Annotated in this window: 51 protein-coding genes and 1 riboswitch (2 of these 52 cut by a window edge); of the genes, 38 read left to right on the forward strand and 13 right to left on the reverse strand. The window is 34.4% G+C overall.

The features are described from left to right. The 9 genes from spoT to uvrD all read left to right on the forward strand — a co-directional run. A protein-coding gene (gene spoT / locus A9G03_RS05270) for a bifunctional GTP diphosphokinase/guanosine-3',5'-bis pyrophosphate 3'-pyrophosphohydrolase (protein ID WP_065633530.1) crosses the window boundary here: on the forward strand, positions 1-1105 show its 3' portion. It extends 1004 nt beyond the left edge of the window; the window shows 1105 of its 2109 coding nt (coding positions 1005-2109); its start codon lies off the left edge, out of view; the stop codon is at positions 1103-1105. A gap of 5 nt (positions 1106-1110) precedes the next feature. Beyond that, positions 1111-3204 carry an ATP-dependent DNA helicase RecG gene (gene recG / locus A9G03_RS05275; protein ID WP_065633531.1) on the forward strand — a complete coding sequence of 698 codons (2094 nt, stop codon included), beginning with the start codon at positions 1111-1113 and terminating at the stop codon, positions 3202-3204. A gap of 328 nt (positions 3205-3532) precedes the next feature. Continuing rightward, on the forward strand, positions 3533-3673 hold the full coding sequence (gene lptM, locus A9G03_RS12335) for an LPS translocon maturation chaperone LptM (RefSeq protein WP_081297464.1): 141 nt from the start codon (positions 3533-3535) through the stop codon (positions 3671-3673). A gap of 11 nt (positions 3674-3684) precedes the next feature. After that, positions 3685-4935, forward strand: coding sequence for a diaminopimelate decarboxylase (lysA, locus tag A9G03_RS05280; protein WP_065633532.1), 1251 nt, complete (start codon positions 3685-3687; stop codon positions 4933-4935). Positions 4936-5056: 121 nt separating this feature from the next. Beyond that, the gene (dapF, locus tag A9G03_RS05285) at positions 5057-5881 is read left to right on the forward strand and encodes a diaminopimelate epimerase (protein ID WP_065798610.1); all 825 of its coding nucleotides are present in this window, start codon (positions 5057-5059) and stop codon (positions 5879-5881) included. 128 nt (positions 5882-6009) lie between these two features. Beyond that, positions 6010-6744 carry a DUF484 family protein gene (locus A9G03_RS05290; RefSeq protein ID WP_081297465.1) on the forward strand — a complete coding sequence of 245 codons (735 nt, stop codon included), beginning with the start codon at positions 6010-6012 and terminating at the stop codon, positions 6742-6744. An 8-nt stretch (positions 6745-6752) separates the two neighbouring features. Continuing rightward, on the forward strand, positions 6753-7676 hold the full coding sequence (gene xerC / locus A9G03_RS05295; RefSeq protein WP_065798611.1) for a tyrosine recombinase XerC: 924 nt from the start codon (positions 6753-6755) through the stop codon (positions 7674-7676). Further along, positions 7676-8389, forward strand: a complete 714-nt coding sequence (gene yigB, locus A9G03_RS05300) for a 5-amino-6-(5-phospho-D-ribitylamino)uracil phosphatase YigB (RefSeq protein ID WP_065798612.1) — start codon at positions 7676-7678, stop codon at positions 8387-8389. The genes xerC and yigB overlap by 1 nt, the downstream gene beginning before the upstream one ends. A 190-nt stretch (positions 8390-8579) precedes the next feature. After that, positions 8580-10808, forward strand: a complete 2229-nt coding sequence (uvrD, locus tag A9G03_RS05305; RefSeq protein WP_065798613.1) for a DNA helicase II — start codon at positions 8580-8582, stop codon at positions 10806-10808. 63 nt (positions 10809-10871) lie between these two features. Here the strand turns inward: uvrD and cyaY are convergent, their stop codons facing one another. From cyaY to A9G03_RS05335, 6 genes are all read right to left on the reverse strand, one after another. After that, positions 10872-11183 carry an iron donor protein CyaY gene (cyaY, locus tag A9G03_RS05310; protein WP_065798614.1) on the reverse strand — a complete coding sequence of 104 codons (312 nt, stop codon included), beginning with the start codon at positions 11181-11183 and terminating at the stop codon, positions 10872-10874. A 91-nt stretch (positions 11184-11274) separates the two neighbouring features. Continuing rightward, the gene (locus A9G03_RS05315) at positions 11275-11802 is read right to left on the reverse strand and encodes a surface-adhesin E family protein (RefSeq protein ID WP_065633538.1); all 528 of its coding nucleotides are present in this window, start codon (positions 11800-11802) and stop codon (positions 11275-11277) included. Next, positions 11803-12600 (reverse strand): hypothetical protein, encoded by a 798-nt coding sequence (locus A9G03_RS05320; RefSeq protein WP_065633539.1) that lies wholly within the window; start codon positions 12598-12600, stop codon positions 11803-11805. Between the two features lie 72 nt (positions 12601-12672). After that, positions 12673-13308 carry a thiamine diphosphokinase gene (locus A9G03_RS05325; RefSeq protein ID WP_065798615.1) on the reverse strand — a complete coding sequence of 212 codons (636 nt, stop codon included), beginning with the start codon at positions 13306-13308 and terminating at the stop codon, positions 12673-12675. 17 nt (positions 13309-13325) lie between these two features. After that, the gene (rimI, locus tag A9G03_RS05330) at positions 13326-13787 is read right to left on the reverse strand and encodes a ribosomal protein S18-alanine N-acetyltransferase (RefSeq protein WP_065633541.1); all 462 of its coding nucleotides are present in this window, start codon (positions 13785-13787) and stop codon (positions 13326-13328) included. After that, on the reverse strand, positions 13756-14163 hold the full coding sequence (locus tag A9G03_RS05335) for a DNA polymerase III subunit psi (protein ID WP_065798616.1): 408 nt from the start codon (positions 14161-14163) through the stop codon (positions 13756-13758). The genes rimI and A9G03_RS05335 overlap by 32 nt, the downstream gene beginning before the upstream one ends. Before the next feature lie 90 nt (positions 14164-14253). On the opposite strand from A9G03_RS05335, the gene rsmC reads away from it, so the two are divergent. From rsmC to A9G03_RS05350, 3 genes are all read left to right on the forward strand, one after another. Then, complete coding sequence (gene rsmC / locus A9G03_RS05340) at positions 14254-15294, forward strand: 16S rRNA (guanine(1207)-N(2))-methyltransferase RsmC (RefSeq protein WP_065798617.1); 1041 nt, start codon at positions 14254-14256, stop codon at positions 15292-15294. A 634-nt stretch (positions 15295-15928) separates the two neighbouring features. Beyond that, entirely contained in the window at positions 15929-17221 is a 1293-nt protein-coding gene (locus A9G03_RS05345) for a hypothetical protein (protein WP_065798618.1), read from the forward strand. A 111-nt stretch (positions 17222-17332) separates the two neighbouring features. Then, positions 17333-17737 carry a hypothetical protein gene (locus A9G03_RS05350; protein WP_065633545.1) on the forward strand — a complete coding sequence of 135 codons (405 nt, stop codon included), beginning with the start codon at positions 17333-17335 and terminating at the stop codon, positions 17735-17737. Here the strand turns inward: A9G03_RS05350 and hemN are convergent. Together hemN and yihI are read right to left on the reverse strand one after the other, a co-directional pair. Beyond that, positions 17730-19133 carry an oxygen-independent coproporphyrinogen III oxidase gene (gene hemN / locus A9G03_RS05355; RefSeq protein WP_065798619.1) on the reverse strand — a complete coding sequence of 468 codons (1404 nt, stop codon included), beginning with the start codon at positions 19131-19133 and terminating at the stop codon, positions 17730-17732. The genes A9G03_RS05350 and hemN overlap by 8 nt on opposite strands. 288 nt (positions 19134-19421) lie before the next feature. After that, entirely contained in the window at positions 19422-19916 is a 495-nt protein-coding gene (yihI, locus tag A9G03_RS05360; protein ID WP_065798620.1) for a Der GTPase-activating protein YihI, read from the reverse strand. Positions 19917-20084: 168 nt separating this feature from the next. Between yihI and coaA the strand changes: the two genes are divergently transcribed. The 15 genes from coaA to pmrB all read left to right on the forward strand — a co-directional run bounded on the left by coaA (position 20085) and on the right by pmrB (position 38583). Then, complete coding sequence (gene coaA, locus A9G03_RS05365) at positions 20085-21020, forward strand: type I pantothenate kinase (protein ID WP_065633548.1); 936 nt, start codon at positions 20085-20087, stop codon at positions 21018-21020. Positions 21021-21038: 18 nt separating this feature from the next. Then, entirely contained in the window at positions 21039-21491 is a 453-nt protein-coding gene (locus A9G03_RS05370; protein WP_176700943.1) for a DUF1090 domain-containing protein, read from the forward strand. 123 nt (positions 21492-21614) lie between these two features. Beyond that, positions 21615-21659: riboswitch (PreQ1 riboswitch) on the forward strand. 4 nt (positions 21660-21663) lie between these two features. Next, the gene (gene queF / locus A9G03_RS05375; protein WP_065633549.1) at positions 21664-22137 is read left to right on the forward strand and encodes a preQ(1) synthase; all 474 of its coding nucleotides are present in this window, start codon (positions 21664-21666) and stop codon (positions 22135-22137) included. A gap of 15 nt (positions 22138-22152) precedes the next feature. Further along, positions 22153-22830 (forward strand): 7-cyano-7-deazaguanine synthase QueC, encoded by a 678-nt coding sequence (gene queC, locus A9G03_RS05380; RefSeq protein WP_255307649.1) that lies wholly within the window; start codon positions 22153-22155, stop codon positions 22828-22830. A gap of 45 nt (positions 22831-22875) precedes the next feature. Beyond that, complete coding sequence (locus tag A9G03_RS05385; RefSeq protein WP_065633551.1) at positions 22876-23547, forward strand: 7-cyano-7-deazaguanine/7-aminomethyl-7-deazaguanine transporter; 672 nt, start codon at positions 22876-22878, stop codon at positions 23545-23547. 260 nt (positions 23548-23807) lie between these two features. Then, complete coding sequence (locus A9G03_RS05390) at positions 23808-28886, forward strand: alpha-2-macroglobulin family protein (RefSeq protein WP_065798621.1); 5079 nt, start codon at positions 23808-23810, stop codon at positions 28884-28886. A 94-nt stretch (positions 28887-28980) separates the two neighbouring features. Then, on the forward strand, positions 28981-31278 hold the full coding sequence (gene pbpC / locus A9G03_RS05395) for a penicillin-binding protein 1C (RefSeq protein WP_065798622.1): 2298 nt from the start codon (positions 28981-28983) through the stop codon (positions 31276-31278). Between the two features lie 13 nt (positions 31279-31291). Next, entirely contained in the window at positions 31292-31717 is a 426-nt protein-coding gene (gene ndk / locus A9G03_RS05400; protein ID WP_065633554.1) for a nucleoside-diphosphate kinase, read from the forward strand. 282 nt (positions 31718-31999) lie between these two features. After that, complete coding sequence (locus A9G03_RS05405) at positions 32000-32833, forward strand: ABC transporter substrate-binding protein (protein WP_442903107.1); 834 nt, start codon at positions 32000-32002, stop codon at positions 32831-32833. A gap of 3 nt (positions 32834-32836) precedes the next feature. Then, a complete protein-coding gene (locus tag A9G03_RS05410; protein WP_065798623.1) occupies positions 32837-33565 on the forward strand; it encodes an amino acid ABC transporter permease in 729 nt (242 codons plus the stop codon). A gap of 2 nt (positions 33566-33567) precedes the next feature. After that, positions 33568-34251, forward strand: coding sequence for an amino acid ABC transporter permease (locus A9G03_RS05415; RefSeq protein WP_065798624.1), 684 nt, complete (start codon positions 33568-33570; stop codon positions 34249-34251). A 220-nt stretch (positions 34252-34471) separates the two neighbouring features. Further along, the gene (locus A9G03_RS05420; RefSeq protein ID WP_179854741.1) at positions 34472-35011 is read left to right on the forward strand and encodes a phosphatase PAP2 family protein; all 540 of its coding nucleotides are present in this window, start codon (positions 34472-34474) and stop codon (positions 35009-35011) included. A gap of 109 nt (positions 35012-35120) precedes the next feature. Further along, positions 35121-36785, forward strand: a complete 1665-nt coding sequence (eptA, locus tag A9G03_RS05425; RefSeq protein WP_082209406.1) for a phosphoethanolamine transferase EptA — start codon at positions 35121-35123, stop codon at positions 36783-36785. Between the two features lie 11 nt (positions 36786-36796). Then, positions 36797-37462 carry a two-component system response regulator PmrA gene (pmrA, locus tag A9G03_RS05430; RefSeq protein ID WP_065634576.1) on the forward strand — a complete coding sequence of 222 codons (666 nt, stop codon included), beginning with the start codon at positions 36797-36799 and terminating at the stop codon, positions 37460-37462. 29 nt (positions 37463-37491) lie between these two features. Next, positions 37492-38583, forward strand: a complete 1092-nt coding sequence (gene pmrB, locus A9G03_RS05435; protein ID WP_065798691.1) for a two-component system sensor histidine kinase PmrB — start codon at positions 37492-37494, stop codon at positions 38581-38583. Here the strand turns inward: pmrB and A9G03_RS05440 are convergent. Further along, positions 38564-39184, reverse strand: coding sequence for a YrbL family protein (locus A9G03_RS05440; protein WP_065634575.1), 621 nt, complete (start codon positions 39182-39184; stop codon positions 38564-38566). The genes pmrB and A9G03_RS05440 overlap by 20 nt on opposite strands. 274 nt (positions 39185-39458) lie before the next feature. Here A9G03_RS05440 and rplM point away from each other — a divergent pair, with 274 nt between their 5' ends. From rplM to A9G03_RS05490, 9 genes are all read left to right on the forward strand, one after another. Then, positions 39459-39887: a 50S ribosomal protein L13 gene (gene rplM, locus A9G03_RS05445; protein ID WP_065566227.1), complete on the forward strand. Its 429-nt coding sequence runs from the start codon at positions 39459-39461 to the stop codon at positions 39885-39887. 11 nt (positions 39888-39898) lie between these two features. After that, positions 39899-40291: a 30S ribosomal protein S9 gene (gene rpsI, locus A9G03_RS05450; RefSeq protein ID WP_034901366.1), complete on the forward strand. Its 393-nt coding sequence runs from the start codon at positions 39899-39901 to the stop codon at positions 40289-40291. A 349-nt stretch (positions 40292-40640) separates the two neighbouring features. Continuing rightward, positions 40641-41273: a stringent starvation protein SspA gene (gene sspA / locus A9G03_RS05455; protein WP_065634574.1), complete on the forward strand. Its 633-nt coding sequence runs from the start codon at positions 40641-40643 to the stop codon at positions 41271-41273. Positions 41274-41319: 46 nt separating this feature from the next. Then, positions 41320-41730: a ClpXP protease specificity-enhancing factor gene (locus A9G03_RS05460; RefSeq protein ID WP_065798626.1), complete on the forward strand. Its 411-nt coding sequence runs from the start codon at positions 41320-41322 to the stop codon at positions 41728-41730. Between the two features lie 222 nt (positions 41731-41952). Beyond that, positions 41953-43821, forward strand: a complete 1869-nt coding sequence (locus A9G03_RS05465; RefSeq protein WP_065798627.1) for an ABC transporter ATP-binding protein — start codon at positions 41953-41955, stop codon at positions 43819-43821. Next, positions 43814-45547, forward strand: coding sequence for an ABC transporter ATP-binding protein (locus A9G03_RS05470; RefSeq protein ID WP_065798628.1), 1734 nt, complete (start codon positions 43814-43816; stop codon positions 45545-45547). The genes A9G03_RS05465 and A9G03_RS05470 overlap by 8 nt, the downstream gene beginning before the upstream one ends. A gap of 66 nt (positions 45548-45613) precedes the next feature. After that, positions 45614-46552, forward strand: coding sequence for a CYTH domain-containing protein (locus A9G03_RS05475; RefSeq protein ID WP_065798629.1), 939 nt, complete (start codon positions 45614-45616; stop codon positions 46550-46552). A gap of 1029 nt (positions 46553-47581) precedes the next feature. Continuing rightward, positions 47582-50419 carry a bifunctional [glutamate--ammonia ligase]-adenylyl-L-tyrosine phosphorylase/[glutamate--ammonia-ligase] adenylyltransferase gene (gene glnE, locus A9G03_RS05485; RefSeq protein WP_065798631.1) on the forward strand — a complete coding sequence of 946 codons (2838 nt, stop codon included), beginning with the start codon at positions 47582-47584 and terminating at the stop codon, positions 50417-50419. Between the two features lie 234 nt (positions 50420-50653). Continuing rightward, positions 50654-52816, forward strand: a complete 2163-nt coding sequence (locus tag A9G03_RS05490; protein WP_065798632.1) for an extracellular solute-binding protein — start codon at positions 50654-50656, stop codon at positions 52814-52816. A 47-nt stretch (positions 52817-52863) separates the two neighbouring features. On the opposite strand, the gene A9G03_RS05495 is transcribed toward A9G03_RS05490, so the two are convergent. The 4 genes from A9G03_RS05495 to yeiP all read right to left on the reverse strand — a co-directional run bounded on the left by A9G03_RS05495 (position 52864) and on the right by yeiP (position 56678). Continuing rightward, on the reverse strand, positions 52864-54090 hold the full coding sequence (locus A9G03_RS05495; protein ID WP_065798633.1) for an MFS transporter: 1227 nt from the start codon (positions 54088-54090) through the stop codon (positions 52864-52866). A 13-nt stretch (positions 54091-54103) separates the two neighbouring features. Further along, complete coding sequence (locus A9G03_RS05500; RefSeq protein WP_065634565.1) at positions 54104-54931, reverse strand: MBL fold metallo-hydrolase; 828 nt, start codon at positions 54929-54931, stop codon at positions 54104-54106. Between the two features lie 264 nt (positions 54932-55195). Next, positions 55196-56092, reverse strand: a complete 897-nt coding sequence (ttcA, locus tag A9G03_RS05505; RefSeq protein WP_065798634.1) for a tRNA 2-thiocytidine(32) synthetase TtcA — start codon at positions 56090-56092, stop codon at positions 55196-55198. A 13-nt stretch (positions 56093-56105) separates the two neighbouring features. Continuing rightward, the gene (gene yeiP / locus A9G03_RS05510) at positions 56106-56678 is read right to left on the reverse strand and encodes an elongation factor P-like protein YeiP (RefSeq protein ID WP_065634563.1); all 573 of its coding nucleotides are present in this window, start codon (positions 56676-56678) and stop codon (positions 56106-56108) included. Positions 56679-56782: 104 nt separating this feature from the next. Here yeiP and A9G03_RS12425 point away from each other — a divergent pair, with 104 nt between their 5' ends. After that, positions 56783-57061: a YkgJ family cysteine cluster protein gene (locus A9G03_RS12425; protein WP_065798635.1), complete on the forward strand. Its 279-nt coding sequence runs from the start codon at positions 56783-56785 to the stop codon at positions 57059-57061. Between the two features lie 212 nt (positions 57062-57273). After that, on the forward strand, positions 57274-57671 hold the start of the coding sequence (locus tag A9G03_RS05520) for an amino acid permease (RefSeq protein ID WP_255307721.1). Its footprint extends 1051 nt past the window's final position; the window shows 398 of its 1449 coding nt (coding positions 1-398); its start codon is at positions 57274-57276; its stop codon lies beyond the right edge, outside the window.

Consider the following 57671-nt stretch of genomic DNA (forward strand, 5'->3'; position numbering starts at 1 on the left):
CGCTGCCCATTGGGTGTATAACGAAAATGATGAGCTCAACCACACTACTACTCAAATTAAAGCTCAACGCTGGATGCAAAGTTTATTAGAATTACAACAAAGTGTGGGCAATTCTTTTGAATTTATAGAAAATGTTAAATCCGATCTTTTTCCTAAAGAAATCTATGTCTTTACCCCTAAAGGTCGTATTGTCCAATTACCCGAAGGTTCAACAGCAGTTGATTTAGCCTATGCTGTTCATTCCGATATTGGTTATCAATGCATTGGTGCGATTGTAGATCGTAAACCATTCCCGCTTTCTCAGCCATTAAGTAATGGACAAACGGTTGAAATTATTACTTCTCCTGAAGGTCGTCCTAATGCGAATTGGTTAAATTTTGTTGTTAGTGCGAAAGCACGATCTCGTATCCGCCAAGCTTTAAAAACGTTAAAGCGTGAAGATGCTATCGAATTAGGTCGACGTTTGCTTAATCTCTCTTTAATTAAAACCGGCGGCATTGATGAGCTTTCGCAAAAACAGATTGCCAGAATTGTTGAATTAACAAAATTACCGACTTTTGATGATGTACTGGCTGAAATTGGTTTAGGTAATGTGATGAGTCACTTTATTGTTAAAGGCTTGGAACATAAAGCATTACTAAATAATCACTCAGAGGCGAATAAGACATTAGTCATCACAGGTAGTGAAGGTGTACTAGTAACATTTTCAAAATGTTGCCATCCTATTCCAAATGATCCAATTATTGGGCATGTTAGTCCAGAAAAAGGATTAACTGTACACCACGAATCTTGTCGTAATATTACCGGATATCAAAATAATCCTGAAAAATATATTCCATTAAAGTGGGCACCGAATATTGAACAGCTCTTTGTTGCTGAAATTTGGGTTGATATTCTCAATAATCAAGGCTCGTTAGGTCATGTCTTGTCTATCATTAATGATGAACAAGCTCATCTTCAATGGTTGAATACTGAAGAAAAAGATCGACAAATTTATACGATTATTCTACAAATTGAAGTAAAAAATGTTCAACAACTTAATGAACTGATGCGTAAATTATCGCTACAGCAAGATGTGGTGAGTGTGACTCGCAATGTCAATTAGTTATTATGGCTAACCGTTTTTTAAACCATATTCCGTTAATTAAATTAGCCGGTATTGGTGAAAGTTTAGAAAAAAAATTTCACACACTCGGCATTCAAACCATTCAGGATTTATTATTACACTTTCCTTTGCGATACGAAGATCGCACCTCTTGTTGTGCAATTGGTAGCAGTAGCATTGGTGAATATACCACTATCGAAGGTTGTATCATTAAAACGGAAGTGATTTTTCGGCGTAAACAAATGCTAGTTTGTCATATTCAAGATGATTCTGGAATCGCTATATTGCGATTTATGCATTTTAATGCAGGTATGAAAGCCAGTTTAGCTATCGGCAAATGGGTGAGTGCTTATGGCGAAATAAAAAATGGAAAAAGTTATCGTGAAATTATCCATCCACAATATAAAGTCAGAGCGAATCGAGAAGATAATGCATTAATTGCCGATCCAACCCAAGAAAGATATACGCCGATTTATCCCACGACTTATGGCTTAACGCAAAATGTGATTCGTAAATTGATTCAAGCAGCATTGTTATTACTAAAGCGCAATCCACCTGAAGAAATTTTACCTGAACCACTAGCGAATCAATTTTTGTCAGCTTTTGATTCATTGAATATTATTCATAATCCACCTATTGATACTGATATTGCTCAATTATCTAATGGTGATCACCCAGCTATTAAGCGATTTATTTTTGAAGAGTTACTTGCTTATCATTTAAGTATGCTCACCTTAAAAACGGATAATCAAAAGCAACAAGCTTATGCTATGCAGGTAAATCAACACTATATTGAGCCGTTTTTGGCCTCATTACCCTTTAAACCGACAAATGCCCAGCAACGTGTTGTAAAAGATATTTATCAAGACATGGCAAAATCTATTCCAATGATGCGTTTAATTCAAGGTGATGTCGGTTCGGGAAAGACTTTAGTTGCTGCTTTAGCGGCATTAAATGCGATAGAAAATAATCAACAAGTCGTTTTAATGGCGCCAACTGAAATATTAGCTGAACAACATTATAACAATTTTAAGCAATGGTTCGAGCCGCTGGGTATTAGCGTTGATTGGTTGTCAGGTCGTTTAACGGCAAAAAATAAAAAAGATCGATATGAACGTATCAAAGACGGCGATATCACCATGTTAATTGGTACGCATGCCGTATTTGTGGATAAAGTGGAGTTTGCCAAGTTGGGCCTAGTGATTATTGATGAACAACATCGCTTTGGCGTAAATCAACGCCTTACGCTTTGGCAAAAAGGTATTAAAGAGCAAATTTATCCTCATCAACTGATCATGACTGCTACGCCAATTCCAAGAACGTTAGCCATGACTGTTTATGCCGACTTGGATGTATCAGTGATTGATGAATTACCCCCTGGGCGTACGCCGATTACAACCGTTGTTATCCCTAATTCTCGACGTGAAGAAATAATTGAAAAGGTGAATCAAGCCTGTTTGGATAATCGTCAAGTTTATTGGGTGTGTACATTAGTGGAAGAATCTGAAACGCTTGATGCACAAGCTGCCGAAATGTTAGTTGAAGAATTACGTGAAAAACTACCACATTTATCAATAGCACTGGTTCATGGCAAAATGAAATCCGATGAAAAGCAATCGGTTATGCAAAACTTTAAAGCCGGTAAAACTCAGCTTTTAGTTGCGACAACCGTTATTGAAGTTGGTGTAGATGTACCCAATGCCAGTTTAATGATTATTGAAAATGCTGAACGGCTAGGGCTTGCCCAATTGCATCAATTACGTGGTCGAGTTGGGCGTGGAAGTGCCGTATCTCATTGCGTATTGATGTACCAAGCGCCGTTAAGCAAGGTTGCACAAGCTCGTATGAAGGTGATGCGTGAAAGTAATGATGGTTTTGTGATTGCGCAAAAAGATCTAGAAATTCGTGGTAGTGGCGAGATTTTAGGAACTCGGCAAATGGGTATGGCAAATTTTAAAGTGGTAGATTTAATTCGTGATCAACATTTAATTAGTGAAATACAGAAAGCTTCTTTGCCTTTACTACAAAACTCTCCACAGATGGCTGAGCAGCTTATAGCGTGCTGGCTACCTGATCGTCAAAAATATATCAATGCTTGATATTATTACCCTTGTAACTTGAGAACTCAACTGGTTAAAAGAATTAATCTTGTCATATTTTTAATTAACTTAATAAATTAAAATAAAACTTTATCAACAAAATCAAGTTGCGCACTTTTATTTCAAAAAAGTCATTGATTAAATCGCTTGGTTATATTGATTTATTCCTTTCCCCTTAATGATAATTTTTGGCTACACTTTGTAGTTTGTTTTTTGTTAAGTAAAGATTAATACCTTAAATAAGGTTATGTTTATTTATGCTTTGCACGAATAGGGCTATCGTGTAATATAGTATCTATTACAAAAATGAAAAAATTGTGAACTTGGTATGAAATCATCTATAAAATTACTCTCCTTAGTGCTCGTCATATTAACGTTATTGGGCTGTGGGTTAAAAGGGCCACTTTATATGCCAGCAGAAAAATCAAATGCTTCAATTAACACTCATCCGCTTAATCAAACAGTTTAAGGGAATTAATAATGGATTTTTTACATTACGAAAAAGGTCAGTTACTAGCCGGTAAGGTCGCAATTTCAGAACTCGCAAAGCAATACGGTACGCCACTTTATGTCTATTCTGCTGAATATATCACTCAGCAGTTTTTGGATTACCAAAAGGAGTTGACAGATAGGAAACATTTAGTCTGTTATGCGGTAAAAGCCAATAGTTCACTTGCTGTTTTGAACTTGCTAGTTAAATTAGGCGCAGGGTTTGATATTGTGTCGCAAGGCGAGTTAGAACGCACACTGATAGCGGGAGCTGATCCTAAAAAAATTGTTTTTTCAGGGGTAGCAAAATCCATTAGTGAAATCGAACGTGCGCTTGAAGTTGGCATCAAATGTTTTAATGTTGAATCCGAAGCCGAGCTTTATCGCATTAATGATGTGGCCAAAAAATTAAATAAAATTGCAAACATCTCTTTTAGAATTAATCCCGATGTTGATGCTAAAACTCACCCTTATATCTCAACAGGTTTGCGTGAAAATAAATTTGGTATTAGCTATCAATTTGCATTAGATATTTATCGTAAAGCAACATCGTTAGATCATATTCATATTGTTGGCATTGATTGTCACATTGGTTCACAATTGACTGAGATCTCGCCATTTCTTGATGCTGCTGATCGCATATTAGCAATAGTAGATAAACTTAAATCTGAAAATATTCATATTAAACATATTGATTTAGGTGGTGGATTAGGCGTGCGTTATGATCAAGAGCAACCGCCTTCAGCATCGTTGATTGTTAACGAATTAAAGAAAAAATTAGCTAATTACAGTGATCTTGAGCTTTTATTAGAGCCTGGGCGTTCAATTGTTGCTAATAGTGGGTTATTGATTACAAAAGTTGAATATACCAAACACCAAGATGAAAATCATTTTGCTATTGTTGATGCTGGGATGAATGATTTGATTCGCCCCGCACTTTATAAAGCTTGGATGCAAGTTTTACCAGAAAAAGAACCGAAACCATCCGATCAACGTTTTATCTATAATGTTGTTGGACCGATTTGCGAATCGAGTGATGTACTGGCATATAAGCGAGAACTTTCAGTGCAGCAAGACGATCTGTTAATTATTTGTAGTGCTGGTGCTTATGGATTTAGCATGGCTTCAAATTATAATAGCCATCCAAGGCCAGCTGAAGTTATGCTGACCGATGAACAACATCACAAACTTATTCGTCAACGTGAATCGTTTGATGATTTATGGCGAGGAGAGACCCTATAATCTTATTTATGGTTAATCAACATGTTAACCAGCGCTTTGTTAATTATCCTAGACTACTTTTTTAATGGATAGTGAAAATAAGTAAATAGATAACAATGTTTTTAATAGAAGGTAAGTGACGATGAACTTTTCAAAAATGCATGGACTTGGAAATGATTTTATGGTCATTGATGCGGTAACGCAAAATGTTCATCTTTCAACAGAAATGATAAAACGCCTTGCTGATAGATACACTGGTGTTGGTTTCGATCAGCTTTTGCTTGTAGAGCCTCCTTACGCTCCAGATACTGATTTTCATTACCGAATTTTTAATGCTGATGGAAGTGAAGTCCAGCAGTGTGGGAATGGCGCTCGCTGTTTTGCTAGGTTTGTTCGTTTAAAAGGTTTAACTAAAAAACGTGTTTTAAAAGTGAGTACGGTAAAAGGGAATATTGTACTGACAGTTAATGATGATGAAACCGTTAGAGTTAATATGGGGCAACCTATTTTTGAACCAAGTAAAGTACCGTTTAAAGCAATAAAAGAAGAAAAAACTTATATTATTCGAGCACAAGAGAACACCGTATTATGTGGCGTGGCTTCAATGGGAAATCCCCATTGTGTACTGCAAGTCGATAATATTGTCACAGCTGAAGTGGCAACACTTGGACCGCTATTAGAACAACATGAACGTTTTCCTGAACGGACAAATGTTGGATTTATGCATATCATTAATCGCAACAATATTGATTTACGTGTATTTGAGCGTGGCGTTGGCGAAACACAAGCTTGTGGAACTGGTGCTTGCGCAGCTGTTGCGGTTGGCATTAATCAGGGATTATTAAATAATAAAGTCAATGTAAACTTACCTGGTGGTAAGCTTTTAATTGAATGGCAGGGAATGAATCAACCACTTTATATGACAGGGCCAGCAACCCATGTCTATGATGGATTTATTGCGATATAACTATAAGATTAGTCGTTTTGTAGTCATAAATTCGTCATTAAATAACTTGATAGTTTAAATGGATGCAGTGATTCTCTTTGAGTTTTATTTACACAAATATCATAAATAAGTGATAACAGAGATTAAGCATGGTTGCTAAAATAACACGCGCTCATAAAGCAAAATATACAAGGCGAGTTGCCGACAAGCCTAATTTGAATGATGAAATAGTCAGTCAATATTTGATGGATAACCCCGATTTTTTTATTCGTAATGCTAATCATCTCCAAAGCATGCAGATCCCTCATCCTATACGAGGTGGGGTTTCATTACCTGAATGGCAAATGGCAAGGCAACGTAACAAAATTGGTCAGCTAGAGTCCGAAATTACTTTATTAATGGAATATGCCAGTAATAATGAATTGCTTTTTAATCAATTTATGGATTTGCAAGGACAATTAATTAAAGCAAACGATCTAAATGATTTAGATAATATATTAAAAAGTTGGGCAAAATCTTTAGGTCTTAGCGGTGCTTATTTATATCTTTTTGATGATAAATGGTTACTTAATGCACCTTCTATTCATCATCACTATGCATTAAATTGCCTACGTTTTGATTTTATAAGAGTTAGGCATTTGCAATATAGTCATCAGTATTTGGGCACTTTAAATACTACTGAGCTAGATTTTCTTTTGCCAGAACATGGTTATGTCGGTTCAGTTGCTTTATCGTTATTAGGTCAATTTGGCGATTTAGGATTGCTCATGTTTACTAGTGCCGATCCTCATCATTATCAAGCTGAGCAAGGAACATTGTTGTTAGAAAGAATTAGTCTAATATTACCAATACTAATTGAAAAATGGGTCATGCGAAAAAAATAAGGCAGATTATGAATCTTTCATCTCAAAAAAATGTCGATTTATTAACTCAGCCAGTCGAACAGTTTTTAAATTATATCAAATCAGAAAAGCAACTTAGTTTAAATACTCAAATTAATTATAAACGTCAACTTTATGCACTTATTTCATTAGCGCAAGAAATCGAACTGATTAAGTGGCAAGATTTAGATTCATCAGCAGTAAGATTATTAATTAGCCGGAGTAAACGCACAGGTTTACAGGCTAGAAGCTTATCTTTAAGATTATCTGCCTTACGAAGTTTTTGTGATTGGATGGTAAAAAATGAACTTATTGTCGCCAATCCTGCACGTGGTGTTTTAAATCCTAAAGTAGGGCAACATTTGCCTAAAAATATTGATATTGATGAGATTAATCAACTATTGGATATAGAATACAACGATCCGTTGTCGGTACGAGATCGAGCCATGCTTGAGCTTATGTATGGTTCTGGTTTACGGCTGTCTGAACTGGTTAATCTTAATTGCCGGCAGTTAAATTTAAATGATGGTGAAATAAAAGTGATGGGAAAGGGCAGCAAAGAGCGTAAATTGCCATTAGGTCGAGAGTCGATAAAATGGATCAAGCATTGGCTATCTATGCGTGATTTTTTAGAACCGCAAGATGATGCCCTGTTCATTTCTAAACTGGGTAAACGCATATCCCCACGGAACGTAGAAAAACGATTTGCACAATGGGGGGTTAAGCAAGGTTTAAGCGTGCATGTGCACCCTCATAAATTACGTCACTCATTTGCCACTCATATGTTAGAATCAAGTGGTGATTTAAGGGCTGTACAAGAATTGCTCGGTCACGCTGATTTGTCAACAACACAAGTTTATACGCATTTGGATTTTTCACATTTGGCAGAAGTTTATGATTCTGCCCACCCCAGAGCGAAAAGAGGAAGTAAATAATGCATTTTTACCGTTCAATTAATTCTATTAAAGCCATTACTTTCGATCTTGACGATACACTGTATGACAATAGTACAATTGTTGAAAAATCTGAACAAGAAATGATAAAAACTCTGCATATTTGTCCTCAATTACAGGATGTGACTTTAGCTGATTTTCATTTTGAAAAAAATGCTGTTCTATTGGCCAACCCTAAAATCTATCACGATGTGATTATTTGGCGTATTGAGACGATTAAATCACTTTGTATCAAAGCTAAAATTGCAACCGATAAGATTGCACAGATAGTTGATGATGCAATGACAACGTTCAATTTTTGGCGCCATACAATGCACGTTCCTCAATCTACGCATACTTTGTTAGCTTTGTTAGCAACGAAATTTCCTTTAGCTGTGATCACTAATGGAAACGTTGACATTAACAAAATCGGTTTAGGTAACTATTTTCAATTTTCCCTTCGTGGTGGTGCAAATGGTCGTTCTAAGCCTTTTCCTGAAATTTTCAATTTAGCGGCTGATAAGCTAGCGCTACCTGTAGGTAATATCTTACATGTTGGTGATAATTTAATGACTGATGTTAATGGTGCGATTAATAATGGTTTTTTAGGCTGTTGGCTAAATATTTTTGATCAAGATATTTTGCAGCTTCCAGATGCAAGATGTTTACCTCATATTGAGATAACACAATTGCCTGAATTAGAGAATCTGATATAATTCTCGCAAAGTCTGTATAAATAGACAGTAAAGCTAACAGTAATTATAAGTTATTGTGATTTAAAACCTATCTTTTATCCTATTTGCTTATCGTCTACATACGACATCTAAAAAATAATGAAAGAATGAATAATGTATATAAAATTGATGCCGGTTACCGGTTTGTATTATCAAAATGGGTTAATTTATAATGGAAATTAGACAATCATTATTAGACGACCTAAATACCGAACAAAAAAATGCAGTGACTACTGATAACCAATATACCGTTGTTCTAGCCGGTGCGGGAAGTGGTAAAACTCGGGTTTTGGTTCATCGTATTGCTTGGCTCTGCATGGAAAAACAATACCCTTCTAATTCAATTTTCGCCGTTACTTTTACCAATAAAGCTGCCGCAGAAATGCAAGAGCGTATTGAAGCATTAGTTGGCGAAGGGTACTTTAGTGGTATGTGGATTGGTACCTTTCATGGATTAACGCACCGATTATTACGCATGTTTGCCGAGCAAGCTAAGTTGCCATCGAATTTTCAACTCATTGACTCTGAAGATCAAATTCGGCTTATCAAACGAATTTTTCGAGAATTGAAAATTGATGAAAAACAGTGGTCGGCAAAAGAGTGCGTCGCATTTATATCAAGCCAAAAAGAAAAAGGTTTTCGTGCTAATGATATGGTTCCTGAAGATCCTAAACAGGTCATGTGGCAAACCATCTATCGCGATTATCAAGCTATTTGTGATAGAGTAGGATATGTTGATTTCTCGGAATTAATTTTAAGAGTTTACGAATTACTTTGTCAAAATGATGATGTGTTAAATTATTGTCATCACCGTTTTTCAAATATTTTGATTGATGAATTTCAAGATACCAATCTGATTCAATACCGATTAGTACAAAAACTAGCGGGTCATACTGCCAATGTTATGATTGTTGGTGATGACGATCAATCTATCTATAGCTGGCGGGGCGCTAATGCTGACAATTTACAATTATTTATTCGCGATTATCCAGATTCTGACATTATCCGTTTAGAGCAAAATTACCGTTCAACAAGTAATATTTTAGATGCAGCCAATATATTAATTGCCAAAAATCAAAATAGACTCGGTAAAAATTTATGGACAGATAGTGGTGATGGCGAAAAAATCTCGCTTTATGTTGGTTTTAATGACATTGATGAAGCCCGATTTGTGGTTGGTCAAATAAAAAAACACCATGAAAATGGTGAAAACTATGCGAGTTGTGCCATTTTATATCGAAATAATGTGCAATCACGTATTTTTGAAGATACGTTACTGCAATCAGGTGTGCCTTACCAAATTTATGGTTCTATTCGCTTTTATGAACGGCAAGAAGTTAAATTAGCTTTAGCTTATTTACGATTATTGCATGATCATAATAATGATATGGCTTTTGAAACCACAATAAATACCCCTACAAGAGGTATCGGCAATGTCACGCTTGATAAAGTTAGGCTAACAGCTAAGCAGCATAGTCTTTCATTATGGGATGCTTGCTTAATGTTAATCCAAAGTAATTCGTTAACTGAACGTCAGCGTTCTGGGCTGAGCCGCTTTTTACAATTGATGGATTCAATCTATGATGAAGTCGGTTTGTTACCTTTTTATAAACAGCTCGATGTCATAATTCGTTTATCTGGTTTACAGCAAATGTATGAGCAAGAGCCCGGAATAAAAGGTCAATCAAGATTAGAAAACCTTGAAGAGCTGGTATCGGCAGCAGAACAGTTTTTTAAAATCAATGAAAATACCGTAATTGAAGATAGTCAAACCGGTAAAACACTAACAGTATTAGAGTCATTTTTAGCTTTTACCTCACTGGAAAGCCGTGATGTGATTAAAGAGCAAGATTCTGTTCAACTAATGACACTCCACGCTGCAAAAGGTCTGGAGTTTGATAATGTGTTTATCGTGGGTTTAGAAGAAGGTATATTCCCAGCACAACGCTCTATTAAAGATAATGATAAAATGGAAGAAGAGCGCCGTTTGGCATACGTCGGTATTACTCGAGCTCGAAAACATTTAACGTTAACATTATGTGAATTAAGACGGCTTTATGGGCGTGAAGAACGTAACTTACCGTCACGTTTTTTGAGTGAATTACCGGTTGAAAATCTTAATGAGGTAAGTTATCGAGGTATGATGACTTCATCAGAATTTAAATCTGATGATTCAAGTCATGATGCACAATTTTATCATGAACGTAAAAAGTCTTACCTCAAAAAGCAACGTGAAAATGATGATTATGTATTAGGTCGCAAAGTTAAACATCAACGATTTGGTGAAGGTACAATCATTAATTTAGATGGTGAAGGCGATCATCGACGCGTACAGATTGCTTTTATTAATGAAGGCATTAAATGGCTGGTGGTTAAACTGGCAAATCTTACATTACTATAAAAAGTTTGAACGTTCTAATTCAACAAGGAAAAAATGCAATATTTATCCTTGTTGAATTACTCTTTACAACGCTGCTTGTTCTTGAACTGATTCGGTAAAAATCTTATCAAAAGATTGATCTGTACGATTACAAATCCATTGCTTATTGACATAATCGAAATGGTATCCTTGCTTAGCTGTAGCTAACCAAATTTGGAAAAGCGGCTCTTGAGTATTGACAATAATTTTACTGTGATTAGGAAAACTGATAGTAATAACATTGCCATTAGTTTCGTAGTCAATATCTATGTCTTGTTCGTCAGCAAATTTATCTAAATAAAGCTCGATCTGATTATAAAGTTGATCGGTAATAGCATGAAATTCGGTTATATTCATAGAAAAATAATCTAAATAGACAATGGAAAGATTTTAACATAAACCCTGTTAACCTGCCACAATCAAGTGGCAGTTAAACAGTTATCCGTATTTATTCAGTTATAGGTAAAGAGCAGGCTACAATGAGTAATCGGCGTAGTTCATCGTCGTTATTTGTCATTGCGACCCAGCGGTTTGGAGTATCATTAGTACCAATTAAATCACCTTCGCCAAAGTAATTTGCAAATAACTGTATATTTCCTTTAGCCATTTCCATTTTGTCACAATTTGCAAATTGTTCAATGACTAATGAGCGATATGAAATTTTATTACCATCACTATTATCTTGTTCGATTGCTGGTACATAGTTGACAATTTGCGAAAATACTCGAATTCGTTTGTTGTAAGGGTGGAGGATAATAGATGTTTTATCTATGAATGAATAACCAGTCGATTTGTCTTCTTTAGATTTACTTATTGAAATAAATTGCTGGCCAACGCGTTCATTATTTAAAATTTTATTTACTTCTGTTGTTGTTTTTTCGTCAACAGTATCATTGATTGGTGCTATTTTAGTATCGACACTATTACCAAACGCAGAAAAAGAAGACAGAATCAATAATAAATATAATTTTTTCATTTAAATCTTATCCCCGCCTTTTAATTTATTTTCTGTTGATGTATTGCTAATGTCCTTCTTTTGTTGAGACTTCAGATTTTCTTCATTCTCTTTTTGTTTTTTTAGCTTATAAGCTTTAATTTTTTCTTGACGTTTAGCTTCAATTTCAGCTTCTAATGGTTTCATATCTGGGCGAATTAAATAAAGAATATCTTTTTCTATATCGCCTTGAATAGAACAGGCTATTCGGCTCTGATTATTGGCAATATTTTCTAAATAGAGTGATTTTTCAACTGTCCAAAGTCGTGGAATAACCATATCAATGGAGTATGGGTTATCCTGCCAAAGAGCGGCTTTATTTTTTTGATCATAAATTTTAGGATTAGCGATATAGACTTCATTATTATAAGGTAACCAGTTGAGGTTTTTTAAATTATTTTTAACTTCATCTAAATTATTATTAAAGATAAATCCCCAATAATAAAATTTGCCAGATAATGTTGTGGGAATAAAGATGTTTTGATAACCAACTATAGTTAATCCTTTATAGTTAATTGGTTTTTTCAACATCGTTGTATTGTTATTATCATATTCCATTGATTTAACGGGAATATAGGCAATATTTTCAAAGGAATCTAAGTCGGCATACTGGCTAAAATATTTTTTATTCTTAGCTAACTGTTCAAAAAATTGACTGTCGCATTGCATAAATGAATCAATTATTTCATCTGTATAATTCTCTTTTGCAGCATTTTGTGCAAAAACCATGCAAGAAAGTAATGAAGTGCAAATAAAAATAGAAAGTTTCTTTATAAGCATGGAGAGGATCCTTTTAAAATAATTCTTCTGCCAATGAGTGCAAAGTATTGTAAAGTAATGTAAATAATTTTGTCAATCATCTGTATGTAAATCTTCAATGAAGATAAGTAACGTACCATTTTTAAATGATATTTTTACTAAATCACTGATTGCCTTATTTCGTAAACTTGTTAACTCACCTAACTTCAACGTTGCATTAGTTAGCGGATATTGAACACCATCAATAGATAACTTTATTACTTTTGGAAAAGGCATCAATGAGATAATTCGGTTTTTTATACCGGTGAGAACTTGCTGGTGTTGAGCAAAAAAGAAATGGCAAAAATTATCATAAAAAATGATATCAAATTGTTGATGATATTGTTTTGCAACCGATAAGTTACCTAAAAAATGATCGCTAGCATGGCCGCAGGCTCCATACACAATAAAGCGTTTTATTCCTTTATTGGCTAAAAATAGCATCGCTTTTTCAAAGTCAGTTTTATTTTGATCAGGCGTATGAATCACTTGAGTGGTGTTTGGCGTATTTTTATCACCGTTAAAACTATCTAAATCGCCAATAATATAATCGGGAATGATTGAGGTCGATGATAAATAATTATGATAGGCCCCGTCAGTTGCCGCTATACAGCAATAGTTATCGCTAGTTTTAGGGTAGTGCTTTGGCGGCTCCCCATTAACAAATAGTAGTGCAGTATGGTTTTGCATTCTTATATTCCTCTGTTTTATAAGGCTAATGTCAAAGCCATGATAATTGCATCTTCTTGTTTACCATCTGTAGTTGGATAATAATTTTTTCTAATCGTAATTTGATTAAAACCAAGTGAATGATACAACAAAATAGCAGCCTTATTTGATTGTCGAACTTCTAACCATAGCGTGGTGATAGGGTTGGATGGATTGATTGTCATTAACTTGTCAATAAGGCAATTGAGCAACTCTTTTGCTAATCCTTGTTTTCTAAAATTGGGATGTATTGCGATATTAAATAAGTTTGCTTCATCGGCCACTAATTGGCATATGCAAAATCCAATTATTTTGTTATTAATCGTGAGCTTTAAATTTAAATAATGGTCGCCTTGGTTAGAGAAGAACGTCTGTTTAGACCATGCAATAGGATGGCAAAGTTGCTCTAATGCATAAGCTTCTGATAAATCATGCTCGTTTAGGATGGAAATAGTTTTCATATTGACATAATTGTTGCCAAAGCTGGCGTTTTTGTTGTGGTGCATTGGCTAATGCATCTAAATTTGTTGTTTGAATCAATAACTGATTTTGCCACGATTCATCTGGTTGAATGTCAATAAACCACACCACTTTATTTATTTCATTAGCAGGGGTAATGAGTTGCGATGGTGTAAGCACCAATACTTGTTCAGCGCTAAGACTAATGGCATTTAAAATATCCTGATATATTTTTTGTGTTGGTTTTTGTTCTGCAACAACAATTAAGCGGATTTCATCACTAATATGTGTTGCAAGTTCACCTTTGAACGCGGCTGCATTACGTAAAACATATTGTGTGATATTACATTGTTTTAAATACCAATCTTGTTCAGTCATGATTAAGAAAGTGTTTTTTTGTTAGAGATTAAAGGACGTTAATTGTATAATCAACGGCTAAATTTATAAAGGTTTTTTCATCGAGGTAATATGGCAACATCTGCTTTTACACCAGCAAGTCAAGTAATAGAGCGACACGAGAGTATCTTTAACAATAAAAATGTTATCTTTGCTGGCGACATTCAAGACAGTTATCCGGCAAGTTTTTCGGCGCATAACATTAAAATTCATTGTTCTCAGTTTCATACCTATTTACGACTAAAAAATTATGCACATAAGGCCGAAGCGCTTTTTGCTTTGCTACCTGATTCTACCTTTTATACAAACATGGATACGGTCATCTACTATTGGCCAAAAACAAAAAGTGAAGCGCAATTTCAGTTGTCTTACCTATTACATAACATGGCTAAAGGGAGTGATATTTTTATTGTTGGCGAAAACCGCTCAGGAATTAAAAGTGTTGAAGCTTTGTTAAATGAGTTTGGTTCCATCCAAAAAATAGATAGTGCAAGACGTTGCAGTTTATATCATTTTCAAGCCGATCATCGTTTGGCTTTTGAGTTTGAAAAATGGTGGTTGAGCTATCATTTAACAATCGATAATCACGACATTGAAGTGAAAAGTTTACCTGGCGTATTTAGTCAAAAAGGGTTAGATGCGGGTAGTGAATTGCTATTAAATGCATTGATGGAACATGCAGACATTGTTAAAGGACATGTTTTAGATGTCGGATGTGGCTCGGGTATTTTGGCAACAGTGCTTGGTAAATTATTTCCTGATATTACGTTAACGCTGTCTGACGTTAATAGTGCGGCATTAGAATCAAGCAAGGCAACGTTAGCGAGTAACCATTTATCTGCAAGTGTTGTTGCCAGTGATGTTTTTTCTAATTTAAATGATAAATACCATTTAATTATATCAAATCCGCCTTTTCATGATGGTAAACAGACCGATTATACTGCGGTTAATGCCTTAATTAGCCAAGCCAAAAAACATTTAAAATTAAATGGTTATTTGTGTCTAGTAGCAAATTCATTTTTACCCTATCAAACCATTTTGAATGACACGTTTAAAAGTGTAGAAGTGATAGCACAAACGACAAAATTTAAGGTATATTTAGCCTGTCATTAGTTGATTATTATCTCTGGCGAAATTGTTAACGCACAGATCTGTTTTTTGATTTGGGTAAAATAAAATGTTCACATTTTTTTACCCAATGACTATCAATATTTAGTTTTGATGACGTAAAGCAAATTGTCTAAAATTACTTTATTAACCGTTTAATTTATAGTATGGTAATACACAACTTTTATATATCAATATGTAACGTTGTCTTTTTATATTTTGCGGATATATAAATGACTCATTTAGTATTACTTTTAAAAAAGCATTAATTATCAAAGCGTTGTTAATTGTAGGAAAGGTGTTTTTATGTTACTATGTAGTTATGTGAAGCCAGCCAGCCAGCCAGCCAGCCAGCCAGCCAGCCAGCCATAAAAATTTAGCTAATACTCAAAATCCGAGTAAACGCTTTTATCAACCGTTTTACCATTATTTAATCAATTATATACCTTCTAAACCGTTTCTTTTATTTCAGTCAAATAATGACAATTTATCTCATTCATCAATTTATTTAGGCTGTTTATCAAGGTTATTTAAATACATCTTTATCAGTGCTGCTATTTTTGATTTATTTTTTATTTCTTTTGCGGTTAATGCATTATCAGCGTCAACAACGAGTGTAATTCATGGTTTTGCTCCCTATTTGACATTCGATAATGGCAAAGTTAAGGCCGATAATACTAGTCAGTTATTAAGTATTAACTTTTACTTACCTGATGGCTCACTCAAAACTATTACCGCTGATCAAAATCTCTCAACCGAAACAAATCCTATAGTATTGCCACACGATGTTACTTCGTTTGATAATATTATGACATTTATTCCCTATGGTGAGACTTCAATTGATTTAAATGAACTAACTAGCAATTACTATGATTTTGCTAGAGATGATGATGGTGATTCGGATATGTCAGCAACAGGGAATATGTCGATTGACATTGAAGATAACCAAAATAAAACTGTGCAGTTAACTGATCATCTTTCTGCATGTAATGCACCTTATAAAATTAAATTAACAACCACTAATGGTTCATTAACAACTAAGTATGGCATTCCAAACTCTTCATTGTTTACAAAGGCTGAAACTGTTTATTTTGTTACGCCTGAAATAACCCATTCCTATGCTTGTTATGCCCAGCCTAATTTAAAATTTGGTGATGATAATAATAGTACCGGTAATGGTTATAATAATCTGTATTTTGCGGGCCCAACTCAGCAATGGGATCCGACTAAAGGCTTTAAAGTAATCAATGCCGATTTACCTTCGGCTAACTTTCCTCGAACTGGATCTAATAATTTGTTCTTCTTATTAACATTTGTTGGTACAACGGCTAAACAAGTTATCGCCTCAACCCCTACAACGCCTGAAAAAGGTAGTGGTGCTGCCTTGGTATTGACTGCACCAAATGGTGATGATGGTAATGTAGTTAAAATATTATTACAAGGCCCTAAACACCCTAAAGGAGGTCTATTTGAACCCGCAACTTTCAAAATATATTCCGATCCTGAAAAAACAAATCAGATTTATAGTTTTGAGATTATTAGGTGGTTCATTACTAGTAAGGATGTTGTTCCCTATAATACTAAAGACGATTTAACTGGCGTTGCGACTGCAAGCGAGTATTGTCATAGTTTAGAAGGTGAATATGAAGTGCCTTATATCATTAACTACACCAATAGTAAAAAAAATGATTTTGGCATTGGCGGTAATTACACGCGAGAGATTGATACTTTAGGGCATCTATTTTCTGAATGGGGGTATACCAGTTCTACTTACTATAGCGCAAGTGATTGGGCAACAGATTCCTATTGGTCAAACAATCCGGTAGGGGATGGAACGACTGATCAATATTTGGTGACATCGTACATTGGTAGTATTAGAAAAGAAAAACCGTCTTATATGGGTAATAAGGTAGCTTGTGTAAGCGCTTATTAATATTACTCGAATATGTTTTTATTTGTAAAAAAACCTTAGACATTTAACTAACAAAATTAATAGCAACAATGTAGGGCGAAAGCTTGCTGAGCCCTCATTTATCGATGAAAGATGAATTCAACTCGAACGCGATTAGCAAATGTAAATTATTCTGCTGATCATTTCTACTTTATTAAAATAGAGATTGCACCAAATACCACTATCTTTGATCATTCAAGTCAATTATTAACGCAATCAATTTGGTTTGAACAAGTTAATCGATATTCGATCATTTATTCTCACCACTTTTTTATCGATGCAAATCAATTACAAGCCATTTTAGAATGGCGTAGTGATAGGGTAGCGCCTTATAAAAATCCGGTATCACTGACTAAATTTATTGCACAATTCAAATCAAAGTCGACCGTTTTTTTGCGTAAAAACGGCGCATCTGATTTCTGTTGGCAACGTGGCTTTTTTGAACGGATAATTCGTAATAAAGCTGAATTTGATCACTTTAAACAAAAACTCAAATAACCCTTGAGAATTGTTGCTGTCTTGCCATACGGCGCATATAAATATCAAAACACATACAAATATTGCGAATTAATAAATGTCCTTTGGGTTGTACAACAATGGTATCATCACTAATCATGACCAGACCATCTTGTTGTAGAGGTTTGAGTAACGATAAGTCTTGCGCAAAATAATCATCGAACTGAATATTAAATTTTTGCTCTATTTGTTTTTTGTCTAAATAAAAATGACAAATAAGCTGTTTAATCACATCACGCCGAATAATATCATCATTATTTAAATTAAAGCCTTTCCATAAACCATTGCCGGTTTGTTCAACTTGGTTTTGATAAATTTTTAGATCTTTTTGGTTTTGCGCATAACTATCACCCAGCATGCTAATTGCCGATACACCAAGTCCCAGTAAATCAGCATCACCTTGAGTGGTATAACCTTGAAAATTACGGTGCAATTTATTTTGCTGCTGAGCGATTGCCAGTTCATCAGTGGGTTTAGCAAAGTGATCCATACCGATAAATTGATAACCAGCTTGGGTTAATTTTTCGATACAGGTTTGTAAAATCTGCAATTTTTGATTAGCGTTAGGTAAATCCTGATCTTTGATCTTTCGCTGAGCGGCAAAACGACTAGGAAGATGAGCATAATTAAAGACACTCAGTCGATCTGGTGAAATATCGATAACCTTATTTAAGGTTTCGGTAAAACTTTCTACTGTTTGTTTAGGTAATCCATAGATTAGATCCAAGCTAATTGAATGGAAATGGTTTTTACGTGCTTGCTTAATTAATGAGCGGATTAGGTTTTCATCTTGTTCACGATTAATTAAATTTTGAATTTCGTGATTAAAATCTTGAATTCCCATACTCAGTCGATTAAATCCGAGATCAGCAAGATGATCAATTGTTTGAGGACTAATTTCCCTTGGGTCAATTTCAATTGACAGTTCAGCATTTTGCGCAAAATTGAAATGCTTTTTTAGCGAAACAATCAGGCGGGTAATTTCATCGTTGGTCAAAAAGGTCGGAGTGCCGCCACCCCAATGCATTTGCGAAACAATACGGTTTTTGAATAGTTGTGATCGCTTTTCAATTTCAATATCGAGTATATCTAAATATTTAGTAACTTTTTGAGTCTGGCGGGTAACAAGTTTGTTACAACCACAAAAATAACAAAGCTTATGGCAAAAAGGGATATGAACATAAAGCGATAATGGTCTATCTGGATAACGATTGGCCGCTGCTAAAAAATCTTGGTCATTAAAATTTTCATTAAATTCGAGCGCTGTTGGGTACGATGTATATCTCGGGCCAGAATAATTATATTTTTCAATTAATCTTTGATCCCATAATTGCGTTTGAATTTTATTATTATTTTTATTTAATTCGGCATCTAACATTGCTATTTCCATGATTTTTTTTAATTGGTTTTTGTTTAGTTTTGATTCTGGTTCTATTTTTTATACGATTGGTTTTTTTTAAAAATAGTAGCGTACAAATCAATAATCCAAAATATAAACTAAGCATTATTAGTAATGGCATTATGTTCTCATTATTTATCTAAGCTGATTTGTATTGAACAATACCGATTTTAAGATAATATCAATTAAAATAACTGTATCTTAATTGATATGACTTAAATACTTTATAATCACATTAACGTCGAATTATGATTATTTAATCGATTTTTAATGACGTTTTAATAAATTGACAATATCTTCTTTCGATTCATCTTGTTCATCATCAAAATCATCATCACTATAACCAAGCTGTTGCATCAGCTCTTCTATACGGTTTAGTTTGCTATCAAGGTATGACTGTTGTTCTTTGGTTAATTTACTATCACTTTCGACTAAATCAAGTAGTTGCTCTAATTTTTCATCATTTTCTAATTGTTCTAACTCTTCTTGAGGGGATAAGCGTTTTTTAATCGGTTTTGGCTCTTTGACTAAAACAGGTTTGCTTGTTGCATCATCAGCAACTAAAGCAATTGGCTTTTTGCTACCAATTCTTGGATCTGTATTCAAGGTTGATGCTTTTTTATTTTTCTTACCGTCACTATTATTGAAACGTGAACCGCTCGGTAAACCTTTGTGTTTACGTTTACGTTTCAGTTCACGCGACTCTTCATTTATTTCTTGACGGCTTTTTTTGGGTTTTAGCTTCGATTTAGTTTTTAACATATAATCTCAATTTTATATTCAAGTTAAATTTTACGTTTATATTTTATCAGTAACTCACTTAGATAGCTACGATGAAGCATCAATGCTAATTTGTGATTGTAAAAAAATAGATTTAGTATAATCTGAGCCGAATATTTTAGAATCAATCATCATAGAGAAGAATAAAACATGAAGAATCATTTGAGTCCTTATATGCAATTTAGCCGTAAAGAGTGGGCAAGTTTGCGTAATGCGGTACCAATGACTTTAACAGCAGAAGAATTAACTTCGTTACAAGGTATTAATGAAGATTTATCGATGGATGAAGTCAGTGAAATTTACTTGCCTTTATCTCGATTACTTAATTATTATATAAGCAATAGCTTTAGTCGTCAGGCAGTCTTATCAAAGTTTCTAGGTAAAAGCCAGAAAATTCCTTATATTATTGGTATTGCAGGTAGTGTGGCTGTCGGTAAAAGCACCACTGCTCGTGTCTTACAAGCATTATTAACTCGTTGGCCAGAACATCGCAAAGTCGCATTAGTGACAACCGACGGCTTTTTATATCCAAATCGTTATCTTGAAGAACGTGGCATGATGAATAAGAAAGGATTTCCACAATCTTATGATATTAAAAAGTTGATTAATTTTGTTGCTGATGTAAAGTCAGGACAGTCAGAAGTTAAAGCACCCGTTTATTCTCATTTGGTTTACGATATTGTTGAAGACGAACAGATTACTGTCGATAGTCCTGATATTTTGATTCTTGAGGGATTAAATGTTTTACAAGGCACCCTAAATTATACTCAAGCTAACAATCGGGTATTTGTGTCTGATTATGTCGATTTTTCAATATATGTCGATGCTCAATTACCGTTGTTACATGATTGGTATGTCAATCGATTTTTAAAATTTAGAGCTGGAGCATTTAGTGATCCTAATTCCTATTTTCACCATTATTCACAGTTGCCAGAACAAGAAGCTGTGAATATTGCCAACCGACTTTGGCGGGAAATTAATGAATTAAATTTGATCGAAAATATTCTGCCAACACGGGAACGAGCAAGTTTAATTTTAACCAAAGGTAAAGATCATAAAGTTGATTGTGTACAACTGAGAAAATAAATTATTGGGGAAATGAATATGAAAAAAGTAATAAAGTTAGTCAGTAAATTAAGTATTTTGACTTTGCTAACAACCTGCTCAATGAACAGCTTTGCGCAAAATCATCAATCAGAAGGGCTAACTTGTGAAAGCAAAAAGCAGGCTATTCAAGCCGAAATTGAACAAGCTAAAAACCATAATAATAGTCATAAAGTTACCGGGCTTGAGAAAGCGCTTGATGAAGTTAATACACATTGTAGTAATGCCGATTTAGAGTCAAAATATAAGCAAGATATTGCCGAAAAAACGGATAAAGTTGCTGAAAGAAAGAATGAATTAGCTCAAAAAACTGAAAAATACGCTAAAGATAGTAAAAAGTTCGATCAAGAAAAAATTGATAAGTTAAAAGCAAAAGTACAAAAAGCCGAACAAGAATTAGCAGACGCTAAACAAAAACTTGCTGATTATTATCAACAAGTAGCAGTTAAATAAATTGCTAACCTGCTTATTTTTTATCTTCACGCTATCAAGCTTAATATTGATAGCGTTTTTAACATCGCGTTAGACAGCTATTATCCTAGACTTTTGCCATTAAAAATAGTAAGGTGTGCGCCTTACTACGTGGTTCGTGAACCTCCCACGCTAAAAAACTAAGGAAAATTTAATGAGTAAAATTACACTACTTGGCGACCAATCTGTTCGCTATCCAACTGACTATTGTCCAAATATTTTGGAAACCTTTGATAATAAACATCCTGGTAATGATTATTTTGTTAAATTTAACTGCCCGGAATTTACCAGTCTTTGTCCGATAACCGGTCAACCTGATTTTGCTACGATTTATATTTCGTATGTACCAAATATTAAGATGGTTGAGAGTAAATCACTCAAACTGTATCTATTTAGCTTTCGTAATCATGGCGATTATCATGAAGATTGCATTAATATCATCATGAAAGATCTGATTAAGTTAATGGATCCTAAATATATTGAGGTTTGGGGAAAATTTACACCGCGCGGCGGTATCTCAATTGATCCTTATGCCAATTATGGTAAAGCTGGTACCAATTGGGAACAGATAGCGATGAACCGTTTGGCTAATCACGATCTCTATCCTGAAAAAGTTGATAATCGCTAATTTTTTGTCGAAAAAATCAAATCGGAACAGTTAAAAATGCAAAATCGTAAAGCACTAGTGATATTTTCTGGTGGGCAAGACTCTACCACCTGTTTACTGCAAGCCATTGCAGATTATGGACGTGAAAACGTCGAAACCATTAGTTTTCAATATGGACAACGACATGCCATTGAGCTTGAAAAAGCTAAATGGATTGCTGAAGATCTTGGTGTGAAACAAACCGTCATTGATACTTCAGTGATCAAACAAACGACCAATAATGCGTTGATTGATGACGCGCAGGAAATTAAAGCTGCCAAAGACGGGGATTATCCTAATACCTTTGTTGATGGGCGCAATATGTTATTTTTATTGTTAGCGGGCTGTTATGCCAAACAACACGGTATTAAAGATATTATTATTGGTGTATGTGAAACTGATTTTAGTGGTTATCCGGACTGTCGAGATATCTTTATCAAATCGATGAATGTGTCAATGAATTTAGCTATGGATTACGCTTTTAATATTAAAACGCCTTTAATGTATCTTACCAAAGCTCAAACATGGGAAATGGCTGATAAGTTAGGTTATTTGGATTATATCCGAAACCATACCCATACTTGCTATTATGGGGTAGAGGGTGGATGTGGTAAGTGTCCTAGCTGCATTCTTCGCGAGAAAGGTTTAAACCAATACCTTAATCATTCAAATTAATTGACATACTGGGTTCACTCACCCCATTAAAAAAAGGAAAAATTTATGTATCTGAACACGCATTCAGAGCAAACAAGCAAATTTACTCACACACAACAAATGAAAGCCCTTGGCTGGCTTTCGTTTTTTCATATTTTGGTTATTGCTTCAAGTAATTATTTGGTGCAAATCCCGTTTGATATCTTCGGTTTTCATACCACTTGGGGCGCTTTTACCTTTCCATTTATCTTTCTGACTACCGATTTAACCATTCGAGTATTCGGTGCTAGCCTTGCCAGAAAAATTATCTTTGTTGTTATGATACCGGCATTACTGTTCTCTTATTCCATTTCGGTCGTATTTTTTGAAGGACATTGGATGGGATTTTCAGCTTTGTCTGATTTTAACAGTTTTGTTTTCCGTATTGCCTTAGCCAGTTTTGCCGCTTATTTAGTTGGGCAATTGATGGATATCACTGTGTTTAATTATTTACGTAAAAATAGAGCATGGTGGGTAGCACCTTCGGCATCAGCTGTATTAGGTAATGGTATTGATACTATTGTCTTTTTTGCGATCGCATTTTATAAAACGAGCGATGAGTTTATGGCAACGCATTGGGTTGAAATTGCTGCTATCGATTATAGTTTTAAAATTATTATCTGTGGCTTATTCTTTTTACCGCTTTATGGCATTATTTTGAATTTTATCCTAAAAAAATTAATTATAAAAGCATCGTAAATCAGTTATTAATTATCGAATAATATTAGAAAATATAGATACTTAGAGCTTATTGACTTCATGATAAGTTCTAAATCTCATACGCCTCCTTCAATAACCTCATTCCGCTAATTTTTTTACTAATATGAAAAATTTATTTATCTCAAGATAGGCTAAAAATCTTGATAAAGATTCTTTGCTAATTTTTATGCAATAGGACATAATATCGTCAATAAAATAACAAGTATATTTACCTGTAATAGTAAGGATTAGATGAAAAAATGAGATTGATAAAACAGTTGGCTGTGTTAGGTTTGTTTTTGACTTTATGTGCTTGTGACGATCAAAAAGAGAAAACTGTCGATTTAGAAAATACTAATAAAACGGAATTAATTACAGATAATACTACGCATAATTCGAATGTTAATTCGCAATCTCATAGCCCATTTAATCCAACACCTGAATTAATTGAAAAATATAAAGGTAAAAGCCTAAAAGTTATCGATAGTTCAGAAGTTATTATTGATGGTTCAAGTACTTTAGTTGTGACGTTTTCTGTTCCTATCAATCCAAAATTGAATTTTTCAAATTTATTAAGATTGGTTGACAAAGAGAGTGGTGTGGTTGATGGCGCTTGGGAGTTGTCTGATAATGGCCTTGAATTAAAACTTCGTTATCTTCAACCAGATCGTAAATTAGTTTTAACTATTGATAAAATGTTATCAGCTATTAATGATAGTCATTTACCCGAAGTTTATCAAACCGAGATAACCACTCAAGACCGTAAGCCAACAGTCGGCTTTGCAAGTACTGGATTATTATTACCAAGTAAATCGATGAGTGGGTTACCTATTACCACGCTCAATGTTGACAAAGTTGATATAAACTTTTTCAAAATTAAGCCAGAAAAATTATCCAGTTTGATCGATAATTATGGCTTTATTAATATGTTATCTATTTGGCGTTCGCAAGAGATGAGCGAATTTACTGACTTAGTTTATTCCTCAAGATTTGATCTTAATCCTAAACCGAATGCTCAAGAAACCATTATCGTTAACCTTTCTAACATTACTAAACTCAATCAAGAAGGGGTTTATATTGCGGTAATTAATCAAGCAGGAACTTATAATGAATATAACTCAGCAACAATATTTTCAATAAGTAATATTGGGGTTTCACTTCATCACTATAAAAATGGTAAATTAGCGGTAATGGCTCATGGTTTAGATAACGGTAAACCACTCGCCAATATTAATTTATCACTGCTATGCCAAACCGAAAATAGTAACAAAACATGTAAAAACCTGACAGCAACAACAGATAAAGATGGTTATGCTGAATTTACCAAAACAAAAAGCTCTGCCTATAACATATTGACGGCTACTGATGGCCAGCAAACCTCATTTGTGACTATTGATCGAAACGCACTCAATTTAACGGATTTCAATCTATCTGGTACGCCTTTTTATCAAAAACAATTGTTTGTTTTTGGCCCTCGTGATCTTTATCGTCCAAAAGAAACCGTCTATTTCAATGCACTATTACGCGACGCAGATGGTCAGCCATTACCTGAACAACCAATCATCGCTGAGGTGATATCGACTAATGGTCGAGTTGTTGAAACTTTCCATTTAAAAAGTCGTGCAGATACCAATGGTTTATATCAACAACAGTTTGTTATTCCCGATGATGCCGCAACAGGTAATTGGACAATTCGTTTTAATTTAGGTGATGATAACTTTCGCCAATGGAACTTCAAAGTAGAAGAGTTTTTGCCAGAACGTATGGCAATGGAAATTCACAGTTTATCTGATGAGCCAATTCTAAAGGATGAAGATGTTTCCTTTGATATCAAAGGTTGGTATTTATATGGCGCACCTGCATCCGGTAATCGCTTAGATGCGAATCTTTATTTAAAGAAAGCCGACACTATTGCTGGATTAGCTGATTTTAAAATTGGTCCAGTTACTGATGATAATCTATATGAGGATCTAGATTCTTTAGGGTTGGAGTTAGATAACGATGGCTTAACTCAAATTGATGTGAAGAAAGTTTATTGGTCCGAAACGCAATCGCCTGTCAAAGTTGTTTTACAAGCTAGTTTGCTAGATTCTGGCGGTAGGCCGGTTACACGTTATGCAACGCAAACTATTTGGCCAGCACCTAAAATGCCGGCAATTCGAGCATTATTTGAAGACTCGCCTTATTATGATTGGAATAGCGATAATTATTTACAGCGTCCTACTGTAGACATAAATAGTAATGCTGAATTCGAAATCGCTTACGTTGATACGCATGGTGAAAAATTAGGTACAAATTCATTAAAAGCTAGACTGATTCGTGAGCGTTATAATTATTATTGGGTGTGGTCAGATGTAGATGGCTGGAGCCAAAGTTACAACTCCAAGGAGTTTGTAGTTTCGGAAGATCAGTTATCGATTGAGCCAGGCAGTACCACAAAAATAGCCTATCAACCAACCGATTATGGTTCTTATCGTGTTGAAGTTGTCGATACTAACACTAAAGTCGTAACAAGTTTTCGATTCTGGTCTGGTTATGACTGGGAGGATAATACTCAAGGTACTAAATCGGTACGTCCAGACCAAGTTAAGTTAAGTATTGATAAGCCATCTTACAATCCTGGCGATGTCGCTAAAGTTAATGTTCAAGCACCTGTAGCAGGTTCTGGCTATATTTCTCTTGAAACCAACGATGGCACCATTTGGAAAAAAGCCATTACAGTTGGTGAAGAAGGTTTAGATGTCGACATTCCTATTGAAAAATGGGGAAGACATGATATTTACATTAGTGCCATGATTGTTCGCCCGTCGACGGACGCGTCAGTGCAAACCATAAAACGCGCAATTGGTTTGCTTTATTTACCGATTGATACGGCTAATCGTCAATTAAATTTTTCAATTGATGCACCGGTACAAGTACAACCAGAAAGTGTTGTGCCGATTAAAATTAAAATGGATAAATCATCTATCCAAAAAGATAAAAAAGTGACTGTATTGGTTTCAGCAGTTGATTCAGGTATTTTAAATATTACTGATTATGTCACTCCCGATCCTTATGCTGGGTTCTTAGGGCGTAAACGTTATAATGTCGATATTTATGATGTCTATGGCAAACTAATTGAAGCTACCGGCCGTAATGTTAACATGAGCTTTGGTGGTGATGCGATGGGCGCTGGCGGGAAAAAACCGTCAAATGACGTTCAAATTGTTGCACAACAACTTAATACCATTGAGTTAAATGACGAAGGTGAAGGTGAGATTAATTTACCTTTACCTAATTTTAATGGTGAACTACGAATAATGGCGCAAGCATGGGATGATAACCGTTTTGGTAAAGCGGATAAAAAAATGAAAGTTGCAGCGCCGGTCGTTGTTGAATTATCTACGCCGCGATTCTTATCTGGTGGTGATCGTGCAGTATTAGCGTTAGATGTGCATAATTTGACTGATAGTACACAAACTATGCAAGTTGAAGTATCAACCGCGGGTTTGATTAAGCAAAATGAAGCAAAAACGATATCGGTTAAACTTGATAGTAAACAAAAAGATATTATTCAAATTCCTGTGATTGCTGATTATGGTTATGGTGCAGGTTCAGTGAAGATAGCGGTCAAAGGTATTTTACTAGAAGATAATTCAGAGGTTAACATTGAACGTTCATGGTCAATAGGCGTAAGACCAGCCTATGCTGGCACAACACGATCTTATGTTGCAGCATTAAATGCCAATCAAAGTTGGCAATTACCAGACCAAGCATTAACTGGGTTAATTGATAACACTGTTGCAGGACAATTGGTTATCTCTAATCAACCACCATTAAATATTGCTCAATATATCAAAGCATTATTTGCATATCCTTACGGTTGTTTGGAACAAACAACCAGTGGTTTATTCCCATCGCTATATGCCAATAGTGAACAACTTGCAGAGTTAGGCATTAAAACCGACGCTGATGATAAACGTCGTGAAAAAGTACAATTAGGTATTTCACGTATCTTATCAATGCAACGCAGTAATGGCAGCTTCGGTTTATGGAATAGTCATAACGAAGAAGAGCATTGGTTGACTGTGTATGCAACGGACTTCTTATTGCAAGCTAAAGAACGGGGTTATCAAGTTAGTGATAAAGCACTTGATTTAGCAATGACACGTATAGGCCAATATATCTATGATGCATCTGCATTTAATAATCTTAATTATTATGGAGATTCGCGTAATCTAGAGTTTACCAAGTTGTCAATCAAAGCTTATGCGTTAATGGTGCTAACTAAACAAAATAAAATTACCTCAGCAATGCGTAACGAGATAAATTATTTATCAGACAAAATTAATAGTGATAAGTCATTTATCTATTCACCATTACCTTTAGCACAATTAGCGGTTGCTGCAAAATTGAATGGTTATCAACCTATCTATGAACAATTATTACCATTAATTTTCAGCACGCCATATCAGTATAATAATAACTGGTTAGGTAATTACGGCAGTGAAATACGTGATAAAGCATTAATACTCTCTTTACTGTTAGATAACAATATGGCTCAAAATAATCAAGCTAGTTATTTATTTAATTTATCAGATTTATTAAATGATAAACGCTATTTTTCAACACAAGAGCTAAACGCATTGTTTATTGCTGGTTGGTCATTAGAACAACATAGCACTGGTCATAAATTCAAGGTGACGATAAATGGTAAAGTTAATGACGTGAATTCGGTTTTTTCACACTCTTATGATTATGATGGGTTAGCTCAAGGGTTAACGATTAATAATGCAGAATCGAGTGAGCCACTTTATATTAAGTTTTCTGTTACTGGTTATTCCAATACACAACCAGCACCAACGTCACCTGATGATTTCTTTAATATCAGTCGTCGCTATTATGATTTGCAGGGTAATAACATATCACCAGCAACTTTAGAGGTTGGTTCAATGATGGTTGTAGTTTTAGATGTAACGGCTAAAAAAACTGTTAATGATGCCTTGATTGTTGATTTTTTACCAGCAGGTTTGGAACTTGAAAATCAAAATCTTTCTAATAGTAGTGTAAATTTATCATCAATTCCTGCTATAGCGGATTTAATGAAAGGTGAGGATATTAGTGATATTAAATATCAAGAATATCGAGATGATAGATATGTTGCCGCCGTTAATCTGCAAAAATATGTAGCGCGAGATACCTATCGTAAACGTATCGTTTATTTAGTTAGAGCGGTAACGCCAGGCGATTATATGATCCCTTATCCTTATGTTGAATCTATGTATCGTCCAGAACGCTTTGCGATAGGACAATCACATGATTTGATGACTATTTCAAATCCGAAAAAGGAACAAAATTAATCAAATATCAATAAACTTGACTGATTATTCCGCCAAAATATTTGGCGGAATTTTTATTTGTAAGTATATTTAGCAAGGTCACATAACAACGATAATGAAAAAACACTTTTATAAATTATTCAAATTTGTATTGATATTATTAGTTTTATTAGTCGGTAGTTTTTTGATTGCTGATCATCTTTTTCCATTATCTATTTCCCAAAATAAAACTACGCAAACGGTTGTTGCTGAAGATGAAACACCCTTATGGCGATTTGCAGATCAAAATGGTGTTTGGCGTTATTCGGTCAGCCTTGATGAAGTGCCAGACTATTATCTTGACGTTTTATTAAATTATGAAGATCGTTATTTTTACGATCATATTGGTATCAATCCGGTTTCTTTAGTTCGTGCTGCTTGGCAAAATATATCCAATGATCGAATCATTTCCGGTGGTAGTACTCTCTCTATGCAAGTGGCGAGATTATTATATCCACACGATCGAACTCTGCTCGGTAAGCTAAAACAGCTCTTTCGAACCCTGCAACTTGAATTACATTATAGTAAAAAAGAGATTTTAACTTTATATATTAATCATGCTCCTTATGGTGGCACAATAGAAGGTATTGGCGCAGCAAGCTGGTCCTATTTTGGTAAACATCCCAAAGCGTTAACAAGAAGTGAAGCTGTATTATTAGCCGTATTACCTCAAGCGCCCAGTCGATTGAGGCCTGATCGATTTCCTGAAAGAGCTAAGCAAGCTCGCGATAAAGTATTAGATAGATTGGCGGAATATAAGGTGTGGTCCAATGATTTGATCGATCAAGTTCGACGTGACGAAGTTTGGGTCTATCCACGAAAAACGCCGCAGTTGGCGCCTTTATTAGCTTATCGTTTAAAACAGAAATATCCGAATGAGGATATTATTCATTCCACTATTGATGCTTCGCTTCAATATAATTTAGAAGATTTAGCCATAAACCGAGCAGCACAACTACCGCCTAAAACATCATTGGCTATTTTAGTTGTCGATCATACTGATATGACAGTTAAAGCGTATATTGGTTCAGCTGATTTTAATGACAAAGAGCGCTTTGGCCAAGTGGATATGATTAGTGCGTTAAGATCGCCAGGCTCTACACTAAAACCCTTCATTTATGCCTTTGCCATTGATGATGGCATGATTCACTCTGAGTCGTTATTACAAGATGTTCCACGTATTACTACTGATTATCGACCCACTAATTTTGATGAGGGATTCAATGGCCCGGTTAGCGCATCGGATGCATTAAGTAAATCATTAAACTTACCAGCAGTTCAATTAATTGAGTTATATGGACCAAAACGATTTGCCGGTAAATTGGCTGGCATTGGTTTACCTTTATCGTCCATAGCAAATGAGCCTAATATCTCGTATATATTAGGTGGCGCTTCAGTGAGAATGGATAATCTTGTCAGCGCCTATAGTGCATTTGCAAGGCATGGTGAGGTGAGTTCTTTGCGCTTTACTCAACAAGAGCCATTAATTAATAAACCCCTTATTTCAGATGGTAGCAGTTGGATAACAAGACAAATGCTAATTAATAATAATTTATTAGCTTATAAAACCGGAACCAGTTATGGCTATCGCGATGCTTGGGCGATAGGTATTAATCCACGATATTTAATTGGGGTTTGGGTAGGGCGACCTGATGGAACGCCTGTTGTGGGGCAATATGGTTCAATCTCTGCAATGCCGATTTTACAACATGTTAATTCTATTTTATTAAATAGAGAAAACCGTTTAAATCGACCACTTACTGCTTATGAAAAACCAGAATCAGTATCGTCTATAAAAATTTGTTGGCCATTAGGGCAACCGCTTCCTGAGTCAGATGCGAACTGTCACCGTCAAAAAACAGCATGGGTATTGAATAATATTGTTCCACCAACATTAAGCACCTATAGTGAGTTAAAAAATAATATTTATCGTTCTGGTTGGATAACGATTTGGGTTAATGAACAAGGTAAGCGTGTGGCGGCGGATTGCCCCAGTGCGCAAAAAAAACAAGTCGCACTATGGCCAGTATCATTAGAAAACTTTCTATTAACCAAAGAGAAAAGGCGGACTTTATTGCCACCAATTGATAAACATTGTCCGGTAATGGGGCAAGATATTTTCTCACCACTCAATATTGTTGGGTTAAATGATAAACAACTACTTAGAGCATTGCCCGGCAATAATCAAGTCACCGTTGATTTAACACCTGAGGGGGGATATGGGGAAAAATGGTGGTTTTTAGATGGCAATCTTATTGCACATTCGATGGATAGTGATAAAGTTGCAGTCACTTTATCACAAAAAGGTGAACACTTTTTATTATTGCTAGATGAAAGTGGTCAAATTGCGCGCGTCAAATTTACCTTCAATTAATAAGGATTAACTCATGGCTATAGAACGAACTTTATCAATTATCAAGCCAAATGCAGTTCGTAAACAGATAATTGGTGAGATTGAAACTCGTATATCACAAGCAAAATTGAATATCATTGCTTTAAAAATGTTAAAGTTAACAAAAGAACAAGCAGAGGGCTTTTATGCTGAACATCAAGGTAAACCGTTTTTTGACAATTTAGTAAAATTCATGACATCTGGTGCAATTGTTGTGCAAGTTCTTGAAGGTGAAAATGCAATTAAACGCTATCGTGAATTGATGGGGCCAACCGATTTATCTAAAGCCGCTGCGGGCACGTTGCGAGCAGATTTTGCTGACAGTGTGACTGAAAATGCAGTACATGGCTCGGATTCAGCAGAATCAGCCGAAAGAGAGATTGCTTACTTTTTTGTCGAAAATGAAATAGTAGGAAGCTAAAGCGGTTTATAAAATGAAGATGTTATTCGAGTTAGCAACAACATATCGCGCAAACAGACATCTAAAAATATTTTTGATTAACCATCTATATCAACGTTAAGTATTGGTTTTTCAGCATTTTAATTAACAAACAGCAATCATTAGTCACTCAATCATGAGAAAGTAGGGTTGCCGCTTTTAATATAACTATTAGTTATAAGCATGTAAAAATTTATTATTTATTTACCTGAGTTATTTGCTGTTAGACTTTAGTTGTACTTAACACTATCCTTATTTGGGGAAATCAAGATGAAATTTTTAACTAAAACGCTAACAGTAGTAGCATTAATTGGTAGTTTATTAGGAACGAACTCTGCTTTTGCGGATCGTTTGGATGATATTGAAAAACGCGGTGAAATTAAAATAGCCGTATTTGATAGTAATCCGCCGTTTGGCTTTATTGATGAAAAAACGAATAAAATTGCAGGGCTTGATGTTGATTATGCCAATGAAATTGCTAAAGCGTTAAAGGTTAAAGTTGATCTTGTACCAACTAATCCCGCTAATCGTATTCCTTTACTAACCTCACAAAAAGCAGATTTAATTGTAGCAAACTTTACGGTAACTGATGAACGCGCTAAAACAGTCGATTTTAGTTTACCTTACTTTGCTACCGGGCAAAAATTTATTGCCAAAAAAGGGTTATTAAAATCGCCTGATGATTTAAAAAATTTACGTATTGGTGCTGATAAAGGTACGGTAATGGAAATTACTTTACGTGAAAAGTACCCAACAGCTAAAGTGATCTCATATGATGATACGCCTTTTGCTTTTACTGCATTGCGTAATGGTGTGGTTCAAGCTATTACTCAAGATGATGCTAAATTAATTGGGTTATTAGCAAATGTTCCTGACGAACAACGCGCTGCATTTGAAATTTCGCCATTTAGTATTACGCAAGAATATCAAGCTGTTGGTATTCCAAAAGGGGAAACTCGATTGAAAGAAAAGGTTGACCAAATACTATTAAAACTTGAAAATGATGGTGAAGCGTTAACGATTTATAATCGTTGGTTTGGACCAGAAACCAAATCAGCTATGCCGCGCGGTGATTTTAAAATAGGTCAAGGTTTATAATTTATGTTTGAGCAGTTACTAGAACCACGGTACTTATGGTGGTTATGGGATGGTTTTTTAGTCACTATTGCTATCTCGGTTTTAACAATCATTTTATCTACTCTATTGGGTTTTTTGCTAGTTATTGCTCAACAAAGTCATATCAAAATTATCAAAGGCGTTGTAATTAGCTATAACGCCATTTTTCGTTATTCGCCATTATTGCCTCAACTGTTTTTTTGGTACTTTGGCATTGGAAGTTTATTACCTGCTGAATTTAAAATGTGGTTATTTGATGAACCACAGATTAATTTATTTTTGTTCACTTTAAAAATGCCGTCATTTGAATTTATTATTGGTTTGATTGCTTTAACATTTTATTCTAGTGCGTTTATTGCTGAAGAATTTCGAGCAGGAATATCCGGAGTGAGTAAAGGTCAACAGCAGGCATCATCGGCACTCGGGTTGACTTGGTGGCAAAGTATGCGTTTTATTATTTTGCCGCAAAGTTTTCGTATCGCATTCCCACCATTAATTGGTCAATATATGAATATTATCAAAAATTCATCCCTGACCATGGCCATTGGCGTATTAGAGTTGTCTTACGTTTCTCGACAAGTAGAAACTGAATCGCTTAAAACTTTTCAGGATTTTGCCATTGCAACGTTTTTATATATTTTAGCTATAGTGATTGTAGGCACGATCGGCAATATTTATCAGGCAAAACGGCTGCAATTTGGTAACAAGGTTTAATTATGGAACTTAAAGGTTTAGCACTTATTTGGAATAACCTAGATTATTTAATGTGGGGAAACTTTCCTGGCGGCATTTTTTTGACACTATTAATGAGCATTGCGGCTATCTTTTTTTCTACACTTTTGGGGATTTTAGCTGGGGTAGGCTTAACGGTGACCAAAGGTATATGTCGTTATATATTAATTAGTTTATTGGGTTTTTTAAGAGCTATTCCTGTCATTATGCTAATTTTTTGGACTTACTTTTTATTACCTATATTACTTGATATTGATGTGCCGGCTATAGCTACTGTGATATTCGCGTTATCCTTAATTGGCGCGGCTTATATTGGTCATTCAGTTTATGCGGGTATGATTGCGATTGCCAAAGAACAGTGGCAAGCCGCTTATTCGTTAGGTTTAACTAAAAGACAAGTTATTATTTTTATTATTCTGCCGCAAGCATTAAAAATGATGTTGCCATCTTTTGTTAATCAATGGGTTTCACTCATCAAAGATACCTCTTTAGCTTATATTGTTGGTGTGGCCGAATTTACTTTTGTTGCAACACAGATTAACAATCGTAGTATGGTTTATCCAACCGAGATATTTTTATTTGTCATTGTTGTTTATTTTATTATTTGTTGGTTGTTGGATTTTTCTTTATCTATGCTATCAAAAAGTCGGCTATTTCGTATTAATTAATCAATATGGTTGACCCACCTAACTAACCATAATTTATGACTATTTTAAGTTTGGTAAAATTATTATCTCTTTATCAAATAGAGTATTATTCCACTTATTTGGTATATCAAACTGATATGGAATTTATATTTGAAATTTATTTTATTAAGGTTGAATTAAGATTTATTCATTAAATTAGTCCATATAATAAATAACATAGGTTTTTTTTATGTGGCACAATGTGAATACTCAACTTTTTTTACTCATCAATGCATCAGAACAAGCCTCAAAAACATTTGTCTATTTTGCTGTTTTTTGTGCAAATTATTTAGTCTATTTGCCTGTTATTGTTTTAGGCATTTATTGGTTTTTACAACCTTGTTCTCGACAATTAATTATTAAAATAGCACTTAGCTTGGCTTTAGCATTATTGGTCACCTTTATTCTTCGCCATCTCTTTTATTTACCGCGTCCTTTTACACAAAATATAGGGACCAATTATTTATATCACGATAAAACAAGTTCTTTTCCTAGCCAACATGCGGTTTTTGTTTGGACCATTTGTTTAGTCATTTGCTTAAATTATGGCGCTAAATTAAAAAAACTTTTATTGCTATTTACCGTCGTGGCTATTTTAGTCTGTTGGAGCCGTGTCTACCTAGGTGTCCATTGGCCATTAGACATAGTAGGGGGCTTTATAGTGAGTTTAATTTCAGCTTATTTAATACAAAAGTTATGGCCGATTATTTATAAATTTCTATCAATGATTTTTATTCCCTAAGCATTATTTTTATTAAATAAACATCATTCATTTTTTACATATTCATTAACGTTGATAGCTAAACATGAACTTCCTTTAGGGATAGGTATAAATGTAGTATAGGTTTTTTATGAAAAGAATAATTCAAATGCTTTTATCTCGTCCTATATCACTGCGTACGTTGATTGTGTCAGTTGCAGTATATCAAGCGACAATTTTGAATATCAGTTTTTACAAACAAGTTTTAATCAAATTATCTTTAGATTCTTTTGAAAATATTGCCTTTTTTGTATCCATGCCTGTTGTTGTTTTTTGTACCATTTTTATCCTGCTAACTCTGCTATTAAATCAATGGTTAGTTAAAATAGTAGCAAGTAGTTTAGTCATAATCGGTTCAGCACTCTCTTATTTTATGCTCAAATTTGGCATTATGATTGATCGCAGTATGTTGCAAAATACGTTAGAGACGAGTTTTACTGAATCGGCACCAATGATAACATTTGAATTAATAAACTGTATTTTACTGTTAGGTGTTTTACCCTGTGTTGTCATTATACTTGTTAAAATTAAACCAAGAACGATAGGATTATATTTTTTATTTAAGCATGTCATGATTGTGTTATTAGCGCTGCTTTTGGTCGGGCTTATTGCACTTATTTTTTACAAAAATTATGCTACGTTTATGCGCAATAATAGCAAAATAATCAAATATCTACTTCCATCCAATTATATTGGTGCACTATATGGACAATATCAATTTGAACAAAATAAACATCGCCCTTTTTTAACGATTGGGGATGATGCTCATCGGCAAGTTGTTGATAGTGACAGTAAATCTATTAAAACAGTTGTTGTGCTAATTGTTGGCGAAACAGCGCGTAGTGAAAATTTTGCACTAAATGGTTATGGTAAAAACACAACGCCTTTGTTAAACAAACGTGATGATGTTATCTCGTTTCAAAATACAACGTCGTGTGGTACTTATACTGCATTTTCTATCCCTTGTATGTTTTCGAATATGGAACGTAAAAATTACGATGAAGCTTCAGCTTTACGCCAAGAAAATATACTCGATATTCTAAACAAACAAGGTATAAATGTGATTTGGTTGGATAATAATACTGGTTGTAAAGGTGTTTGCAACAGGATTGAAAATGAAAATATAACTAAAAAGTATATAAATAGTGGCAGCAAACTTTGCCAAGATGGCGGGTGTTATGATGAAGTGCTTGTCAAGGAGTTAGCGATAAAGCTGCAACATCTTGATAAAGATTCCTTAATTGTTTTACACCCTTTAGGTAGTCATGGTCCAAATTACTATCAACGCTACCCTGAACAATTTAGAACATTCACGCCAACATGTGATACTAATCAGATAACTAATTGTGACTCAGGCAGTTTGGTTAATACTTACGATAATACGATTGTGTATACTGATTATATTATCAATCAAACGATTGAACTTTTACAAAGTAAGCAAAATAACTATAACACAATGCTGATCTATCTATCCGATCATGGCGAATCGTTAGGTGAAAATGGTCTATATTTACACAGTTTTCCTTATTCAATTGCGCCAGCACAACAAACTAAAATTCCATTTATTTTGTGGATTTCTCAGCATTTAGCAAAGTTAAATCGTATCAATACAGCATGTATAAAAAATCATGCAAAACAGGACCTTTTATCGCATGATAATTTGTTTCATTTATTATTAGGCATTTTTGCTATTCAGACTAAAGAGTATAATCAATCACTCGATAGCTTGAATTATTGTAAAAATGCTCGTGGATAGGTTTAAAAATCATGAAAATATTAATTGTTGAAGATGATAATCTGTTACAAAAAGGGTTGTATGATGGTATCACCGCTAATGGTTATGTTTGTGAAGTGGCGGCAACAGGAGAACAAGCTGAACAACATTTATTATTTGGGCAATTTAGTTTAATTATTTTAGATCTTGGCTTGCCTGATTGTGATGGACTTGAGCTTTTAACTCGCTGGCGTAAAAATAAAATTAGTATACCAGTACTGATATTAACCGCTCGAGATACTATCGAAGATAGGGTTCAAGGATTAGATCTTGGTGCGGATGATTACTTAATTAAACCCTTTGCTTTGACCGAATTATTAGCACGCATTCGAGCGCTAATACGTCGGCATCAGGGAATTGCCGAAAACCTTATTAGTTATGGTCCTATCACCATTGATATAAAACAACAAAAGACCATTATGTCTAATCAAGAAGTGATGCTTACCCCTAAGGAATTTATTGTGTTATCTCGATTAATGTTAAAAGCCGGTGAAAAAGTCCATCGAGATCTGTTACAAAATGATTTGTATGATTGGCAAAGTGATCCGAGTTCAAATGTACTGGAAGTTTATATCCATGGGCTACGAAATAAATTGGGTAAAAATTTGATACGCACTGTAAGAGGTTACGGTTATCAGCTTAATACTCAAGACGATTAACTATGCACAATCAATTAAGAAAAAATTTTATGATCATAAATTCTATCAGTAAAATTCGTCACACAATTCGCTGGAATCTATTTTTTACTTTGGGCGCTATTATGCTGATTTGTCAAATCATCACCGTGTTTTGGTTATGGCATGAAAGTAAAGAACAGATTGATGTTTTAGTGAATTTAACTTTAAGCCAAAATAAAATTGACGAAGTTGTCGAACATGAAGAACTTGAAGCTATCTTTGCTTTATTTTGTTCAGCTTTTTCGATGATGCTAGTTACGTTATTTTTAGCTTATAAGGCAATTAAATGGATAACAAAACCACTAGAAGTTCTTGAGCACGATCTTAACCAACGTACTGAAGAAAATCTTAAACCCATTGCCCCAATTAGTAATATGCGAGAGATCAAATCGATTACTACGGTACTAAATAATCTATTTTTAAGATTGAATAACACGTTATCACAAGAGCGACTTTTTACTGCTGATGTTGCTCACGAAATGCGAACGCCTTTAGCCGGTATTCGTCTCCATTTGGAATTATTAGAAACTAAACATCACATTGATTGCCATGAATTAATTGAACGAATTGATCGTTTGGTCAATACAGTTGAACAATTATTGATGCTCGCTAGAGCCAGTCAAAAATTTACTATTGGTCAATATCAAAAAATTAATTTTTATCAAGATGTCATGATTCCATTAACCGATGAGTTAAGCGAATTAACTTCGCAAAAAAATCAGTTAGTTTTGTGGCAGGTTATTGACCATACTGTAACGTTTAATGGTGATGCGACGTTAATTCGTCTATTAGTTCGTAATTTAGTCGAAAATGCTCACCGATATAGCCCTGAAAATACTAACATCACTGTTAGTTGTGTTAAAGACGACAAAGATATCATTATTTCGGTTATCGATGAAGGGATGGGCATTGATGAGTCAAAAAGTGAAAAACTGACCCAAGCTTTTTTCCGTATGGATAGAAAACATAATGGAATAGGGCTTGGGTTAAGCATCGTTAATCGTATATCTAATTTACATCATGGCGTATTCACCCTTAGCAATAGACAAGATAATATCAAAGGTGCAGTAGCAACATTGCGCCTTACTGATTCACCTCGTTAACTAATTGAGTGATTAACTGATTGTGTTTGTTTTCTCTGATTAATGAAGCTAAAAACCGTTGCCAAGTACGTTCAATTTTGGCTTTAGCAAAATAAGAAACATAATTAGCGATAGGAATTAATGTCGAATTACCAATATTATCAATAATAATTAAGCGATTTTCTTTTGGTGATAAATGTTGAAATAGAATATTTTTACTTTTGATTGTCATGGTAATAATTCGATCATTTAACAATGCTGTTTTTAATGCTTTTAGCGAGATGACTAATGCATCAAAATATTGTTTGGTTAGCTCTTCATCCAACAAATATTTTTCAAGTGGAGTCGCTATTTCACCGTTATAATCACGAATGAGTTCAAACACATGACCTTGGCCATAATTAGTGTTTATCGGACCGTAATATTGTGCTAATGCATCCCATGATATGTGGCGTTTAATAAGATGCTTATAATAGGCTATTTCGCGGTTGGTTTCTTCTTCTGCCCCTTGATTATAATTGACTTTGATGCACTTATTCGGATCATCAGGATGGTGATAGCATTTACGGTGTAACCCTTTGCTTATATAATCTTTTTCGGTAAGTTGAATTAAATTTTCCATCTAATTTTTAACGCGTTATTGAAAGTTTGCTTAGAGTTTATCAGCAAGTGTTTTCGCATGCCATGATTTTTTATTTAAAATGTAGCGCTTTTATTATATTTCTGTATAATATTGCAACCCACGTTACAACAGTGTTTTTCCCAACACTGTTTTCGGTTGTCAAAGTTAATGTAACAACTCGAAGGGGTTAGTTAGTTAATAGCAACAATCAAAAAGTGTAAATAAATCAAATGATTTATTAACGTGAGATTAATTAAAAATTGGATAATTACGAATGAGTACTTTTTCAGCTAAACCAGAAACAGTTAAACGCGACTGGTATGTTGTTGATGCAGCAGGTAAAACGTTAGGTCGTTTAGCTACTGAAATCGCAAGCCGTTTGCGTGGTAAACACAAAGCAGAATATACACCACATGTTGATACAGGTGATTATATTATCGTTATCAATGCAGAAAAAGTTGCTGTAACAGGCAAAAAACGCACTGATAAGATCTATTATCGTCATACTGGCTACATCGGTGGACTTAAAGAAGCGACTTTTAAAGAAATGATTGAACGTCATCCTGAACAAGTCATCGAGATTGCTGTCAAAGGCATGCTACCGAAAGGTCCTCTTGGTCGTGCAATGTACCGTAAACTAAAAGTTTATGCTGGTAATGAGCACAATCATGCGGCACAACAACCGCAAGTATTAGATATTTAAGGGGATAGAAGATGGCTGATAATCAATATTACGGTACAGGTCGCCGCAAAAGTTCTGCTGCTCGCGTGTTTATTAAACCAGGTAGTGGAAATATCGTTATTAATAAACGTTCATTAGAGCAATACTTTGGTCGTGATACTGCTCGTATGGTTGTGATGCAACCTTTAGAGTTAGTTGAAATGACTGACAAACTTGATCTTTACATCACTGTTAAAGGTGGTGGTATTTCAGGTCAAGCGGGTGCGATTCGTCACGGTATTACTCGTGCATTAATGGAATATGATGAAACTTTACGTTCTTCATTACGTCAAGCGGGCTTTGTTACTCGTGATGCGCGTCAAGTTGAACGTAAAAAAGTGGGTCTACGCAAAGCACGTCGTCGTCCACAATTCAGCAAACGTTAATTATTTTTTGTACAAAGGTTACAAAATTGTTTGCAAAAACCCAGTTTCGACTGGGTTTTTTTATATGGATAGTAATTAGATGCTAATTAATAGTCTGACGGGTAAATGTAATTTTGTTAATTGATAAAACACATTAATTTTATTAATTTATTGTTTTTAATTTAGTTTATTACGTTAACTAAATTCAATCCTTTGTTCTAAGATGTATATTTATCCTTAAACTTTTGTCAAATTGCTATTGTTTAGAGAAAGATAACAAGAAAATTAATTTTTTTTAACAAATTTGTTATCCAATTTGCTAGAATAGTTAAATTCTAAACTTTTTTAATTTTGCATATTTGGAGTGAACATGGTTGTTGCTGTTAATAAACGTTCTGTAATGACATTATTTTGTGATACAACAGATATTTACGGCCATCAAATTCGTTTTGTGCTGGCGGAAAAAGGGGTAACTGCTGAAATTGAGTTTGTAACGGCAGATAATTTACCTCAAGAACTTCTAGATCTTAATCCCTATGGTACAATTCCAACTTTGATTGATCGCGATCTAACATTGTATGAACCTCATATTGCGTTAGAATATCTTGATGAACGCTTCCCTCATCCACCTTTAATGCCTGTTTATCCGATTGTTCGTGCAAATTCTCGTTTAACCATGTACCGCATTAAAAAAGAGTGGTATAGCGCTTATGAAACCATCATTGCCGATCCTAACAGCCAAGCTGCAAAAACTGCGCGTAAAAATTTGCTTGATGATTTGGTTTCAATTTCGGTTATGTTTAAAGAAAAACCGTATTTTATGAGTGATGATTTCACATTATGTGATTGTTATTTTGCCCCATTACTATGGCGTTTACCAATGATTGGTATTGAATTGCCAAAAGTAGCCGAGAAGAATTATCTAGCTTATATGGCACGCATTTTTGAACGTCCAGCTTTTGTTAACTCATTAACCGAAGATGAGAAAAAGATAAGATCTTAAATAAATTTTTATCTCGTTGATAAAACTGTTGAAATAGGTAGTTTTTATGGATCTTGAACAAATGACACCAAGACGCCCTTATTTATTTAGGGCTTTTTATGATTGGATTATTGATAATGAACTAACGCCATATATTGTTGTTAATACTTCAATTTATGGAGTGATTGTTCCTCAAGAATTTATCCAAAATAATCAGATAGTCTTAAATATTGCGCCACATTCAGTAGGTCAATATTTTGCGTCTAATGAACAAATTGAGTTTAATGCTAGATTCTCTGGTGTTCCTCAACATATTGTTGTGCCAATGGCTGCCATTGAAGCTATTTATGCACGAGAAAATGGGGTTGGAATGGGATTTGAAGATGAACCTCAATATCATGCTCAGCCCAAAAACAGTGACACACAATCTGGAACAACCAATAAAAAAACAACTAATCCATTCCGAGTTGTAAAATAATTAACCTTTCATAACTGTTATAACAAGGTTATTTGCCTTGTTATAAAACCTGCTAATGTCTTGTTTACATTGATGTAAGCAAGGCTCAATACTATGCTGATCAATAATTAATCTATAACTGCAATAGTTATTTTATATTAACTAAATAGGTAAAAAATATTGTTATTTTATTTTTTATAATTGATAATGATTATTATTATTAAATGATAGTTGGTTCATTTTATGAAGTCCAGTAATAAGACTGCAAGTTCAAGACTTTGGGAGTTAGCATTTAATTATAAGGTTTTAATTACTTTCGCTTGTCTATTTTCAATTGTTAGTGTAGTCATTTCTTTTATCCCATTTATCGCCGTCTATTTTATTATCAATGAAATTGTAATGAGTATCAGTCGTGCTGCGGCTTTAAATAATGATTTAATTATCAATTATGGTTGGTTAGCATTTATTTCAGCAGCTGTATCTATTTTATTGAACTTTTTGGGATTATGTTTTTCGCATATTGCAGCTTTTAAAACTCTCTATCATTTAAAATATAATTTTGTAAGATACTTATCCTTATTGCCACTAGGTTTTTTTTACACGCATTCGAGTGGAGAATTACGTAAGATTGTTGATGATGATATCGAAAAAATTGAACAATTTATCGCTCACCAACTACCCGATATGGTTGGGGCGTTTGCTTCCCCTGTTATTATTTTAATTATTTTAGCTGTCTTTGATTGGCGATTAGGTTTAGCGACGTTATTTCCTATAATGCTTGCCTATATTGTGTTAATCAGTGGTTATAAACGCCAAGATGTTAAACATCATCAACAAGAATTTCAAAAAAGATTGATTGACATGAGTAATGCATCTGTCGAATATATTCGTGGTATTACTGTCGTTAAAGCCTTCAATCAAACCTTTTTCTCGTTTAAACGATTTTATGAATCAATTAAAGCTTACCAGTTATATTGCTTAAAATTTATCTATTGTTTTAAATATCATATGGCTTTTTTCCTATTGATATTAAATAATATTTATCTTTTTATTATACCTATCATTATTTTATTATTAGGTCATACAGATAATTACGCTCATTTTATTTTGTCTGCTATTTTTTATTTGATTTTTTCTTTAGGGTTACCTGCACCGTTCTTTAAATTACTTTATGTCACTAGGAATTTTCAAAATTCAACAACTAGTGTGCAAACTATGGATGCAGTATTAAATATGCCTTTGTTGGTTGAACCTAAAAATGGTTCAACAACCGATCATTATGATATATGTTTTAATGATGTAAATTTTTCTTACTATAACAATCAAATTGATGAGAAATATGCCAATAATAATGCAATCAGTCATATAACATTCACTGCAAAACAAGGTCAAACTACAGCTTTAGTTGGTTTATCTGGCAGTGGTAAAAGTACCATTTCTTTACTGATACCGCGATTTTTTGATCCTACCAGTGGGTATATCACTATTGGTGGTGTTGATTTAAAGCAGATGAAGAGTGATTACTTGTTATCGTTAGTCAGTTTTGTTTTTCAGGATGTTTTTTTATTCAAACAAAGCATTTTAGACAATATCAGAATCGGCAAACCTCATGCATCACTTGATGAAGTAATTGCTGCTGCGAAAGCGGCACAATGTCATGATTTTATTGAAAAGCTACCGGATGGCTATAATTCTGTTATTGGTACACAAGGTTTACATCTATCGGGGGGTGAAATGCAACGTTTGGCTATTGCAAGAGCATTATTAAAAAATTCGCCTATTTTGATCTTGGATGAAGCGACGGCATTTGCCGATCCTGAAAATGAATATAAAATTCAACTAGCATTAAAAGCGTTAATGAAAGATAAAACAGTCATTATGATTGCCCATCGGTTGTCTACCATCAAAGATGCCGACCAGATAATTGTTTTAGATAAAGGTCATATTGTTGAAAAAGGTACGCACCAAATACTAATTGACAATCATGCAACCTATTACAACATGTGGCAGTACTATCAAAAAACATTAGATTGGGATATGCCACAAAGTAATCAGGCAGTTGAAGCAAATGATAGGCAAATAAATCATGTTAATGAGGTGCGAGATGTTTAAACGTTTACTGATGCTGTCAGATGTGGGAAACAAAAATCTAATTCAAGCAACGATTGCTTGCATTATTTCTAATCTGACATTAATGCTACCTTTTATTATTTTATTGCAAGTTATGGTGTTACTGATAAACCCATTAATCAATAATGTGCCTATTAATAAAAATGATTTATGGATAATGCTTGCCTTTGGCGTTTTAGCCGCTTTGTTATTTTTATATTGTTATCAACGAGAATATAAAAAAACTTACGCGAGTGCTTTTGGACAAGCCGCTAATACACGAATTGAAGTCGCCGAAAAAATTAGAAAACTTCCCCTAAGCTTTTTTAATCGTAAGGATTTATCTGAATTGACGACCAATATCATGGGTGACTGCTCAACGATTGAAAGTATGTTAAGTCACGTTATCCCCCAAATAATTGGTTATTCGTTTAGTAGCATAATTACCTGTAGTTTACTTGCTTTTTATGACTGGCGAATGGCTGGAGCCATATTGTGTACATTACCATTATCATTGCTGATTGTAGTTGTCGGTAAGATGATTGAAAAAAAACTAAGCCATAAGCATATTGAATCCAAATTAGCAGTGTCGAATGAAGTACAAGAATATCTTGACGGTATCAAAATTATTAAAGGTTTTGGAAGCAGTGGAGAAAAATTTCAAAAACTGGATAAAGCATTAAAGAATATGATGTGGGCATCGATTAAATTCGAAGGCATTGGCGGTATATTTGTCACGTTATCTATCATGATGTTACAGGTAGGGCTGGGGGTAGTGGTATTAGTGGGGGTAAAATTAATGGTTTCAGGTAGCTTAGCACCCATTACTTTTTTAGCATTTGTGATAATTAGTTCTCGAATTTACAGTCCTTTAATTTCGGTACTAACGCTATTACCTGAACTGTTTCATATGTTAGTTTCGATTGAGCGTATGAAGAGCCTTAATAAAGAATCAGTTATGGAAGGTCGTGATGATGTTGTTTTAAATGATTTCACAATTGATATTAATCATATTAATTTTTCCTATCATCAAAAAACTGTTATTGACGATTTAAGTTGCGTTATACCCTCAGGAAAAATGACAGCATTAGTCGGCACATCTGGCAGTGGTAAAAGTACGTTATTACAATTAATTGCGCGTTTTTGGGATGTCAATAGTGGCACAATTAGCATTGGTGGATATGATATTAAAGATCTCGATCCAGAAACCTTGATGCGTTATATGTCGTTTGTTTTTCAAAATGTTGTGTTATTTGATGATACCATTTTAAATAATATCCGTATTGGTCGCCATAATGCGACAGATGAAGAAGTGATGCAAGCTGCAAAAAAAGCGCGTTGTGATGAGTTAATTGCACGCTTACCAAATGGTTGGAATACTTTAATTGGTGAAAATGGTAGTAAGCTTTCTGGTGGTGAAAGACAACGTATTTCAATAGCGAGAGCTTTATTAAAAAATGCGCCAATTGTGTTACTTGATGAAGCAACAGCTTCACTTGATCCCGAAAATGAAGTTTATATTCAGCAAGCTATTGCTGAACTGGTGAAAGATCGCACGGTAATTGTTATTGCGCATCGTTTAAAAACCGTAATTTCGGCAGATCAAATAATAGTATTAGATAAAGGTACTCTTGTCGAACAAGGTAGTTATCAACAATTAATGAATAACAATCAATTGTTTGCTAAGCTTTATAAGCTACAAAAACAAACCTTTTCGTTGGCACCTTGAGTATTTGTATTTCTCAGTTAAATCGGTATATGATATGTGTAAATTATCATTATAGACTATAGATTAATGAACGAAATCGAATTGAAGTTTGAAATAACTAATCGCCAAATTGCTGATCTAACGTTGTTTTTAAACCAGTGGGTTAATTGTGATGCTGCTGAGTATCTAGATAGTGGACAAACGCAGCCAAGAATTTCGCAATTAATCCTATTAAACACTTATTATGATACTACAGACTATTATTTGCGTAATAATGGCTGTGGATTAAGAGTCAGGGTAAGCGAACAAGGTTCAAATCAACATTGTGAAATGACTCTCAAGCGTGATTCTCAATCAATAGCGGGTTTGCATCAACGCGCTGAATACAATATTGATTTACCCAGCCCACACCTTGATATAACGGTTTTGCCTAAAACTGCATTACCAAAAGATTGCGATATTAACCAACTACAAAATCATCTTAAGCCTTTATTTAGCACCAATTTTAAACGCCAAGCTTGGTTAATTTTATTTGCTAATAGCGAAATAGAAGTAGCTTTAGACCAAGGTGAAATCGAGTCTAATGGAACAAAATTACCAATCCAAGAAGTTGAATTAGAAATAAAACAAGGTAATAAGCAAGATTTGATTAATTTTGCTATTGAATTAGCTCGGTTTAATTTGCACCTTTTTTCGCAAAGTAAAGCAGCAAGAGGTTATCGTTTATTAAAAAATCAACCAATTAACCACAGTGAAATTAATTTAAGTTATCAACAAAGCTTACCTGATATTTTAAAATTCTGGCAACAAAATGAAGAGTATGCCTTAGCTAATAACGATCTCAACTTTTATCAACACACATTACAACAAGTTCAACAAACTTTGTTAGAAAAGGGTGTTTTAATTGAACCTGAATTCAATCAATGGCAGCATGCGTTACAATCGATTAAATCAGTAAGCGATTTTGCTTATAGTGAGGTAAATACTAAATTGAAGTTAATGTTATTAGCTCAAAATAACCGGTAGTATTTTAGCAATATGTTTTAAATCATTATGGAACATTAAATGCCCGTTAATTTTTTTAAATTACCTTTATTGACGATATTATTTTTTCTGCTAATTAACGTTATTTTGCTAACAGGTTATTATTGTTTTTTTGACATTAGCCTGTTTTTTTCACCAACCATCGGACAGGGATCGTTTTATTCGATAGGGAGTAATGTTCTTTTAACGCATTTCTTAATTCAACTACCCAATTTATTATTTATTTTTATTATCTCAACACTGCTTTTATCTCGACAAGCTATTTATCAAATCCAATGGCGTAATGTCAGTTTTATTTTCATTATTTCAATTGTCATCACATTGATAACGATGGTTAGTCAATACTACCTAAATCAATATATTGATCCTCTCTTAAATCAAAGTTCAGCATCGATACTGTCTATATTAACCTCTTGGATAGTGGTTATAGTATTGATGATAATTGACTATATTGTGATAGCAATGATGTTTTATTTAGGCATGAAATTATTTAAAAAATACCTTATTTATACCCATTATTGCCTAACTAGGCAGCAAAATAAAAATTTACATTTATCATTGTATATCGCGCTATTTAATTGGTACTTTTTAACTTTGTTATTTAGTTTTTTTTACATACAGAACGTTTTTTATACGTCTTTGCTTGCTAATTTGGTTAGAACTGGCATATTGTTTACTTTTCTAATTGTAGTAAATACATTAGGTTATTTTGCCTTACGTAACTGTTTTACGGCTGTAAAAACCCATTTAGAAATAAAAAAACTGATCTTGAGTTCTTTATGGGCTTTTTTAATTCTTTGTTGTTTAACGTTAGCATTGATGTTTGGATTAATCCGATTGATGGAATTAATCTCAAATGAATATATATCAGACACCATAGAAATAGGTTTGTGGTACCTATTTCTTTTGATTTTGTGCGTGTTAAGTTGTTTTGTCACTAGAGTATCGGTAAAACTGTTTTTTAAACAGCGTCAACTTGTCAATCAACCCAATTTTGTATGAGCTAATAATATGTCAGAATTAACTTCACTATTTAATGATAAAAAACAGAAAATTATCTCACAATTGACTGAATGTGATCCTAATGATGTTCAAGTTAATTTAGATATTTTGGTTCAAAGTGATTTTGTCGTTGATGCTTTTTGTCGCTTTCCAGAATGGCTGACAGACATTGTTAACAATCCTCCTCAGGCTGATGAAAGAGGTAACTATCAACAATGGTTAAATCAAAAGTTAGCGTTGGTATCTGATGAATTGACGCTCATGAAAGCGTTAAGATTATTTAGGCGTTATATCTTAGTGAGGCTTGAATGGTCACAATTAACGCAAACCAGTAGCGATGAGCAAATTTTATTGCAACTTACTCACTTGGCTGAGGTGATTATTATCACCGCACGAGATTGGCTTTATGAACTGAGTTGTAAAGAGTGGGGGACGCCGTGTAATTCGCAAGGGCAAGCGCAACCTTTACTTATTCTTGGTATGGGAAAATTAGGGGGCGGAGAACTTAATTTTTCATCTGATATTGATCTTATTTTTACTTATCCTGAACACGGACAAACACAAGGCGGTCGTCGCGAATTAGACAATGCTGTGTTTTTTACGCGTTTGGGACAACGTTTAATTAGGGCATTAGATCAGGTTACCGAGGATGGTTTTGTCTACCGAGTTGATATGCGCTTACGTCCTCTAGGCGATGGTGGTCCGCTTGTTTTAAGTTTTTCGTCGATGGAAGACTATTATCAAGAACAAGGTCGCGATTGGGAACGTTATGCGATGGTTAAAGCAAAAGTACTTGGTAACCAACAAGATCATTATACTGTTGAACTCTATCAACTTCTTAAGCCATTTGTTTATCGTCGTTATATTGATTTTAGTGTATTACAATCATTGCGTAACATGAAAAGTATGATTGAACGTGAGGTTCGTCGTCGAGGTTTAAAAAATAATATCAAATTGGGTGCAGGCGGTATTCGTGAAATTGAATTTATTGTACAAGTTTTTCAACTTATTCGTGGCGGGCGAGTTGTTGGATTACAGACTCGTTCGCTGTTAACCGCACTACAAGTCATTGAACATGAACAGTTATTGAATTATCAAGAAGTCTCAATTTTACGTGAAAACTACCTATTTTTACGTCGTTGTGAAAATGTGTTGCAAGCAATCAATGATGAACAAACACAAACACTTCCCGACGATGAATTAAATAAAACTCGGTTATCATTGTCTATGGGGTTTGGCACTTGGCATGAATTTGAAACGGAATTATTTGTTCGAATGCAGGCGAATCGTCAAATATTCAATGAATTAATTGGTGAGGATGACAATGAGTCCTCTCCTAAAACTAAACCTTATAATGACCAATTTGATGAATTATGGGTACCTGATTTGCAATTGAGTGATGTGCAAGCAGTATTACCTGATTATTCAGATGAGAAAGCTAATCAGCTCTACCAATTACTTTTACAGTTTCGTGATGATATTGGTAAACGCACTATCGGCGTACGTGGACGAGAAATACTCGATCAGCTCATGCCACGTTTACTTGATGCTTGCTGTAATGACAGTCATAGCCATAGCTTGATGGTATTATCACGTATTTTGCCATTATTGGTAAATATTGTAAGCCGTACCACCTATTTAGAACTGTTATTAGAATATCCAACTGCATTAAAACAATTAATTCGATTATGTAGTGCATCGCCTATGATTAGCGATCAGCTTGCGCATTATCCAATTTTGCTTGATGAGTTAATTGATATCAATTCATTGTATCAAACGCCCGCTCCAGATGAATATAAAAACCAACTTTATCAATATTTATTACGTATTTTATCGGATGATGAAGAACAACAACTTGAGGCATTAAGGCAATTCAAACAAATGCAACTACTGCACATCGCAGCGGCTGATGTTGAACATGTATTATCGACCATGAAAGTCAGTGATCATTTAACCTATGTTGCAGAATCGCTCCTTGATTTTGTTGTTCAAATGGCCTGGAATCAGATGGTTAGTCGTTATGGTAAACCTGATTATTTAGTGGATAACCAGAAAGGATTGGTGGTGGTTGCTTATGGTAAATTAGGTGGATGGGAGCTGGGCTACGGTTCAGACTTAGATTTAGTTTTTTTACATGATTGCCCCGTTCATAGCATGACCAATGGTAATAAGCAGATCGATAGTCGTCAATTTTACTTACGATTAGTGCAACGAATAATTCACCTATTTAATGTACGAACCAGTTTTGGTATTCTTTATGAAGTTGATGTCCGCTTGCGACCACAAGGTGATGCAGGACTATTAGCGTGTAGTTTGGATTCATTTGAAGATTATCAGATGAATGAAGCATGGACATGGGAACACCAAGCTTTGGTTCGAGCAAGAGCTGTTTATGGAGAACCCGCACTCATCCATCGCTTTAATCAGATTCGTCATAGTATTTTAAGCCAGCCTCGAGATGAAAATCGATTAAAAACTGAAGTACGAGAGATGCGCGAAAAGATGAGAAGCCATTTAGGCTCCACACAATCAGACTTATTTAATTTAAAAATTGATGAAGGTGGGATTGGCGATATTGAATTTTTGTCTCAGTTTTTGGTACTTAATTATGCTCATCAACAACCTAAAATGACGCAATGGAGTGATAATGTACGTATTTTAGAGTTGGCTGCAAAATATCAAATTATGGATAGTGAACAAGCGCAGCAATTGACAAAAGCTTATATCGACATGCGTAACGAAATTCATCGTTTGGCCTTGCAAGTTTTACCCGGTACTGTTGATAATTCTTGTTTTACACAGGAAAGGGCAATAGTAAAACAGAGCTGGAATAGATGGTTAAATTGAATGTTTAATATTGGTTAATAAGCGAGTTTGATTTCAAAAAACAATAATGCTAAACATCTTATTAAAACTAACCTAATCGTTAGGCTCTATTTTCAAGTTTGATAAAGATTCAACAAACTTAAATTAAATAGAGTGATAATCTAAGGTTAAAATAAGATTTTAATATCAACACGTTATCATATAGTTAGTTAATTTGAGTGGTTTATTACCGGTTATTTATGGAGTTTAAGATTAATGGCAACGATCAAAGATATCGCTAAGATGGCAGGTGTATCACATGGTACGGTGTCAAATGTACTAAATGGTCGCGGTAATGTCAGTGTCAAAAAAATTAAACTTGTTGAGCAAGCCGCTCAAGCATTAGGGTATCAACTAAACTTACAAGCAAAGTTTTTAAAACAAGGAACGACCAAAACGATTTCGGTCTTATTACCCAATATTACCTCTGAACAGTACGCCGATTTATATGATGGGCTTTTTAGTTATTTAAATCGATTAGGTTATGGACTAACCTTATATTTAACCTATGATTCAAAAGAGTTTGAATTACAACTCATCCAAGAAATTGCAGTAAAACGCGATTATGCGGTAATTGTGGTAAGCGCTTTAGATAGTGCACAAAGTTATTACCAAACGTTAAAAATAGACAAAGAAAAAATTATTTTTGTTTATCGTAAACCAAAATCCGCGCTGAAATTCATATCATTAGATTTTGAAAAAGCTGGGCATGATATTGCGTGCGAAATGATAAAAAATAATTATCGGCATATCGGCTTATTTAGTAACTCTGACCAACATACTCATTCGCAATCTTTCAAAAAAGGTTTACAGCAAACCTTTAAGCAACAAAACTATCATGTCGATATAAATTGCATTGCTTCAATGCCTTCAAATAGTACCTATAATTTATCATTCAATTTTTTTGCAAATGAGCAAGTAGGGTACGATGCCATCATTACCATGGATATGGAGCGCGCACATTTTGTTCGAAATGCTAATTATTTTGGAAGTTTACAACCTTGCCCACCAATTTATACATTAACGAAGAATAGTTTTTTTTATGAAAACCATTTTTATCAATATCATATGAATTATGGGATATTAAGTCGGCAAATTGCCAATCTAATTGAGGACCAGCCAATTACTTTACCTGAAAATAAAGGATTTACCTTACTTCCTGATTCATTGCCCCACGACAAGACTAACTATGGTGATGAAATTAATTTTTTAATTCTTCCCAGCCCGTCAACCCAAGCCGTAGCCAAATTATTACCTCACTTTAGCAAAATAAGTGGTATTAACGTTAATTTAATAGTTAAACCTTTTGATGAGATTTATCACATACTTAATCATGTAGAACATCATAAATATCTGGATATTATTCGGATTGATATGGCAGGGCTACCTTGGTTTGCCCCTTCAATATTTAAGCCATTATCTGAGCTGCAAATTGATTTATCTCACATCTTTGCACGCTATACACCTGAAATAATAGACCGTTTTAGTTATGTGAATAATATCGCTTATGCCTTGCCGTTCGATCCAAGTGTGCAGATGCTTTTTTACCGTAAAGATCTTTTTGATGATCCTTTAATTAAACGCGCTTATTTTGAACAGTTTCGTCAACAACTTGATGTACCGACTAATTTTGCTGATTTTAATCAAATATCGGCTTTTTTTAATCGACAGCAAAATGGGGAGTCGCAAGTAGAATTTGGTAGTTGTTTTACCTCAGGTAATGATGAACTTATCGCTTCCGAGTTCTTAGTCCGCTATTATGCACAAGGTGGAAAATTATTTAATCATTCCCAACCACAGCTCAATACTGTTATAGCACTTACAACGTTAACTCAATTACACTCTTTTATTAAACTAGCTAAAAATATAAATGCCACTTGGTGGCAAGATTCAGTGAAATTATTTGAACAAGGCAAGCTAGCGATGCTAATTGTTTATATGAATTTGTTTAGTTGTATAAATCATCGTAACATTTTGCCGTTGGTGGGGTATGCTAAAGTGCCGGGTAATAAGCCTTTATTTGGTGGTGGTTCTTTAGGTGTATCAAAGTACAGTCAAAAAGATGCAGCAATAAAATCTTTTTTTGAGTGGCTATATTCACCAGAAATTAGCGAACAAATTGCGTTGTTGGGTGGGGCAACGGCACAAAACTCTATTTTTCAAAATCAACGCATTATCAATAGTTATCCGTGGCTTACTGTGGCTCAGCAGCAGTACGCTAACGGTATTCGTGAAAATAGTATAAAAGGTAAGGCTGTGAATTTAAGGTGTGTTGAAAACATCATAGGCAATTATTTATCAAAGTGGATGACTAAGCAATACGATTCAAAACAAGTTATTGATTTAATTAATGATGAGATAAAAAAACAATATTGCTAATGATAAACACACTAACAATATTGTTTAATTCAATAATTAAAATCAGATTATTTTGATTTTTCTTTTGGGGCTATAATTACATCTTTATCTTTGAACAATAACCAAAAACCAATAGCAACAATGGCTGCCACTACAGCAGGATAGATCCAAAACTCTTGCCATTGTGGCCCAGCATTTGGCAGCGTTTTTTCGGTAACCACGCGATTGTTGATAAATCCACAAACCGATGCGGCCATAAATACGCCAAAGCCATTAGAAACAATAAAACGTAATCCTTGCGCTTGTGCTTTGATTTCTGGTCCTGCCTTTTTATCTACATAAATATCACCAGCGGTAAAGAAGAAGTCCCAACAAACACCTTGTAAAAGTAATGTGCCAATAATGTAAAAGAACATCGTACTACCGTCGGCAGTCGCGGCTAACGATAACATCAAACTACGAATAACCCAGCAAATTGCGCCAAATAAAATGATTTTTTTGAAACCAAAACGACCTAATAAGAAAGATAAAAGGAACATAAATAAAACTTCAGTGGCGATAGCTATTTGCATCATTGATGCAGGCTCTAATCCTAAAACAGGTAGATAAACCGGTAAATAAGCACTATAAGCTGTTTTAGTTATCATTAAGATAAACGTTGATAACATAAAAATAGTAAAGTATTTGTCTTTAAATAGTGATAATGCATCTAAACACATCGCATCGCGCAAAGAGAATTTTTTATTTTTGCTAGTTGGTGGTGTATTAGGTAAAGTGAAACAATAAATGCCATAAACCACAGATGCACCTGAAGCAAGTAAAAATGAATTGATAGAACTAGAAAAACCCGTGTAACCAAGAATTAACCCTACAATCATAAAGCCGATGGTACCAAATACACGAATAATCGGGAACCAGCGCACACCATCTATATGTCTAAAGCTAACGCTATTAGCTAATGCCGTTGTTGGATAGAATAATAAACCAACGATGAAAATCATGATTAAAAAGCCAGCAATATTGCCGTTTTCAACAAAGTTAGGAATCAAGAATAATACAACGGCATTAAGAATATGTAATATGCCCATCACTTTTTGTGATGCGATAAATCTATCCGCAATCATGCCAATGAATAACGGTGAAATAATGGTTGCGATACCTAATACAGAGTAAGTTGATCCAACAATCTCTTTTAATCCATAAGCAGCGAGTACAGCCCCAATAACCATATTCCATGCACCTTGCACAAAATATTGTAAAAACATCATTACCAGTAGACGTGGTATTTTAAACATAAAAAACTCCGTATTAAATTGTTTTTATTAAGCCGTCATAAGCGACTTCTATATTATGAGGTTTGAATATTTCCACTAATTCATCGTGCATAAAGCCACTACTATGTGAATGATGCGACGTTATTAGTTGTGTTTTATCATGGAAAATATTTTCACTAATCATGCGTTGTTGTGCGGCGATCACAGTTTCAATGCTCATATGATTATTGGTGCGGTCGTTCTGTTTATAGCCATAGGTACATTCAAAGATAGCTAAATCAATTTTTTTGCCGCTATTTTTAAGCCATTGCCAAGTGAGTTCAGGAAAATAGCCTGAATCATGACCATGAAGAATAGTTTTCCCATCTTTTTCAATTAAGTAGATGAAACAAAATTCCCATTTTGCATGATTCGATAGTAAAGGCGTTACATGATAGCCAGCAGAGCTGGTAATAGTCTGATACGGGACCAATAAATTAAAAACAAAGCGTTCAGGGCTGTAACCTGGTAGTACATGTAAGCACCCATTTATTGCAATATCATTGCCGTAGATATAAAGCGGGTGATCAATGTTAAAGCCATAATCTACCATACGGCTAAATAGATCACCGACATTAAAATGGTCTGGATGGGTATGCGTAAATAACAAATCTTTGATTTTAGTTACATCAATATTTTCTCGCATGACTTGGTAACTAAATTCGGGTGCAAAGTCAATTTGCATGATTTCATCAATGATAACGGAGCTTCGACTCCTGATATTTTTACCTTTTTGTATGCGGGTTTTCTCGCAGATTTCACATTTACAAAAAGGATTTGGGATACCTTCCGAGGCTGCTGTACCCAAAAACTGTAGTTTCACATTGTTCTCCTATAATTCAATGATTCAAATTGTTGTCATTTTATTTCTTGATATAAAGCATTTAAAATTGGAACGTTCCAATTTTATTGAAATGACTTGAATTCCACAATAAAATTAATTAATTTTTTGTTAATTCGTGAGGAAGATCAAAATTTGTAAGGGGTGATGAGTGTCGAAATATAAAATTAATGAGGGGAGAAGATTATCGGCGATTTTACTCATTCGCCGATAGATCGTTATTTAAAAGTAGATAATGGGTAATATTTAGTTTGCTTCTTTCCAAAGAATTAAGTCTTGATCCTCAAGGTCAGATGCATCAAATCCAACTACTGGGGGAAGATCTTCGCGATCAAACGCTATGTCGCCACCATTGACATCAATATCCCCTTTTTTGATACCTTTAAAATCATAAAGGTTGGTATCACATAAATGTGAAAGCGTAATATTTTGCGTGGCTCTAAACATGGTTTCTATACGACCAGGAAACTTTTTATCCCAATCGTTTAGCATCTCTTTAATCACTTGGCGTTGTAAATTAGGTTGTGAACCACAAAGATTACATGGAATGATTGGGAATTGCTTAATTTCAGCATATTTTGCAATATCCTTTTCTTTACAGTAAGCAAGCGGTCGAATAATAATATGTTCGCCTGAGTCATTAACCAATTTGGGTGGCATTGCTTTAAGTTTGCCACCATAAAACATATTTAAAAATAACGTTTCTAGAATATCATCACGATGATGACCTAAGGCAATTTTGGTCGCGCCAAGCTCCGTTGCGGTGCGGTATAAAATACCACGACGCAAACGAGAACAAAGTGAACACGTTGTTTTGCCTTCTGGAATTTTTTCTTTTACGATACCATAAGTATTTTCTTGAACAATTTTATATTCAATACCTAATGACTCTAAGTACTGAGGCAAAACATGTTCAGGAAATCCGGGTTGTTTTTGATCTAAATTGACGGCAATTAGTTCAAAATTGATCGGGGCACTGATTTTCAAATTTAATAAAATATCAAGTAGCGTATAGCTATCTTTACCACCTGATAAGCAAACCATAATCCGATCACCATCTTCAATCATATTGAAGTCGGCAATGGCTTCTCCCGTTAGGCGACGTAACCGTTTATGTAATTTATTTTGATTATATGTATTCATCACGATTTTTAGATTATTCAGCTCGGCTCATATAACGGCGTTCAGCAATATGAATTTTCACTTTTTCGTTATTATCAATGTATTCTGGAACCTGGATAACTAAGCCTGTTGATAAGGTTGCTGGTTTTGTGCGTGCACTGGCAGACGCACCTTTGATGCTAGGTGAAGTTTCAATGATTTCTAAATCAACTGTTTGAGGTAACTCTAATGCAACTACCTCGCCATCAGCCATTAGCACTTGAATACCGTTCATTCCACCTTCAGGAATAAATAATAGCTCTTCTTCGATTTGTGCTTTTTTGAAGATAAACGGCGTGTAATCTTCATTATCCATAAAGACATACTCATCACCATCGATATATGAAAAACTAACCGGACGACGAATTAATTCAATGGTTTCGATAATATCATCACCTTTAAAACGTTCTTCGACTTTACCGCCAGTTTTTACATCAGTAAATCGCATTTTATAAAGGGTGCTAGCGCCACGTGCACTAGGGCTTTGAACATCAATATCTTTAACCAATAATAATTTACCGTTATAAGTGACTGCATCACCACGTTTTATTTCATTTGCTTTAGCCATAATATCTTCTTCGTGATTATTAATAATAGAGTTGAAAATTAGCTCGCTATTTTAGCGCTATCTTGCTATTGTCACCAACAAAATTTACCGAATAATGTCAAATTATGAAAAAAACAACGGATAGCTTATTTCAATGTCGAAAAAACTGCGGTGCTTGTTGTATTGCGCCTTCAATTTCGTCAATGATTCCCGGTATGCCAAATGGTAAACCCGCTGGAGTTGCGTGCATTCATTTAAATGGTAATTTTCAATGTGACTTATTTGGACAGTCATCAAGACCACAAGTTTGTGGTCGGTTAAAGCCTTGTATTGAGATGTGTGGCAACAATCGTGTACAAGCTTTAAATTATTTAACTCAATTAGAACAGTTAACTAGCGTTTAACTATTGCTAATATTTAATAAACGAGTTTTATTATTAGAATTATTTATCTCGCGTCGTTTTTTTTTTGATAAACTTCATCGCATTTCATTATTTAATGATAAATGACCATATTAATTAGATTAGTCTTCAGTTAATTATTGATAGGATTGCTGTATCACACTATTAACTGAATTTTTCTTATTGTCTTTTTTAATCTTTTTAAACAGAAGAATATTGTTATGAATAATAAATTAAAACGGGACTTAAAATCTCGGCATTTAGCCATGATTGCTATTGGCGGTTCAATTGGTACAGGGCTTTTTGTTGCTTCTGGCGCAACGGTTGCTCAAGCGGGGCCCGGTGGTGCATTACTTTCGTATGCTATTATTGGTGTTATGGTGTACTTTTTAATGACAAGCCTTGGTGAACTAGCGGCGTATTTACCGGTATCAGGTACCTTTGCTACGTATGGCGCTCGTTATGTTGATGAGGCTTTTGGTTTCGCAATTGGATGGAATTATTGGTATAACTGGGCAATTACTGTTGCAGTAGATTTAGTTGCTGCTCAGCTTGTTATCTCTTATTGGTTTGATGCAGGTAGTTATAGTTGGCTTTGGAGCTTACTGTTTTT

This window comes from Gilliamella sp. wkB171, from assembly GCF_001693755.1.
Classification (GTDB): domain Bacteria; phylum Pseudomonadota; class Gammaproteobacteria; order Enterobacterales; family Orbaceae; genus Gilliamella; species Gilliamella apicola_F.

What these genes read in the sequence shown, in the direction of transcription:
- lysA (WP_065633532.1), top strand. Translation starts at nt 3,685, where the DNA reads ATGGATTTTTTACATTACGAAAAAGGTCAGTTACTAGCCGGTAAGGTC.
- A9G03_RS05370 (WP_176700943.1), top strand. Translation starts at nt 21,039, where the DNA reads ATGAAAAAAGTAATAAAGTTAGTCAGTAAATTAAGTATTTTGACTTTG.
- glnE (WP_065798631.1), top strand. Translation starts at nt 47,582, where the DNA reads ATGTCAGAATTAACTTCACTATTTAATGATAAAAAACAGAAAATTATC.
- yigB (WP_065798612.1), top strand. Translation starts at nt 7,676, where the DNA reads ATGCATTTTTACCGTTCAATTAATTCTATTAAAGCCATTACTTTCGAT.
- eptA (WP_082209406.1), top strand. Translation starts at nt 35,121, where the DNA reads ATGAAAAGAATAATTCAAATGCTTTTATCTCGTCCTATATCACTGCGT.
- pbpC (WP_065798622.1), top strand. Translation starts at nt 28,981, where the DNA reads ATGAAAAAACACTTTTATAAATTATTCAAATTTGTATTGATATTATTA.
- A9G03_RS05495 (WP_065798633.1), bottom strand. Translation starts at nt 54,090, where the DNA reads ATGTTTAAAATACCACGTCTACTGGTAATGATGTTTTTACAATATTTT.
- queF (WP_065633549.1), top strand. Translation starts at nt 21,664, where the DNA reads ATGAGTAAAATTACACTACTTGGCGACCAATCTGTTCGCTATCCAACT.
- A9G03_RS12425 (WP_065798635.1), top strand. Translation starts at nt 56,783, where the DNA reads ATGAAAAAAACAACGGATAGCTTATTTCAATGTCGAAAAAACTGCGGT.
- A9G03_RS05465 (WP_065798627.1), top strand. Translation starts at nt 41,953, where the DNA reads ATGAAGTCCAGTAATAAGACTGCAAGTTCAAGACTTTGGGAGTTAGCA.
- A9G03_RS05320 (WP_065633539.1), bottom strand. Translation starts at nt 12,600, where the DNA reads ATGCTTATAAAGAAACTTTCTATTTTTATTTGCACTTCATTACTTTCT.
- A9G03_RS05415 (WP_065798624.1), top strand. Translation starts at nt 33,568, where the DNA reads ATGGAACTTAAAGGTTTAGCACTTATTTGGAATAACCTAGATTATTTA.
- A9G03_RS05350 (WP_065633545.1), top strand. Translation starts at nt 17,333, where the DNA reads ATGAATTCAACTCGAACGCGATTAGCAAATGTAAATTATTCTGCTGAT.
- rimI (WP_065633541.1), bottom strand. Translation starts at nt 13,787, where the DNA reads ATGAAAACTATTTCCATCCTAAACGAGCATGATTTATCAGAAGCTTAT.
- yeiP (WP_065634563.1), bottom strand. Translation starts at nt 56,678, where the DNA reads ATGGCTAAAGCAAATGAAATAAAACGTGGTGATGCAGTCACTTATAAC.
- yihI (WP_065798620.1), bottom strand. Translation starts at nt 19,916, where the DNA reads ATGTTAAAAACTAAATCGAAGCTAAAACCCAAAAAAAGCCGTCAAGAA.
- xerC (WP_065798611.1), top strand. Translation starts at nt 6,753, where the DNA reads ATGAATCTTTCATCTCAAAAAAATGTCGATTTATTAACTCAGCCAGTC.
- lptM (WP_081297464.1), top strand. Translation starts at nt 3,533, where the DNA reads ATGAAATCATCTATAAAATTACTCTCCTTAGTGCTCGTCATATTAACG.
- A9G03_RS05460 (WP_065798626.1), top strand. Translation starts at nt 41,320, where the DNA reads ATGGATCTTGAACAAATGACACCAAGACGCCCTTATTTATTTAGGGCT.
- pmrB (WP_065798691.1), top strand. Translation starts at nt 37,492, where the DNA reads ATGATCATAAATTCTATCAGTAAAATTCGTCACACAATTCGCTGGAAT.
- A9G03_RS05490 (WP_065798632.1), top strand. Translation starts at nt 50,654, where the DNA reads ATGGCAACGATCAAAGATATCGCTAAGATGGCAGGTGTATCACATGGT.
- recG (WP_065633531.1), top strand. Translation starts at nt 1,111, where the DNA reads ATGGCTAACCGTTTTTTAAACCATATTCCGTTAATTAAATTAGCCGGT.
- sspA (WP_065634574.1), top strand. Translation starts at nt 40,641, where the DNA reads ATGGTTGTTGCTGTTAATAAACGTTCTGTAATGACATTATTTTGTGAT.
- A9G03_RS05475 (WP_065798629.1), top strand. Translation starts at nt 45,614, where the DNA reads ATGAACGAAATCGAATTGAAGTTTGAAATAACTAATCGCCAAATTGCT.
- A9G03_RS05315 (WP_065633538.1), bottom strand. Translation starts at nt 11,802, where the DNA reads ATGAAAAAATTATATTTATTATTGATTCTGTCTTCTTTTTCTGCGTTT.
- A9G03_RS05335 (WP_065798616.1), bottom strand. Translation starts at nt 14,163, where the DNA reads ATGACTGAACAAGATTGGTATTTAAAACAATGTAATATCACACAATAT.
- A9G03_RS05410 (WP_065798623.1), top strand. Translation starts at nt 32,837, where the DNA reads ATGTTTGAGCAGTTACTAGAACCACGGTACTTATGGTGGTTATGGGAT.
- A9G03_RS05290 (WP_081297465.1), top strand. Translation starts at nt 6,010, where the DNA reads ATGGTTGCTAAAATAACACGCGCTCATAAAGCAAAATATACAAGGCGA.
- ttcA (WP_065798634.1), bottom strand. Translation starts at nt 56,092, where the DNA reads ATGAATACATATAATCAAAATAAATTACATAAACGGTTACGTCGCCTA.
- rplM (WP_065566227.1), top strand. Translation starts at nt 39,459, where the DNA reads ATGAGTACTTTTTCAGCTAAACCAGAAACAGTTAAACGCGACTGGTAT.
- cyaY (WP_065798614.1), bottom strand. Translation starts at nt 11,183, where the DNA reads ATGAATATAACCGAATTTCATGCTATTACCGATCAACTTTATAATCAG.
- A9G03_RS05385 (WP_065633551.1), top strand. Translation starts at nt 22,876, where the DNA reads ATGTATCTGAACACGCATTCAGAGCAAACAAGCAAATTTACTCACACA.
- coaA (WP_065633548.1), top strand. Translation starts at nt 20,085, where the DNA reads ATGAAGAATCATTTGAGTCCTTATATGCAATTTAGCCGTAAAGAGTGG.
- A9G03_RS05440 (WP_065634575.1), bottom strand. Translation starts at nt 39,184, where the DNA reads ATGGAAAATTTAATTCAACTTACCGAAAAAGATTATATAAGCAAAGGG.
- dapF (WP_065798610.1), top strand. Translation starts at nt 5,057, where the DNA reads ATGAACTTTTCAAAAATGCATGGACTTGGAAATGATTTTATGGTCATT.
- uvrD (WP_065798613.1), top strand. Translation starts at nt 8,580, where the DNA reads ATGGAAATTAGACAATCATTATTAGACGACCTAAATACCGAACAAAAA.
- A9G03_RS05325 (WP_065798615.1), bottom strand. Translation starts at nt 13,308, where the DNA reads ATGCAAAACCATACTGCACTACTATTTGTTAATGGGGAGCCGCCAAAG.
- ndk (WP_065633554.1), top strand. Translation starts at nt 31,292, where the DNA reads ATGGCTATAGAACGAACTTTATCAATTATCAAGCCAAATGCAGTTCGT.
- rsmC (WP_065798617.1), top strand. Translation starts at nt 14,254, where the DNA reads ATGGCAACATCTGCTTTTACACCAGCAAGTCAAGTAATAGAGCGACAC.
- A9G03_RS05470 (WP_065798628.1), top strand. Translation starts at nt 43,814, where the DNA reads ATGTTTAAACGTTTACTGATGCTGTCAGATGTGGGAAACAAAAATCTA.
- hemN (WP_065798619.1), bottom strand. Translation starts at nt 19,133, where the DNA reads ATGTTAGATGCCGAATTAAATAAAAATAATAATAAAATTCAAACGCAA.
- rpsI (WP_034901366.1), top strand. Translation starts at nt 39,899, where the DNA reads ATGGCTGATAATCAATATTACGGTACAGGTCGCCGCAAAAGTTCTGCT.
- A9G03_RS05390 (WP_065798621.1), top strand. Translation starts at nt 23,808, where the DNA reads ATGAGATTGATAAAACAGTTGGCTGTGTTAGGTTTGTTTTTGACTTTA.
- pmrA (WP_065634576.1), top strand. Translation starts at nt 36,797, where the DNA reads ATGAAAATATTAATTGTTGAAGATGATAATCTGTTACAAAAAGGGTTG.